47 protein-coding genes (1 of these 47 running past the window's edge) are annotated in these 57671 nt (G+C 65.0%); 14 read left to right on the top strand and 33 right to left on the bottom strand.

From position 1 onward, the window contains the following. Positions 1–1387: the 3' portion of a PhoX family phosphatase gene (locus QMX96_RS15700; protein WP_282362036.1), read on the top strand. Its footprint begins 653 nt before the window's first position; the window shows 1387 of its 2040 coding nt (coding positions 654–2040); the start codon falls outside the window, past its left edge; the stop codon is at positions 1385–1387. 46 nt (positions 1388–1433) lie between these two features. Here the strand turns inward: QMX96_RS15700 and QMX96_RS15695 are convergent, their stop codons facing one another. Both QMX96_RS15695 and purL read right to left on the bottom strand, forming a co-directional pair. Further along, complete coding sequence (locus QMX96_RS15695; RefSeq protein ID WP_054915053.1) at positions 1434–1745, bottom strand: YqfO family protein; 312 nt, start codon at positions 1743–1745, stop codon at positions 1434–1436. A 2-nt stretch (positions 1746–1747) separates the two neighbouring features. After that, positions 1748–5647, bottom strand: coding sequence for a phosphoribosylformylglycinamidine synthase (purL, locus tag QMX96_RS15690; RefSeq protein ID WP_282362035.1), 3900 nt, complete (start codon positions 5645–5647; stop codon positions 1748–1750). A 236-nt stretch (positions 5648–5883) separates the two neighbouring features. On the opposite strand from purL, the gene mltF reads away from it, so the two are divergent. Continuing rightward, on the top strand, positions 5884–7344 hold the full coding sequence (gene mltF, locus QMX96_RS15685) for a membrane-bound lytic murein transglycosylase MltF (protein ID WP_058541455.1): 1461 nt from the start codon (positions 5884–5886) through the stop codon (positions 7342–7344). Positions 7345–7428: 84 nt separating this feature from the next. Here mltF and tadA read toward each other — a convergent pair whose 3' ends face one another. After that, positions 7429–7911, bottom strand: a complete 483-nt coding sequence (gene tadA, locus QMX96_RS15680; protein WP_054915054.1) for a tRNA adenosine(34) deaminase TadA — start codon at positions 7909–7911, stop codon at positions 7429–7431. Then, positions 7911–9293, bottom strand: coding sequence for a multicopper oxidase family protein (locus QMX96_RS15675; protein ID WP_043860642.1), 1383 nt, complete (start codon positions 9291–9293; stop codon positions 7911–7913). Before QMX96_RS15675 ends, tadA begins: the two co-directional genes overlap by 1 nt. Before the next feature lie 215 nt (positions 9294–9508). Between QMX96_RS15675 and QMX96_RS15670 the strand changes: the two genes are divergently transcribed. Continuing rightward, the gene (locus QMX96_RS15670; RefSeq protein WP_282362034.1) at positions 9509–12409 is read left to right on the top strand and encodes a membrane-targeted effector domain-containing toxin; all 2901 of its coding nucleotides are present in this window, start codon (positions 9509–9511) and stop codon (positions 12407–12409) included. A 131-nt stretch (positions 12410–12540) separates the two neighbouring features. Continuing rightward, positions 12541–15471, top strand: coding sequence for a membrane-targeted effector domain-containing toxin (locus QMX96_RS15665; protein WP_282362033.1), 2931 nt, complete (start codon positions 12541–12543; stop codon positions 15469–15471). A gap of 95 nt (positions 15472–15566) precedes the next feature. Here the strand turns inward: QMX96_RS15665 and QMX96_RS15660 are convergent, their stop codons facing one another. The 5 genes from QMX96_RS15660 to QMX96_RS15640 form a co-directional block, all read right to left on the bottom strand. After that, on the bottom strand, positions 15567–16991 hold the full coding sequence (locus QMX96_RS15660; RefSeq protein WP_196932083.1) for a gamma-aminobutyraldehyde dehydrogenase: 1425 nt from the start codon (positions 16989–16991) through the stop codon (positions 15567–15569). 122 nt (positions 16992–17113) lie between these two features. Beyond that, positions 17114–18445 carry an APC family permease gene (locus QMX96_RS15655; protein WP_043860646.1) on the bottom strand — a complete coding sequence of 444 codons (1332 nt, stop codon included), beginning with the start codon at positions 18443–18445 and terminating at the stop codon, positions 17114–17116. A 10-nt stretch (positions 18446–18455) separates the two neighbouring features. Next, positions 18456–19613, bottom strand: coding sequence for an iron-containing alcohol dehydrogenase (locus tag QMX96_RS15650; RefSeq protein ID WP_100633053.1), 1158 nt, complete (start codon positions 19611–19613; stop codon positions 18456–18458). A 268-nt stretch (positions 19614–19881) separates the two neighbouring features. Continuing rightward, complete coding sequence (locus QMX96_RS15645) at positions 19882–21339, bottom strand: gamma-aminobutyraldehyde dehydrogenase (protein WP_282362032.1); 1458 nt, start codon at positions 21337–21339, stop codon at positions 19882–19884. A 34-nt stretch (positions 21340–21373) separates the two neighbouring features. Beyond that, on the bottom strand, positions 21374–22288 hold the full coding sequence (locus QMX96_RS15640; protein ID WP_078480109.1) for a LysR family transcriptional regulator: 915 nt from the start codon (positions 22286–22288) through the stop codon (positions 21374–21376). A 198-nt stretch (positions 22289–22486) separates the two neighbouring features. On the opposite strand from QMX96_RS15640, the gene QMX96_RS15635 reads away from it, so the two are divergent. Then, positions 22487–23035 (top strand): NAD(P)H-dependent oxidoreductase, encoded by a 549-nt coding sequence (locus QMX96_RS15635; RefSeq protein WP_100633051.1) that lies wholly within the window; start codon positions 22487–22489, stop codon positions 23033–23035. A gap of 2 nt (positions 23036–23037) precedes the next feature. Here QMX96_RS15635 and QMX96_RS15630 read toward each other — a convergent pair whose 3' ends face one another. The 7 genes from QMX96_RS15630 to QMX96_RS15600 all read right to left on the bottom strand — a co-directional run bounded on the left by QMX96_RS15630 (position 23038) and on the right by QMX96_RS15600 (position 27850). After that, the gene (locus tag QMX96_RS15630; RefSeq protein WP_043860650.1) at positions 23038–23391 is read right to left on the bottom strand and encodes a helix-turn-helix domain-containing protein; all 354 of its coding nucleotides are present in this window, start codon (positions 23389–23391) and stop codon (positions 23038–23040) included. Positions 23392–23495: 104 nt separating this feature from the next. Then, complete coding sequence (locus QMX96_RS15625) at positions 23496–23894, bottom strand: heme-binding protein (RefSeq protein ID WP_058541451.1); 399 nt, start codon at positions 23892–23894, stop codon at positions 23496–23498. Between the two features lie 81 nt (positions 23895–23975). Then, complete coding sequence (locus QMX96_RS15620; RefSeq protein ID WP_282362031.1) at positions 23976–24704, bottom strand: amino acid ABC transporter ATP-binding protein; 729 nt, start codon at positions 24702–24704, stop codon at positions 23976–23978. Beyond that, complete coding sequence (locus QMX96_RS15615; protein ID WP_054915063.1) at positions 24701–25363, bottom strand: amino acid ABC transporter permease; 663 nt, start codon at positions 25361–25363, stop codon at positions 24701–24703. The genes QMX96_RS15620 and QMX96_RS15615 overlap by 4 nt, the downstream gene beginning before the upstream one ends. A 52-nt stretch (positions 25364–25415) precedes the next feature. Further along, entirely contained in the window at positions 25416–26180 is a 765-nt protein-coding gene (locus QMX96_RS15610) for an ABC transporter substrate-binding protein (RefSeq protein WP_054915064.1), read from the bottom strand. A gap of 31 nt (positions 26181–26211) precedes the next feature. Beyond that, positions 26212–26568 carry a RidA family protein gene (locus QMX96_RS15605; RefSeq protein ID WP_054915065.1) on the bottom strand — a complete coding sequence of 119 codons (357 nt, stop codon included), beginning with the start codon at positions 26566–26568 and terminating at the stop codon, positions 26212–26214. 25 nt (positions 26569–26593) lie between these two features. Continuing rightward, positions 26594–27850 (bottom strand): FAD-dependent oxidoreductase, encoded by a 1257-nt coding sequence (locus QMX96_RS15600; RefSeq protein ID WP_282362030.1) that lies wholly within the window; start codon positions 27848–27850, stop codon positions 26594–26596. Between the two features lie 233 nt (positions 27851–28083). Between QMX96_RS15600 and QMX96_RS15595 the strand changes: the two genes are divergently transcribed. After that, the gene (locus QMX96_RS15595; RefSeq protein ID WP_116052992.1) at positions 28084–28923 is read left to right on the top strand and encodes an IclR family transcriptional regulator; all 840 of its coding nucleotides are present in this window, start codon (positions 28084–28086) and stop codon (positions 28921–28923) included. A gap of 105 nt (positions 28924–29028) precedes the next feature. Here the strand turns inward: QMX96_RS15595 and guaA are convergent, their stop codons facing one another. From guaA to QMX96_RS15575, 4 genes are all read right to left on the bottom strand, one after another. Beyond that, positions 29029–30606 carry a glutamine-hydrolyzing GMP synthase gene (guaA, locus tag QMX96_RS15590; RefSeq protein WP_043860651.1) on the bottom strand — a complete coding sequence of 526 codons (1578 nt, stop codon included), beginning with the start codon at positions 30604–30606 and terminating at the stop codon, positions 29029–29031. Positions 30607–30685: 79 nt separating this feature from the next. Then, entirely contained in the window at positions 30686–32155 is a 1470-nt protein-coding gene (gene guaB / locus QMX96_RS15585) for an IMP dehydrogenase (protein ID WP_043860652.1), read from the bottom strand. Positions 32156–32239: 84 nt separating this feature from the next. Further along, complete coding sequence (locus tag QMX96_RS15580; RefSeq protein WP_054915068.1) at positions 32240–32797, bottom strand: hypothetical protein; 558 nt, start codon at positions 32795–32797, stop codon at positions 32240–32242. A 17-nt stretch (positions 32798–32814) separates the two neighbouring features. Further along, entirely contained in the window at positions 32815–33585 is a 771-nt protein-coding gene (locus tag QMX96_RS15575) for a sulfite exporter TauE/SafE family protein (RefSeq protein WP_043860657.1), read from the bottom strand. Between the two features lie 124 nt (positions 33586–33709). Here QMX96_RS15575 and QMX96_RS15570 point away from each other — a divergent pair, with 124 nt between their 5' ends. The 7 genes from QMX96_RS15570 (at position 33710) to QMX96_RS15540 (ending at position 42993) form a co-directional block, all read left to right on the top strand. Further along, positions 33710–34591, top strand: a complete 882-nt coding sequence (locus QMX96_RS15570) for a LysR substrate-binding domain-containing protein (protein WP_100633050.1) — start codon at positions 33710–33712, stop codon at positions 34589–34591. A gap of 113 nt (positions 34592–34704) precedes the next feature. Further along, positions 34705–36084: an exodeoxyribonuclease VII large subunit gene (gene xseA, locus QMX96_RS15565; RefSeq protein ID WP_054915069.1), complete on the top strand. Its 1380-nt coding sequence runs from the start codon at positions 34705–34707 to the stop codon at positions 36082–36084. A 3-nt stretch (positions 36085–36087) separates the two neighbouring features. Further along, the gene (locus tag QMX96_RS15560) at positions 36088–36912 is read left to right on the top strand and encodes a M23 family metallopeptidase (protein ID WP_229589556.1); all 825 of its coding nucleotides are present in this window, start codon (positions 36088–36090) and stop codon (positions 36910–36912) included. Positions 36913–37222: 310 nt separating this feature from the next. Beyond that, positions 37223–38896, top strand: a complete 1674-nt coding sequence (leuA, locus tag QMX96_RS15555) for a 2-isopropylmalate synthase (RefSeq protein WP_043860402.1) — start codon at positions 37223–37225, stop codon at positions 38894–38896. Between the two features lie 146 nt (positions 38897–39042). Then, positions 39043–40182: a merozoite surface protein 3b gene (locus QMX96_RS15550; RefSeq protein ID WP_282362029.1), complete on the top strand. Its 1140-nt coding sequence runs from the start codon at positions 39043–39045 to the stop codon at positions 40180–40182. Further along, a complete protein-coding gene (locus QMX96_RS15545; protein ID WP_052504209.1) occupies positions 40182–41618 on the top strand; it encodes a DUF6384 family protein in 1437 nt (478 codons plus the stop codon). Before QMX96_RS15550 ends, QMX96_RS15545 begins: the two co-directional genes overlap by 1 nt. Positions 41619–41622: 4 nt before the next feature. Then, the gene (locus QMX96_RS15540; protein WP_088514577.1) at positions 41623–42993 is read left to right on the top strand and encodes a hypothetical protein; all 1371 of its coding nucleotides are present in this window, start codon (positions 41623–41625) and stop codon (positions 42991–42993) included. A 42-nt stretch (positions 42994–43035) separates the two neighbouring features. Here the strand turns inward: QMX96_RS15540 and QMX96_RS15535 are convergent, their stop codons facing one another. From QMX96_RS15535 to zwf, 5 genes are all read right to left on the bottom strand, one after another. Further along, positions 43036–43770, bottom strand: coding sequence for a monalysin family beta-barrel pore-forming toxin (locus QMX96_RS15535; RefSeq protein ID WP_043860399.1), 735 nt, complete (start codon positions 43768–43770; stop codon positions 43036–43038). Positions 43771–43780: 10 nt separating this feature from the next. Continuing rightward, on the bottom strand, positions 43781–44515 hold the full coding sequence (locus QMX96_RS15530) for a monalysin family beta-barrel pore-forming toxin (RefSeq protein ID WP_157811420.1): 735 nt from the start codon (positions 44513–44515) through the stop codon (positions 43781–43783). Positions 44516–44691: 176 nt separating this feature from the next. Further along, on the bottom strand, positions 44692–45366 hold the full coding sequence (locus QMX96_RS15525; protein ID WP_043860397.1) for a bifunctional 4-hydroxy-2-oxoglutarate aldolase/2-dehydro-3-deoxy-phosphogluconate aldolase: 675 nt from the start codon (positions 45364–45366) through the stop codon (positions 44692–44694). A gap of 17 nt (positions 45367–45383) precedes the next feature. Further along, positions 45384–46097: a 6-phosphogluconolactonase gene (gene pgl / locus QMX96_RS15520; protein WP_054915075.1), complete on the bottom strand. Its 714-nt coding sequence runs from the start codon at positions 46095–46097 to the stop codon at positions 45384–45386. Continuing rightward, entirely contained in the window at positions 46084–47550 is a 1467-nt protein-coding gene (gene zwf / locus QMX96_RS15515; protein WP_043860395.1) for a glucose-6-phosphate dehydrogenase, read from the bottom strand. Before zwf ends, pgl begins: the two co-directional genes overlap by 14 nt. A 214-nt stretch (positions 47551–47764) precedes the next feature. On the opposite strand from zwf, the gene hexR reads away from it, so the two are divergent. Continuing rightward, complete coding sequence (hexR, locus tag QMX96_RS15510; RefSeq protein WP_173925072.1) at positions 47765–48625, top strand: DNA-binding transcriptional regulator HexR; 861 nt, start codon at positions 47765–47767, stop codon at positions 48623–48625. On the opposite strand, the gene QMX96_RS15505 is transcribed toward hexR, so the two are convergent. From QMX96_RS15505 to QMX96_RS15470, 8 genes are all read right to left on the bottom strand, one after another. Then, positions 48618–49472, bottom strand: a complete 855-nt coding sequence (locus tag QMX96_RS15505; protein WP_043860393.1) for a D-hexose-6-phosphate mutarotase — start codon at positions 49470–49472, stop codon at positions 48618–48620. The two genes, hexR and QMX96_RS15505, sit on opposite strands and share 8 nt — an antisense overlap. 111 nt (positions 49473–49583) lie before the next feature. Then, positions 49584–50930, bottom strand: a complete 1347-nt coding sequence (locus QMX96_RS15500; RefSeq protein ID WP_282362028.1) for a carbohydrate porin — start codon at positions 50928–50930, stop codon at positions 49584–49586. Positions 50931–50983: 53 nt separating this feature from the next. Then, positions 50984–52144: an ABC transporter ATP-binding protein gene (locus QMX96_RS15495; RefSeq protein ID WP_100633044.1), complete on the bottom strand. Its 1161-nt coding sequence runs from the start codon at positions 52142–52144 to the stop codon at positions 50984–50986. A 3-nt stretch (positions 52145–52147) separates the two neighbouring features. Continuing rightward, complete coding sequence (locus QMX96_RS15490; protein ID WP_043860390.1) at positions 52148–52993, bottom strand: carbohydrate ABC transporter permease; 846 nt, start codon at positions 52991–52993, stop codon at positions 52148–52150. Further along, positions 52986–53894 (bottom strand): sugar ABC transporter permease, encoded by a 909-nt coding sequence (locus QMX96_RS15485; RefSeq protein WP_043860389.1) that lies wholly within the window; start codon positions 53892–53894, stop codon positions 52986–52988. The genes QMX96_RS15490 and QMX96_RS15485 overlap by 8 nt, the downstream gene beginning before the upstream one ends. 127 nt (positions 53895–54021) lie before the next feature. Then, positions 54022–55284, bottom strand: coding sequence for an ABC transporter substrate-binding protein (locus QMX96_RS15480; RefSeq protein ID WP_282362024.1), 1263 nt, complete (start codon positions 55282–55284; stop codon positions 54022–54024). Positions 55285–55394: 110 nt separating this feature from the next. Beyond that, complete coding sequence (locus tag QMX96_RS15475) at positions 55395–56813, bottom strand: ATP-binding protein (RefSeq protein ID WP_282362037.1); 1419 nt, start codon at positions 56811–56813, stop codon at positions 55395–55397. A 43-nt stretch (positions 56814–56856) separates the two neighbouring features. After that, positions 56857–57612: a response regulator transcription factor gene (locus tag QMX96_RS15470; RefSeq protein WP_054915080.1), complete on the bottom strand. Its 756-nt coding sequence runs from the start codon at positions 57610–57612 to the stop codon at positions 56857–56859. Positions 57613–57671: the final 59 nt, after the last annotated feature.

The raw sequence follows: 57671 nt of genomic DNA, 5'->3' as shown, positions 1-57671 counted from the left end.
CGGCCCGCTGCGCGGCACCGATCACGTCAAGACCGCGTTCTCCAGAAACGGCACGCAGTCGCGCGGCACCAACAACAACTGCGGTAACGGCCACACCCCATGGGGCACCTACCTGACCTGCGAGGAGAACTGGCCAGGTATCTTCATCAATACGACCACTACGCTGCCGGCCGATCAGCAGCGCCTGGGCGTCAGCACCGGGACAAGCCTGTACAAGTGGGAAACCGCCGCCGGCGCAGCGGACGAAGTGGACGACGAATTCGCCCGCTTCGACATCACCCCACGCGGTACGTCGGCCACCGACGACTATCGCAATGAAGCCAGCACGTTTGGCTATATCGTCGAAATCGACCCGTACGACGCCAGTCGCCGCGCGGTCAAACGCACCGCCCTGGGACGTTTTCGCCACGAGGGCTGCTGCCCCGGCCTGGCGGTGGCAGGCCAACCGGTGGTGTTCTACATGGGTGACGACTCGAACAACGAATACCTCTACAAATTCGTCTCCAGCGCGCCCTGGGACCCGGCCGATGCCACCCCGCACGACCGCCTGGCCATCGGCGCCAAGTACATGGACCAGGGCAAGCTGTACGTGGCGCGCTTCGATGCCGACGGCAGCGGCCAGTGGCTGCTGCTCGATGCTGCCTCGCCCACCATCGATGGCAAGACCCTTGGCGCCCTCTACGGCGACCTGCCGGGCATCATCCTCAATACCCGTGGCGCAGCCGATGCATTGGGCGCCACGCCGATGGACCGCCCGGAGTGGACCACAGTCAACCCGCTCAACGGCGACGCCTACCTGAGCCTGACCAACAACAGCCAGCGCACCCCGACCAGCGTCGACCAGGCCAACCCGCGGGGGCCTAACAAGCACGGTCACATCATCCGCTGGCACGACGGCACGGATCAGCTGAGCTTCACTTGGGACATCTTCGTGTTCGGCGCCAATGCTGCGGCCAGCGCCGACATCAACCGCTCCGGCCTGACCGAACACAACCAGTTCGCCAGCCCCGACGGCATGAGTTTCGATAGCCGCGGTATCCTCTGGTTCGAGACCGACAACAGCGAACCGAGCGTGAGCGACTACACCAACGACCAGGTGCTTGCCGTGATCCCGGACCTGTTGCTCGATGCCCAGGGCAAGCGCAGCCCGATCAACGCGGACAACGCCCTGAACCTGCGTCGCTTCTTCGTGGGGCCCAATGGGTGTGAGGTGACAGGGATTGCGTTCACTCCGGACAACCGCTCGATGTTCGTCAACATCCAGCACCCGGCCAACTGGCCCAGCACCGATGTAGCGACCACGGCAACGCCGGCCGGCAGAAAGGTGCGACCACGTGCGGCGACGGTGGTGATTCAGCGCAATGATGGGGGGGAGATAGGCGTCTGAGCAGCAGGGGACTGCTCGAAGGGAGGTGGGGCATGCCCCACGACCCTCAGAAATCAGCGAGCTGCCAGACCTCGTAGGCCGGGGTCTCGTAGGGGTGGCTCGCCTTCAGGGCCGCGACTACCGGCCCCACCAGCGCATCGTCCACCACCAGCTCGACCCGCCACTCCTCGACCTGCTCGACCACCCCGCTCTGCCCGATGAACGGCTGGCTGCCGCTCAACGGACGGAACTGGCCCTGGCCCAGCACCTGCCACGCACAGCTGTCGTAGGCGCCGATGCGTCCGCCACCGGCGGCGAACACAGCGGCCTTGACCTGCTCCACATGGCTGGGCGGCACGAAGAAGGCGAGTTTGAACACCCTCAGTTCACCCAGGCCCGCGCGTTGCGGAACATGCGCATCCAGGCGGCGTCTTCGTTCCAGTCATCCGGGCGCCACGAGTTCTGCACCGCACGGAATACCCGCTCAGGGTGCGGCATCATGATGGTAACGCGCCCGTCGCGGCTGGTCAGGCCGGTGATCCCGCGCGGCGAACCGTTCGGGTTGGCCGGGTAGGTCTCGGTGACCTTGCCGTGGTTGTCGACGAAACGCAGGGCCACGCAACCGGACAGGTCGGCTTCCAGCAGTGCCTCTTCGCTGGCGAACTCGGCATGCCCTTCACCGTGCGCAATGGCGATCGGCATGCGCGAACCGGCCATGCCCTGCAGGAAGATCGAGTTGGACTCCTGCACCTGGACCATCGCCACGCGCGCCTCGAACTGCTCGGAGCGGTTACGCACGAAGTGCGGCCAGAACTCGCTGCCCGGGATCAGCTCGTGCAGGTTGGACATCATCTGGCAACCGTTGCACACACCCAGGGTGAAGCTGTCGCTACGCTCGAAGAAGCCCTGGAAGGCGTCGCGGGCGCGGCTGTTGAACAGCGCCGACTTGGCCCAGCCTTCACCGGCACCCAGCACGTCACCGTAGGAGAAGCCGCCGCAGGCAACCATGCCCTTGAACTCGTTCAGGTCGACGCGACCGGCGAGGATATCGCTCATGTGCACGTCGATGGCGTTGAAGCCGGCACGGTCGAACGCCGCAGCCATTTCCACCTGGCCGTTGACGCCCTGCTCGCGCAGTACCGCCACCTGTGGGCGAATGCCCTTCTTGATGTAAGGCGCCGCGATGTCGTGGTTGACGTCGAAGCCCAGCTTGACGCTCAGGCCCGGGTTGTCTTCCTCGAGCAGGCCGTCGAACTCCTGGTCGGCGCAGTCGGCGTTGTCGCGCAGGCGCTGGATCTGGTAGCTGGTCTCGGCCCACTGGCGCTGCAGCAGGCGGCGGTCGCCGGTGAACAGCACTTCGCCGTTCAGGCTGATGGCCACGTCGGCACAATTGACCGGCTTGCCGATCACCGCCACGCAGTCTTCGCCAAGGCCAGCGGCGCTGAACTGGGCCAGCACGTCCGGGGTGGCGTCCTGGCGCACCTGGATCACCGCACCCAGCTCTTCGTTGAAGAGGATGGCCGCGACTTTCTCGCGCTTGCCGGTCAGGGTGTCCAGTTCCAGGTTCAGCCCGCAATGGCCGGCGAAGGCCATTTCCAGCGCGGTGGCCAGCAGGCCGCCGTCGGAGCGGTCGTGGTAGGCCAGCAGGTGACCGTCGGCGTTCAGGCCCTGGATCACCGCGAAGAACGCCTTGAGGTCTTCGGCGTCGTCGACGTCCGGTGCCTGGCTGGCGAGCTTGCCGTGGGTCTGGGCCAGGATCGAGGCGCCCATGCGGTTCTGGCCGCGACCCAGGTCGATCAGGATCAGGTCGGTTTCGCCCTTGTCCATGCGCAGTTGCGGGGTCAGGGTCTTGCGGATGTCGGTAACCGGGGCAAAGCCGGTCACGATCAGCGACATCGGCGAGGTCACGGTCTTCTCGCGACCTTCATCTTCCCAGCGGGTCTTCATGGACATCGAGTCCTTGCCCACCGGAATGGTCAGGCCCAGCTCGGGGCACAGTTCCATGCCCACGGCCTTGACCGCGTCGTACAGGCGCGCGTCTTCACCGGGGTGGCCGGCAGCCGACATCCAGTTGGCCGACAGCTTGATGTCGGACAGCTTGCCGATGCGCGAGGCCGCCATGTTGGTCAGGGTCTCGCCGATCGCCATGCGCCCGGACGCCTGGGCGTCAAGCAGGGCCAGCGGGGTGCGCTCGCCCATGGCCATGGCTTCGCCGGTGTACACGTCGAAGCTGGTGGCGGTGACGGCCACGTCGGCCACCGGGACCTGCCATGGACCGACCATCTGGTCGCGGGCGACCAGGCCGGTGATGGTGCGGTCACCGATGGTGATCAGGAAGTTCTTGCTGGCCACGGCCGGGTGGCGCAGCACGCGCTGTACCGAGTCGGCGAGGTCCAGGGTGCTCGGGTCGAAATCGTCGCCCAGCTCGGCTTCGCGGCTGACCGAACGGTGCATGCGCGGGGCCTTGCCCAGCAGCACTTCCAGCGGCATGTCCACCGGGCTGTTGCCGAAGTGGCTGTCGGTGACGGTCAGTTGCGGTTCGGCAGTGGCTTCGCCGACCACCGCGAACGGGCAGCGCTCGCGTTCGCAGATGGCGGTGAAACGCTCCAGGTCCTTGGCGTCGACCGCCAGCACGTAGCGTTCCTGGGACTCGTTGCTCCAGATTTCCAGCGGCGCCATGCCCGGCTCGTCGTTGGGCACGTTGCGCAGCTCGAAACGACCGCCACGGCCGCCGTCGTTGACCAGCTCGGGGAAGGCGTTGGACAGGCCGCCCGCGCCGACGTCATGGATGAACGCGATGGGGTTGGCATCGCCCAGCTGCCAGCAGCGGTCGATGACCTCCTGGCAGCGGCGTTCCATTTCCGGGTTTTCGCGCTGTACCGAGGCGAAATCGAGGTCGGCAGAGCTGGCGCCGGTGGCCATCGACGAGGCAGCACCGCCGCCCAGGCCGATCAGCATGGCCGGGCCGCCGAGCACGATCAGCTTGGCGCCGACGGTGATCTCGCCCTTCTGCACATGGCCTTCGCGGATGTTGCCCATGCCGCCGGCGAGCATGATCGGCTTGTGGTAGCCGCGCACTTCTTCGCCGTGGGGGGTGTTGATCGACTGCTCGAAGGTACGGAAGTAACCGGTCAGTGCCGGGCGCCCGAACTCATTGTTGAACGCCGCGCCGCCCAGCGGGCCTTCGATCATGATGTCCAGCGCGGTGACGATGCGCTCCGGCTTGCCGTAGGGCTTTTCCCAAGGCTGTTCGAAGCCCGGGATCTGCAGGTTGGACACGGTGAAGCCGGTGAGGCCGGCCTTGGGCTTGGCGCCGCGACCGGTGGCACCTTCGTCGCGGATCTCGCCGCCGGAACCGGTAGAGGCCCCCGGGAACGGCGCGATGGCGGTCGGGTGGTTGTGGGTCTCGACCTTCATCAGGATGTGCACCGGCTCCTGCACCGCGCCGTACTGGCGGGTTTCAGGGTTCGGGAAGAAGCGCCCGGCGGTGGAACCGACGATCACCGAGGCGTTGTCCTTGTAAGCGGACAGCACGCCTTCGCTGTGCATCTGGTAGGTGTTCTTGATCATGCCGAACAGGCTTTTTTCCTGGCTCTGGCCGTCGATATCCCAACTGGCGTTGAAGATCTTGTGGCGGCAGTGCTCGGAGTTGGCCTGGGCGAACATCATCAGTTCGATGTCGTGCGGGTTGCGCTTGAGGCCCTGGAAGCTGGTGACCAGGTAGTCGATCTCGTCTTCGGCCAGGGCCAGGCCCAGCTCGACGTTGGCTTTTTCCAGCGCGGCGCGGCCACCGCCGAGGATGTCGACGGCGGTCAGCGGCTTGGGTTCGGCATGGCTGAACAGGCCGGCGGCCTCTTCGAGCCTGCCCAGCACGATCTGGGTCATGCGGTCGTGCAGCAGCTCGGCAACGGCGGCCACATCGGCCTCGCTCAGTTCACCGCCGACATAGAAGGCAGTACCACGCTCCAGGCGCTTGACGTTCTCCAGGCCGCAGTTGTGGGCGATGTCGCTGGCCTTGCTCGACCAGGGCGAGATGGTGCCGAAACGCGGCATGACCAGGAACAGGCGACCGCTGGGCTCCTGTACCGGCACGCTCGGGCCGTACTTGAGCAGGCGCGCGAGCACATGCTGTTGGTCGGCACTCAGCTCGCCGTCAACCTCGGCGAAATGGGCGAATTCAGTGTACAAACCACTAACAGCGGGGACTTTCTGGCTCAGTTGCTCGAGTAATTTACCGTGGCGAAAGGCAGAAAGGGCAGGAGCGCCGCGCAGGATCAACATCGTCGGGACAGCCTCAGGAAGGGGGTGTGCTTAGAGGCCGTGCATTCTAGCCTAAACCGCCGCCGACGGCACCCGAAACGCTGCATCGGCGACAGGCCGAATGTCGGCAAGCCGACAAGAGTGCTTCACGAGATGACAAAAACCCGTCCCGACGCGGTTTTATCGGGCTGTGCTAGCAGACAAGCCGGATGTTGTCGAGATATGGCGCGGCAGGTCCTTTGCGTATACTGCACCCTATGTTTGCCCAGACTGCTTTGCGCCAGCGTTGTGCCAAATGGCTCATCGCAACCGGACTCTTCCTGATGCTCGGTGCCTGTGTTGAAAAACCCAGCACCCTGGAGCGTGTCAAGGAGGACGGCGTGCTGCGCGTGATCACCCGCAACAGCCCGGCCACCTACTTCCAGGACCGCAACGGCGAAACCGGCTTCGAGTACGAGCTGGTCCAGCGCTTTGCCGACGACCTGGGCGTGAAGCTGCAGATCGAGACCGCCGAAAACCTCGACGACCTGTTCAACCAGCTCGGCCAGCCGAACGGCCCGGTGCTGGCGGCAGCGGGCCTGGTAAGCAGCGAGCAGCGCAAGCAGCAGGTACGTTTTTCCCACCCGTATCTCGAAGTCACCCCGCAGATCATCTACCGCAACGGCAAGCCCCGCCCCACCGACGCCGGCGACCTGGTCGGCAAGCGCATTCTGGTACTCAAGGGCAGCAGCCATGCCGAACAGCTGGCAGAGCTGAAAAAACAGTACCCGGCCCTGCAATATGAAGAATCCGACCAGGTCGAGGTGGTCGACCTGCTGCGCATGGTCGACGAGGGCCAGATCGACCTGACCCTGGTCGACTCCAACGAAGTGGCGATGAACCAGGTGTACTTCCCCAACGTGCGGGTCGCCTTCGACCTGGGCGACGGGCGCGACCAGCGCTGGGCGGTGGCGGCCGGCGAAGACAACAGCCTGCTCAACGAAATCAACGAATTCATCGACAAGGTGCACAAGAACGGCACCCTGCAACGGCTCAAGGACCGCTACTACGGCCACGTGGACGTGCTCGGCTATGTCGGCGCCTACACCTTCGCCCAGCACCTGCAGCAGCGCCTGCCGCGCTACGAGAACCACTTCAAGACCTCGGCCAAGAAGGAACAGGTGGACTGGCGCCTGCTGGCGGCGATCGGTTACCAGGAGTCGATGTGGCAGGCCGAGGTCACCTCCAAGACCGGCGTGCGCGGGCTGATGATGCTGACCCAGCGCACCGCCCAGGCCATGGGCGTGTCCAACCGGCTCGACCCGCGCCAGAGCATCGAGGGCGGGGCCAAGTATTTCATGCATGTGAAGAAGGAGCTCGATGACGACATCGAGGAGCCGGACCGCACCTGGTTTGCCCTGGCCGCCTACAACGTGGGCAGCGGCCACCTGGACGATGCACGCAAGCTGGCCAAGCGCGAGGGGCTGAACCCGAACAAGTGGCTGGACGTGAAGAAGATGCTGCCGCGCCTGTCGCAGAAGCAGTGGTACAGCAAGACCCGCTACGGCTATGCCCGTGGCGGCGAGCCGGTACATTTCGTGGCCAACATCCGGCGCTACTACGACATCCTGACCTGGGTGACCCAGCCGCAGCTGGAGGGCAGCCAGGTGGCCGAAGGCAACCTGCATGTGCCGGGGGTCAACAAGACCAAGCCGGCCGACGCTTCGCCGCCGCTCTAGTTTGCAGCGCCTGTATCGCGGGCCAAGCCCGCTCCCGCAACAACGGGGGAGCGGGCTTGACCCGCGATGGTCACACCACGGTTATCAGGCCTTGGCCCGCCGAGCCCTGAAGAACTCGGTCAGAATCGCCCCGCACTCCTCGGCCAGCACCCCGCCCTCGAACAGCACCCGGTGGTTCAGAAACCCCTGGGTAAAGAATTGCCCCTGGCTCTGCACGATCCCGGCCTTGGGCTCCAGGGCCCCGAACACAACGCGGTTGACCCGCGAATGCACGATCAGCCCGGCGCACATGCTGCACGGCTCCAGCGTCACATACAGCGTGCTGCCCGGCAGCCGGTAGTTGCTGGCCGCCTGCGCCGCCGCGCGAATGGCCACCATTTCGGCGTGCGCGCTGGGGTCGCTGCCGCTGATCGGGCAGTTGAAGCCCTGCCCGATCACCTCGCCGTGCTGCACCAGCACCGCGCCCACCGGCACCTCGCCCAACGCCGCCCCCTGCGCCGCCAGCTCCAGCGCCAGGCGCATGAAGTGCTGGTCGCGGCTGCGGTCGATGATCTGCGGCTGACGCATCACGCCACCTCGATGGCGGCCATCAGGCCGGTTTCCATGTGATCGATCACGTGGCAATGGAACATCCAGGTACCGGGGTTATCCGCCACCAGCGCCACCTGCGCCCGCTCGTTCTTGCCCAGCAGGTAGGTGTCGGTGAAGTACTGCTCCGGGATCTTGTGGCGATTGGAGCTGAGCACCTTGAAACTCATGCCGTGCAGGTGGATCGGGTGCTGGTACTGGGTCATGTTCTTGAGCTCGAAGATGTAGCTCTTGCCCTTCTTCAAGGTGGCGATCGGCCGGTCGGAACAGGTCTTGTCGGTGATGTCCCAGGCCTGCCCGTTGATCTGCCACAGGCTTGGCGGCTTGCCGTTCTCGGTATTGACCGACACCGAGCCTACCCACTCGAAATTGAAGTTGATCTTCTCGGCGTTGGCCAGGTCCGGTTCGGCGATGGGGTTGGCCGGCAGCGCCGGTGGCCAGTCGCCCGGTGCCTCGCTGCTGGCCACCGAACGCAGGGTGCCCAGGCGCACCGAGCCATCGCGCAGCGACAGCTCCTCACCGGCTGCCGGCATGCGGATGGCCAGGCAGATGCGCATGCCGGGGCCCAGCCAGTAGTCCTTGCCCAATGGGCGCGGGGTGATCGGGTTGCCATCCAGCGCATAGATACGCGCCTCGAAGTCGCCCTTGAGGTTGATGCGGTAGGTCAGGGTGTTGTCCAGGTTCAGCAGGCGCACCCGCACGATCTGCCCGGCGGGCATTTCCACCACCGCGTCGGGCTGCCCGTTGATGGTGATCAGGCGCCCTGCGGTGCCGCCACGGGCCGCTTCGCGCGGCACGCTGAACTCGACGAAGTTGCCCTGCTCGTCCACGTGCCAGTTCTTCAGGCTCAGGGTGCGCTCGTGCTTGAAACCGGTGGGCTCGCGCTCCTCCACGATCAGCGGGCCGACCAGGCCGCGGCCCAGCTCTTCGCTGCTGTTGACGTGGGGGTGGTACCAGAAGCTGCCGGCATCCGGCACGCGGAACTTGTAGTCGAAGTACTCGCCCGGCAGCACCGGCAGCTGCGACACGTAGGGCACGCCGTCCATTTCCAGCGGCAGGCGGATACCGTGCCAGTGGATGGTGGTGGCCACCGGCAGGTGGTTGATGAACCGCACCCGCAGCCACTGCCCCTGGCGCACCCGCAGCTCGGTGCCCGGCGCGGACGGGCCGAACGCCCAGGCCTGGGTGGTGTGCCCGGCCACCAGCTCGACGTCCAGCGGCGCGGCGATCAGTTCATAGTCATGCCCGGCCTGCTCGTCCTCGACCTTGCCCATCCAGTAACGTGCGGCGCCCCCGGCGCCCAGGCCAACCACCACCAGGCCAGTCAGCCCCTTGAGCATTTGTCGACGGGTAAAGGACATCGGAACAGGCACCTCGTATCGCGAAAACAGCCTGCCAGCCATGACCGGGCTGGCGGTAAGGGCGAATACGATACACCTGCATTTGCGAAACTTTAAGTGAAGAGTTGCCCCGGCAGCGGCACACGATGCCGCACCCACCCGCGCAGCACTATCTACCGCACCTGCCCGCTGGAGCCAGCCCATCCTGCCATGGCCCAGACCAAGGAAGGATCGCCATGCCCCAGCCCCCCAACCCACAACGCGCACAGCTTCAGGACATTGCGCGCCAGCTCGTCGTCAACTGCCCGGACATGCGCCAGATGGCCCGTGAGGTGGCCGTCGACGCCCTGAAGAAGTTCGCCCGCAGCAGCCTCGATCCGGACACCGTGTACCTGCACCGTTTCAAGGCGGCCCAGTCCAACCCCAGAAGCTTCAGCGGCTGGGAGCACCGTGAGCTGCCCTACCAGTCGCTGACGTTGCCGCAACTGGTGATGCAGCGCTTCGACGCCAACGACCAGGACAACGCCGACCTGCTCGGCTACCGCACCGGCTTCTACCGCGAAGGCGCGCATGCCGGGGTGTTCGACGAACGCAACGAAGTCCCCATGGCACCGGCCGATGTGCTGCGCTACTTCTGGCAGATCGACTTCAGCTCGGTCTTCAAGCAGAAGATGCAGGCGTTCTGGGCCAACAGTGCAGAGGCGTTTCGCAGCATGGCCAAGGCCAACTTCCTGAGCAAGGTAGTGGAAGCCTGCGAACACGCAGACCTGCCCGAACAGCGCAAACGCTACCGCCTGCTGGCCCGGGCACTGGCCGGCGTCACCGACTGGCCGCCCACCCTCGAACAACTGCAGCAAACGCATGTTCCCGACCAGGGGGTGCGCCTGCATGCCTTCGACATCGGTGGCTACGTCGCCAGCGACATGCTGCGTGCCGTACTGCCCGATGGCTACCAGGTGCTGTACATGCCCGGCGAGGTCACGGCCCTGCACCTGTTTGCCAACCCTGCGCAGCTTTACTGGTGGGTGCTGCAGAACACCAATGCCGCAGATAACCGCGCGCGCCTGATGGCCCACTTCGCGTTGTCCAGCCATGCCGAAAACCCCGCCGGGGTCGGGCTCGAGCATCTGATCGACCTGCTGTTCTCCAACTGGGCCGGCAGCGCACACGATGCCATCAACCTGCTGGACAAGCCGGTCGACCAGGATGCATTCAGCTACCTGCGCGATGCGGCGCGACAGCGCATGAGCGACGACGCGCACTTCGCCCTGCGCTCCAACGCCGACCTGCGCAAACAGATGTGGGTGGCGGACCTGCACGCCTTTACCCGGTTCGCCGGTGCGATGGCTGCCTTCGACTGGCCGGTTGCACTGGCCGCCGTGGGCGCAGGGCTTGGCGAGACCGGCCTGTCCATCGACGAGGCGATCAACGGCCATACCACTGCCGAGCGCCAGGCGGGCGTCATCGGCGCCGTACTGGCCTCCATCGACACGCTGTTCAACGCGACGCTGCTCGGCGAGGAGACCGGTGAAGCGATACGGGTCGACGGCGAGGTGCCCGCCGTCGCCGAGCCCTATGTGGAGGCCGAGGACGAACCCCTTGCCACTGCCGAGGATATTGACGCCCAGGTACCCGCCCCCCTGCGACCGACACCGGCTTCCCAGCGCCTGGCCACCTTCGAGACCAATGCCCTGCTCGATGGTGAAAAACCCGGGGTCGGCAAGATGCAGGGCATCTACTCGCTGGCCGACGGTTTCTATGTAGCGATCGGCGATTTCGCCTACCAGGTGCGGTACGTGGGCGAGCTCAAGAGCTGGGTGGTGATCGACCCGAACGCGCCCTTTTCGTTCTACCGCAACGTGCCCATCCGGCTCACTGCGCAACAGCAGTGGGAGCCCGTCGCACAGGGCCGCCTTCTGGGGGGTACACCGCGCTTTCGCCTCAAACTGTGGGGCCGCAGCGACTACGCGCCACCCCCTGCCGAACGTATCCCCACGCCCTACGAGCTGCTCCCGCGCCAGCAGGCACAGCTGCGTTCGGTGGATGACGAACAGCTCAGCGGCATTACCTACCGGGCCAATCAGCCACACCTGGAACAAGCCTGCGACCTGTTTCGCACACTGCGCAGCAAGCTGCTGAACGACGCCAGGGAGTACCTGAGCACGGTGGAGCTGCCGCCACGCCCGCAACTGCCGCTGTTCGAAAGCAACCCGGCGCCCAAGCAGATCTTGCGTGGTTGCTACTCCCGCTGCGACGGCGTGGTGATCGGCGAATGCCACGCACACCTGGGCAGCAAACGCTTTCTGATCGACAACATGGCGCAACTGCGCAAGCAGAAGGTCAAGGTGCTGTACCTGGAGCATCTGCTGACGGACTTTCACCAGGCCGACCTCGATGCGTTCAACCGCACAGGCAACATGAGCCAGCACCTGCGCGACTATGTGGCCGAACTGGACCGAAGCCAGGCCACCGACAGCAGCGGACGCTATACCTTCCAGCAGGTGATGTTCACCGCACAGGCCAACCAGGTCCGCCTCCAGGCCATCGACTGCATGGCCAGCTATCGTCAGGCCTGGCTGGCCACCCCGCCGGGCCCGATCCGCCAACAGATGATGAACTTCTTTGCCCATCGGGTCATTGCAGCAGACCAGGCCCTGCACCCCAGCAGGTGGATCGCCTTCGTGGGCAACACCCACACCAACACGTTTGACGGCGTGCCAGGGCTTGCCGAGCTGCAGGGCGCCATCGGCCTGCGCATCGAAGACATCGAGTGCGGGCTGCCTGTGCGATTCGGCGTCGACCCCGGTATCCAACCCGACCAGTCGGCCAACCTGGCAGCGGTCAAATGCGACCTGCTGCTGCAGGTGCCCATTGCTCCCGCACACGGCGTGGCACGCACCCTGGAAGAAAAGCTGCGCGCTGTCGGCTCCTTCAGTTTCACCCAGGTGGAGGGGACCTTGCAGATGATCCACCGCAGCAAGGACCTGACGCTGCACTACACCCCCATCCAACGGGACGGCACGTTCTACTACATCGATCGGGCGAGCTGGCCACGCGTGGACAAGCGCCGCATGCCAAGCCTGGCGCAACTGTCGACCCTGGTGACATCCAACGGGCTGACCTTCGTGCCACTGTAACGGCGCCGCCCAGCTTTGCTTGCTGCCTGGACGGCCCGAGCTGGCTGGGCGGCCCGCACTACTTACTTACCGCACGCTGCTCGCCGCCCCCGGCCAAGCTGGCCCCTCGCCCCTGACACGGAAGTACCGCCATGCCCCTGACCGCCCAACAGACCCACGACCACGAACAGCTGCAGAACCTGGCCCGACAACTGGTCAAGCATTGCCCCGACATGCGCCAGATGGCCCGCGACATCGCCAGCCATATCCTGAAGAAGCACACCCGCAGCACGCTGGACCCGGACGCGGTGTACCTGCACCGGTTCAACACCGCGCATAGCAGCCCGCGCACCTTCAGCGGCTGGGAACACCTCGGCCCGCCCAGCGAATCGCTGACACTGCCGCAACTGGTGATGCAGCGGTTCGATGTCAACGACCAGGACAACGCCGACCTGCTCGGCTACCGCACCGGCTTCTACAGCCGCGGGCCGGGCACAGGCCTGTTCGATGAGCGCGATGAAGTGCCGATGGCCCCGCGCGAGGTACTCGACGAGCTGTGGAAGGTCGACTTCTGCAGCGCCTTCCACCAGGACCTGACCCGCTTCTGGGCCCGTCATTCGGACAACTTCCGCACCCTGGCCAAGGCCAACTTCCTGAGCAAGGTGCTCGAAACCTGCGCGCACCAGACCGACCCCGCCCGCCTGGCACGCTTGCGGCGGGTGGCCACTGCCCTGGCCGGTGACGCCAGCTGGCCGCCCTCGCTGAGCCAGTTGCAACAACAGGCCAGGCCGGTGGCGGAGGTGCGCCTGTGCACCTTCGACATCGGCGGCCATGTGGCCACCGATATCCTGCGGGTAGAACTCGACGACGGTTACCAGTTGCTCTACATCCCGGGCGAGGTCGACGCCCTGCACCTGTTCGCCAACCACAGCGAGCTGTACTGGTGGGTGCTGCACAACACCAATGCGGCGCAGAACCGCGCACGCTTCATGACCCACTTCGCCCTTGCGGACCGCGGCGAAAAAGCCAGCGCGGTGGGGCTCGAGCACCTGATCGACGTGCTGTTCAACAACTGGGGCGGCAACGGTCACGACGCACTCAACCAGTCGAACACGACCGTGCATGGCGACGGGTTCACCCACCTGCGCGATGCAGCGCGTCAGCGCATGATCGACGATGCGAACTTCTCGCTGCGCTCCAACGCCGACCTGCGCAAGCAACTGTGGATCGGCTACCTCAAGGCCTTCGGCACCTTCGCCAGTGCCATGGCCGCGATCGACTGGCCGGTAGCGCTGGCTGCCGTGGGCGCCGGGCTGGCCGAAACCGGCCTGAACATCGATCAGGCGGTCAACGGGCACACCACTGCCCAACGCAAGGCCGGCGTGATCGGCGCCGTGCTGGCGGCCATCAACACGCTGTTCAATGCCACCCTGCTCGCAGGCCCGGCCGTCACCGGTGAAATCGCCGAGATCGAACCCAGCCTGGACGCGGGCACGCAGACTGCACCCGTCGAGCCCGAACACACGCCAATGGCCACCCCGGCGGAACTCGCCGAGTGGGCACCTGCGCCGCTGATACCGGCCGAGCGCTCGCAACTGCTGGCCCCGTTCGAAACCAACGTGCTGCTGGACGGGCACGCCACCGGCAGCGGCAAATTCCAGGGTATCTACACCCTGGACGATGGCTTCTATGCCCAGATAGACGGGTTCCCCTATCACGTGCGCTACATCGGCGAGCTGCGCTCATGGGCGGTGGTCGACCCGCAAAACCCCTACTCGTTCTACCGCAACGTGCCCATTGGCCTGAACGACGAAGGCGTATGGCAACCGCTGGAGCAGGGTCTGAAAGGCGGGGCGCCACGCTTTCGCCTCAAGCTCTGGGGCCAGGCCCAGGTACCCGCGCCCGGCCCGGAACGCGTGCCCACCCCCTATGAAGTCGACAAGGCGCTGCAGCCCGAATTGCTCAAGGCCTCCAACGGTGGCGAGGAGTCGAACCTGAGCGGGCGCACGTTCTCCCCCAACAACCCCGCCCGCGAACAGGCCTACGCGCAATTTCGCACCTTGCGCGACCTGCTGGTCGACGACGCCGAAGCGTTTTTCAGCACCGCAAGCCTGCCGCAGCGGCCACCGCTGCCGACATTGGCTGCCGATGCCAGCGCCAGGCAGATCATTCGCAGCGTGTACGAAAACAGCGAGGGCCTGGTGGTCGGCGAAGCCCATTCACAACTGGGCAGCAAGCAGTTTCTGATCGAGAACATGGCCCTGCTCAAGCAGCAGAAGGTGCGGGTGCTGTACATGGAGCACCTGATGACCGACTTCCAGCAGGCCGACCTGGACCTGTTCAACCAGACCGGGCAGATGCCCCAGGCACTCAAGACCTACGTGACCGATCTGGACCGCGGCTGGCACACCGACCCCGCCCAGCGCTACACCTTCATGCAGGTGCTCAGGAGCGCGCAGAAACAGGGCATCCGGATACAGGCCATCGATTGCATGGCCAGTTACCGCCAGGCATGGATGGGCCCCCGACCACCCGCGATTCGCCAGAAAATGATGAACTTCTTCGCCCACCGCGTGATCGCTGCCGACCAGGCTGCCCATGGCGCCGGCAAATGGGTTGCGCTGATGGGCAACACCCACGCCAACACCTTCGAGAGCGTGCCCGGGGTCAGCGAACTGCAAGGTGTGATCGGTGTGCGCGTCGAGGACATCGAAATCGGCAGCAGCGCAAGCGTCGGCCGCGACCCGGGGCTTTACGCAGTGGACGACGGTATCCGCGAAACCCGCGTGCAGGGCGACCTGCGCCTGCAGGTGCCGATTGCCCAGCCACCCTCGGCCTCGGGCACGCTGGAAAACCTGCTGACCAAACCGGGGGCGTTCGGCTTCAAGGACATCGACGGCAAGATGACCCTGATACACCGCAGCAAGGACCTGGCGCTGCACTACACGCCCATCGCAAGGGACGGTGAGTTCATCTATATCGAACGCGCCGGCTGGCCATGGCTGGACAAGCGACGCCTGCCGAGCCTGTCGGAAATGGCCTTCCAGCTATCCCGGTACGGCTTGAAGTACGTGCCGCTGTGACGCCAGGCAGCCGGCGATGAAAAAAGGGCAAGGCCGCCTGGCCTTGCCCTTTCTTTCGCCTCGAGGCAACCGGGCCGCTAGGCCTGGTGCGTCAACTAGTGCTTGAACATCACATGGCGCACGGTGGTGTAGTCCTCCAGGCCATACATCGACATGTCCTTGCCATAGCCGGAGAGCTTGGCGCCGCCGTGGGGCATTTCGCTGACCAGCATGAAGTGCGTGTTGACCCAGGTGCAGCCGTATTGCAGGCGTGCGGCCAAACGGTGAGCGCGGCCCACGTCACGGGTCCACACCGAGGAGGCCAGGCCGTAGTCCGAATCGTTGGCCCACGCCAGGGCCTGGGCCTCGTCGTCGAAGGCGGTGACCGTGACTACCGGGCCGAAGATCTCATGGCGCACCACCTCGTCGTCCTGCCGGGCGCCGGCAAGTACGGTCGGCTCAAAGAAGAACCCTGGCCCGGCGACACGCTGGCCACCGGTCACCACCTCGATGTGCGACTGCGCGCGGGCGCGCTGCACAAAGCCTTCCACGCGCTCCAGATGCTGCTGGGTGATCAGCGGCCCGAGCTCGGTGTCAGGGTCGTCCTGCAGGCCGTAGCGGATGCTGGCCACCGCCTCGCCGAGCTTCTTCACGAACGCCGCGTACACGCCCTTCTGCACATACAGGCGGCAGGCGGCGGTGCAGTCCTGGCCGGCATTGTAGAAGCCGAAGCTGCGCACGCCTTCGACCACGGCATCGATATCGGCATCATCGAACACGATCACCGGGGCCTTGCCGCCCAGCTCCATGTGCATGCGTTTCACGCTGTCGGCGGTGCCGGCGATGATGCGGCTGCCCGTGGCCACCGAGCCGGTCAACGACACCATGCGCACCTTGGGGTGCCCGGTCAGGGGCTTGCCGACACTCGGGCCGCGGCCGAAGACCACGTTCACCACGCCTGCCGGGAAAATCTCCGCCATCAGTTGCGCCAGCTTGAGGGTGGTCAGCGGCGTCTGCTCGGACGGCTTGAGCACCACGGTATTGCCTGCGGCCAGGGCCGGCCCGAGCTTCCAGGCGGCCATCATCAGCGGGTAGTTCCACGGTGCGATGGAGGCCACCACGCCCACCGGGTCGCGGCGGATCATCGAGGTGTGCCCTTCCAGGTACTCGCCGGCGGCACTGCCTTGCAGGCAGCGGCTGGCACCGGCAAAGAAGCGGAACACGTCGGCCACGCCCGGCAGCTCGTCGTTGAGCGCCGCCGCGTAGGGCTTGCCGCAGTTGTCCGCTTCCAGGCGCGCCAGCTCCGGGGCGTGGGCGTCGATCGCATCGGCCAGTTTGAGCAGAAGCAGCGAACGGTCCTTGGGGGTGGTCTGCGACCAGCTGTCGAACGCCGCATCCGCAGCGCACACCGCGGCATCGACCTGGGCCAGGCTGGCCTCGGGGATCTCCACCAGCGTGGCCCCCAGGGACGGGTTGAGTACCGCCAGGGTTTCGCCTTCACCGGCGATGAGTTGTCCATTGATCAGCAGGCAGGTTTGCATGGGTTCTCCTGTGCGGCGAGGTTGGCCGCCGCCATAAAAAAGTCGCAAGCGCCCCGTGCCCGCAGCCGGGCTGCGCACAGGGGGAGCATTACAGGGGGGGCAGGCGCCGGGCGCCCGCAGGTTCAGAGTGCGGCTTCAGGCACTGCCGTGCTGAACAGCCGGGTGCGCCAGGCCAGGTACACCAGCCCCAGCAGCACCCAGCAACAGCCGAGAATCAGCGCGTCGGCATCCAGGCTGATCAACATCCAGCCCGAGGTGAAGGCGCCGGCCAGGGGGAAGATCACCCCGCGGACCACGCCGGCCTTGTCGCCGATGCTGCGGTCGAAGGTCAGTTTCAGTGCGCACAGGTTGACCGAGGTGAAGGCCAGGAAGGCGCCGAAGTTGACCAGCGAAGTAGCCGTGGCGATGGTCAGGCCGAACCCGACGAAACCGAAGGCCCCGCACAGGGCGATGTTGAATACCGGGGTCCTGTAGCGCGGGTGCAGCACGCCGAACAGCTTCTGCGGCAGCTGATTGTCGCGGCCCAGGGCATACAGCAGACGCCCCACGCTGGCCTGGAACGACAGGCCGGCGGCGAAGTGGGCAATGATGATGCCGGTGAGTACCACGCCGAAGAACAGGTCGCCACCGATGGTCTTGGCGATTTCGAAGGCCGCGCCGTCGATGTTCTCGAACAGGCCCGCCGGGTGCGCCAGGTACATGAAGTACGAAGAGCCCACGTACAGGCTGCCGCCGATCAGGGCCACCAGCAGGATGGCACGCGGGATGGTGCGCTCGGGCTCGACGGTTTCTTCGCTCAGGGTCGACAGCGCGTCGAAGCCCAGGAACGAATAGGCGGCGATCGCGGCCCCGGCCATGGTGGCCGAGAACGGCACGTCGGCATTGAAGAACGGCTTGACCGAGAGCAGACCGCCCGGGCCGTTGATGGCCGACACGTAGTGCCAGCACAGCGCGATGAACACCGCGATGATGGTCAGCTGGATCAGCATCAGGATGATGTTGAAGCGGTTGGCGACCTGGATGCCCAGGATGTTGAGCAAGGTGGTGGAAACGATGAAGCCGGTGATCCAGCACCACTGCGGTACATCCGGGAACGCCAGGCTCAGGTAGCTGGCCCCCAGCAGCCAGATCAGCATCGGGATGAAGAAGTAGTCCAGCAGCGCGGCCCAGCCGACCATGAAGCCGATGCCAGGGTTGAACACCTTGCGGGTGTAGGTGTAGGCGGAACCGGCCGCCGGGAAGATCCGCACCAGGCGCCCGTAGCTCAGGGCGGTGAAGATCACGCCGATGGAGGCTACCACATAGGACAGCGCCACGGTGTTCTGGCTGGCCTGGGCGATCACGCCATAGGTGCCGAACACGATCAGCGGGGCGATGAAGGCCAGGCCGAACAACAGCACGGACACCGGCCCGAGGGTCCGGCGCAGGTGCGCGGAGGAAGTCGATGCGCTCATGGTTAGGGCCTCAGGCTGCGTAGGTGTAGGCGGCGCGGATCACGTCGAGGTAGCTCTCGACTGACATCTCCTTGGCGTTGCTCGCATCGGAAATGTTGCTCTTGGACTTCTCTGCGATGGCCAGGAAGTCCTCCTCGCGCACCCCGGCCACATCGGCGAAACGCGGAATACCCAGCTCGCGGTTCATGCGGAACAACTGCTCCACGCCCGCTTCGGCGGCAGCGCTGGCGCCAAGATTGGGGTCGATGCCCAGGGCATAGGCGACATCGGCATGGCGGCGCAGGTCGGCGTCGCGGTTATGGCTGAACACGAACGGCAGGAAGATCGCGTTGCCCACCCCGTGCGGGGTGTCGTACATGCCGCCGATGGCTTCGGAGATGCAGTGCACGCTGGCGATGTCGGCATTGCCGAAGGCCATGCCGGCAATCAGGCTGGCGATCAGCATCTGTTCGCGGGCCTCGCGGTTGTCCGGCTCCTGCACGGCGGGCTTGAGGTACTGCGCGATCAGGCGAATGGCATGCAGGGCCAGGCCGTCGCTGATCGGGTTGGCCGGCTTGCCGGTGTAGGCCTCGATGGCGTGGGTCAGCGCGTCCATGCCGGTGGCGGCGGCGATGTGCGGCGGCAGCGTGGCGGTGATGTCCGAGTCGAGCAGCGCCAGAACCGGGCCGATGCGGTAGTCCAGGATGCTCATCTTGAACTGGCGGCGGGTGTCGGTGATCACCGAGAAGAACGTGACCTCGCTGCCGGTGCCTGCGGTGGTCGGGATCGCCACGATTGGCAGCACCGGGCCCTTGAGGGTGAAGGCACCTTCGTAGTCCTCGACCTTGCCGTCGTGGGTCAGCAGTACGCTGATCGCCTTGGCCGCGTCCATCGCACTGCCGCCACCCACTGCCAGTACGCCGTCGATGCCCTTGCCGCGATACAGCTCGGCGGCGCGGTTGACGTCTTCGCTGCGCGGGTTGGGCTTGACGTCGACGATCTCGTCATAACGCACGCCGGCCTTGTCCAGGCTGGTATAGATGCTGTCGAGCAGGCCGGCGTTCTTCACGCCCGGGTCGGTGACCAGCAGCACGTGGCGCAGGCCCAGCTCGGTCAGGTGCTCGCCGGTACGCTGGCGCAGGCCAGGTTCCATGACGATCTTGGTGGGTAACAGAAACTGGAATTGCATCGGTAGGTTCCTCTCGCACTGGGGCGCACTTGCAATGTTGTAGTTATGGCAGACGAGTCAGAGGGGCCGCCTGGGCGGTGGGTGTCTGGTTATTGTTGTGGCGGTAGCCGATCGCCGAAGCCGATGGACCGCTTGTCCAGGCGCTGCACGGTGGGCACAGGCCGGTATGGGGCCAGACACTAAGACACGGGTAGCGGATCGACAATTACTAAAAACTCAAGGGAGCATTCGATTAAATCGAATGCTCCCTTGCACCGGGGGTAGCGGCCTACAGGTGCTGCCCGTGGCGCGCCATGATGTGCCGCACCACGCTGTAGTCCTGCAGCGAGTCGCTGGACAGGTCCTTGCCGTAGCCCGAGCGCTTGAGCCCGCCGTGGGGCATCTCGCTTACCAGCATGAAATGGCTGTTGATCCAGGTGCAGCCGTACTGCAGGCGCGCCGCCACCTGCATGGCCTTGTCCAGGTTCTGGGTCCACACCGACGAGGCCAGGCCATATTCGGAGTCGTTGGCCCAGTCCACGGCCTGGGCCAGCTCGTCGAAACGGGTCACGGTGACCACCGGGCCGAACACCTCGCGCTGGACGATCTCGTCGGTTTGCCGGCAGCCTGCCAGCAGTGTCGGCTGGTAGTAGAACCCGGGCCCGGCATGCATCGCCGCACCCGTGACGCACTCCACGTGCGGCTGGCTGAGGGCGCGCTCGACGAAGCTGGACACCCGGTCGCGCTGGCGCGTGCTGATCAGCGGGCCGATCTCGTTGTCGGCATCGTGCGCGCCGGCATAGCGAATGCTGCTGACCGCAGCCCCGAGTTCGGCTAACAGCCGGTCGTGGATGCCGGCCTGGGCGTAGACCCGGCACGCCGAGGTACAGTCCTGCCCGGCGTTGTAGTAGCCATAGGCACGCACGCCCTCGACCACCGCCTGCAGGTCGGCATCGTCGCAGACGATCACCGGGGCCTTGCCGCCCAGTTCCAGGTGGGTGCGCTTGAGGGTTTTGGCCGCTGTGGAGAGGATCTTCTGCCCGGTGACGATATCGCCGGTCAGCGAGACCATGCGCACCTTGGGGTGGCCGACCAGGTGAGCGCCGACGTTCTCGCCACCGCCGCAGATGATGTTGATCACCCCACGCGGCAGGATCCGCGCCAGCGCCGGCGCCAGGGCCAGGATCGACAGCGGGGTGTGCTCTGACGGCTTGAACACCAGGGTGTTGCCTGCGGCCAGGGCCGGCGCGATCTTCCAGGCGGCCATCATGATCGGGTAGTTCCACGGCGCGATCGATGCCACCACCCCGATCGGGTCGCGGCGCACCATGCTGGTGTAGCCGGGTACGTATTCGCCGCTGAGCTGACCGGTCTGGCAGCGCACCGCGCCGGCGAAGAAGCGGAATACATCGACGGTGGCGCTCAGGTCGTCCTTGCGCGCCAGGTGCAGCGGCTTGCCGCAGTTCAGCGCTTCGAGCCGGGCGAAGGCGTCGGCGTGCTGCTCGATGGTACTGGCGATCTCCAGCAGCAGGTTGGAGCGCTGCTGCGGCGTGGTGCGGGCCCAGCCGGCGAACGCGCGGTGGGCGGCCAGGATCGCGGCCTCGGTCTGCTCGGCGCTGGCTTCGGCGATTGGGGTCAGCACCTGGCCGGTGGCCGGGTTGAGGATCGGCTCGACGACGCCCTCGCCTGCGACTAGTTCGCCATCGATCAGGAGTGCGGTGGACAACGGGGTCTGCGCGACTGGCATGTGCAGGGTTCCTTCTTGTGGTGTGGCCATGCGGCTAAAGGGATGACTTGCGCCCGCCGTGGGGCTGCTCGCGGGCGACCGTCAGAAACGGGTCGACCAGCGCCGGGCGCGCCGTGCCGCGGCGCCAGGCCAGGCCCACGTCGAGGGTCTGGGTCAGGTCGGCAATCGGGCGGGCCTCGATGATGTCGCCTTCCAGCGACCACGGGCGGTAGGTCATGTCAGGCTGTATCGACACCCCCAGGCCCGCTGCCACCAGGCTGCGCACCGCCTCGGTCGAGGCCGTGCGCAGGGTGATGCGCGGCTGCAGCCCGGCCTGCGCCCACTGGCGCTGAGCGGTGTGGTCCATCTCGTCGACGTTCAGCTGGATCAGCGACTCCCGGGCCACGTCGCCCAGGTTGATGCTGTCTTTTTCGAGCAACGGGTGCTGGGCCGGTAGCCACAGCCGGTAGGGCGAGTGGGTCAGCACCTCCGATTGCAGGGCGTGACGGTCTTCGAGGTTGGAGAGTATCAGCACGCCCACATCGATTTCGCCGCTGACCAGCAGGTGCTCGATGTACGGTCGCTCGTCTTCCATCACGCGGATTTCGACGTTGGGGTAGGCACGCTGGAAACGCGTGAGCAGGTCGGCCAGGTAGTAACCCGCCACCAGGCTGGTCACACCCACCACCAGCTGGCCGGCGACCTGGTCGGTGCTCTGCTGCAGGCTGCGCTTGGCGTTGTCCACCGTGGCCAGGATCAGGTGCGCCTGGCGCAGGAACTGATGGCCCTGGTGGGTCAGGTGCATGCCCTTGGCGTGGCGATTGAACAGGCTCACGCCGATTTCCTGTTCCAGCTGCTGGATGGCCAGGGTCAGGGTGGACTGGGAGATGTACACCGCCTGGGCCGCAGCCGAGATCGAACCGGTCTCGGCCACGGCAATGAAGTGGCGGATCTGACGCAGAGTCATCATGGGCATTACCCGGTACGTTGTTTTTATAGATGCAGGCGAGTGTATATCTTTTTTATCGATGGCTTGCTGAAAACCGCCGCGCCTGCGGTTCAACGTGAAACCGCGTGGGCGGCCCCGGGTGGTTACAAAAAGGTGCGTACTTGTGGGGATCTGGCGCCCGCCCTAGATTGCCCGCCTCAATCAATGGAGTCCCGAGCCATGCGCACCCTGATCATTCTCGCCCACCCCAACCTGGAAAAATCCGTCGTCAACCAGGCCTGGTTGAAAGCCCTTGAAGCCAGCGACATGAACGTCACCCTGCACCGCCTGTACGAGGTGTATCCCCAGGGCGGCGCGCTGGACGTGGAAGCCGAGCAGGCACTGGTTCGCGCCCATGACAGCATCGTGTGGCAGTTCCCGTTCTACTGGTTCAGCACCCCGCCGCTGCTCAAGCAATGGCAGGACGAAGTGCTCACCCACGACTTTGCCTACGGCCACGGCGAAGGGCAGCGCCAACTGGCGGGCAAACGCATTGGCATGGCGATTTCTGCCGGCATCAGGCAAGACGATTACAGGGCCGGCGGGCGTTACAGCTACAGCCTGGACGAACTGCTGCGCCCGCTGGAAGTCACCCTCCGCTACATCGAAGCACTGCCGGTACGCCCGTGGGTGTTCTATGGTGCCGAGTACGCCATCGACCCGGCGGAGCTGGAGGCCAACGCCGAAGGTTACCTGGATTACCTGCGCCAATTTGCCCAGGCAGCCTGAGTTCAGCCTTCGGCAGGCGCCGGCGGTGTCTCGGTGGCCAGCGCATTACCTGAATGCAGGGCACCCCACTGGCACATCGCATCGATGATCGGCTGCAAGGTGCGGCCGTGCTCGGTCACCCGATACAGCACCTTGGGCACCTTGCCAGGGAAGGCTTCGCGCTCGACCAGCAGATCGCCCTGCAACTCCTTGAGTTGCTCGGTGAGCACCTTCGACGACAAGGGGCGCATCAGGCGCAGCAGCTCGCCTGTGCGCTTGGGGCCTTCCATCAGGTGGCACAAGATGGAGCACTTCCAGCGCCCGCCGATGGCCTCGATGGTAGCGTCGATGGGAAAGTTGAACACGCGGTTGACCATGACCGGTTTCTCCTGGCTGGGGCGCAAAGGCGTGCAGGATAGCAAGCGCACCTGCGGCCGGGGCAACTTGAGGCTAATCGACGCCTGGATACACCGCCAACGGATCACAGCGCTGCGACACCCGCCTTGGCGACCTGCGCATCCTGCTGCGCCTTGACTCCGGACACCCCCACTGCACCGACCACCTGGCCGTCGACGATGATCGGCACACCGCCTTCGAGCGGCGTGATCAACGGGGCACCAACAAACGCCGTGCGCCCACCGTTGACCATGTCTTCGTAGCCTTTGGTCTCGCGCCGCCCCAGCGCCGCGCTCCGGGCCTTTTCCGATGCGATGTAGGCACCGATCGGAGCGCACCCGTCAAGGCGCGCAAGCGCGAGCGGATGGCCACCGTCATCGACGACCGCGATGGCGACCTCCCAATCGTTCTGTCGAGCCTGCGCGCAGGCGGCGTCCAGGATCCGGCGAACATCTGTGTGGCTCAGTACGGCTTTGTGCTGCATGTCTGGATTCTCGTCTGGTCATGTTGAGGCAGCCACGCACCTGATGCGCGATGCCCGAAAATGCTTGAGCTACGCCCGCGATCAGGAATGGGATACCCGGCGCAGGAAGTCCTTCATGCGCTCGTTGGTCGGGTTGCTCAGGATCTGCGCCGATGGCCCTTCGGCGACGATCGAGCCGCCTTCAAGGAACAGCGTGCGGGTCGACACGGCGCGTGCGAAGCCCATCTCGTGGGTCACCACCACCATGGTCATGCCTTCCTGGGCCAGGCTCTTCATGACGGCCAGGACCTCACCGACCAGCTCGGGGTCGAGCGCCGAGGTGGGCTCATCGAACAGCATGGCCCTGGGTTCCATGGCAAGTGCCCTGGCAATCGCCACGCGCTGCTGCTGGCCGCCGGAAAGCTGCGGCGGATAGGCGTTGTACTTCGCGGCCAGGCCGACACGGTCGAGCAGTTCCTTGCCACGCTTGCGGGCCTTGTCGACGGGTTCACCCTTTACGTACACCGGGCCCTCGATCACGTTTTCCAGGACGGTGCGATGGGGGAAAAGGTTGAACCGCTGAAACACCATACCCACCGAGCGACAGATCTGGCGGATGTTCCCGGAGCTGGCGTCGACCGTGACGCCGTCAATGCTGATCACGCCGCCGTCGTAGCGCTCCAGGCCATTGATGCAACGCAGCACCGTGGACTTGCCCGAGCCCGAAGGGCCGATCAGGCAAACCACTTCGCCCTGGCGGATCTCTGCACTGATGCCATGGAGCACCTGGTACGGACCAAACGACTTGGTGATGTTGTCGATGCGGATCATCGGGCACTCCTTTTGTATTTGCGTTCGAGCCAGCCGGCCAACCCCATCAGAGGCAGGCTCAGGCACAGGTACATCAGGGCAACCAGGGTGAAGATGTTGGCGTTGTTGAACGATGCTGCCGCGATCAGCTTGCCCTGCATCGACAGCTCGACCACGGTGATGATCGAGGCCTGGGAGGAGTCCTTGAGCAGCATGATCATGTTGTTGCTGTACGGCGGCAGCGCGATCTTCAACGCCTGGGGCAGGATCACCCGGCGCATGGTCATTGCGCGGCTCATGCCGATGGAGTGCGCCGCCTCGTTCTGACCGGGGTCGATGGCCTGGATACCCGAGCGAAACACCTCGGCCATGTAGGCGGAATAGGCAAGCCCGAGCCCCATGGCACCGGCCTGGAACGCACTCATGTCCACGCCCATTTCCGGCAACACGAAGTACAGGTAGAACAGAATGACGATGATCGGGATGCCGCGAATGGCATTGGTCAGGTAGCGCGAGCCTTCGGCCAGCCAGCGCACGCTGCTGACCCGCAACAGCGCCCAGAACAACCCCAGCAAGGTACTGATGAGCAGCGCGCACAGGGTGATGCCGATCGTTGTCCAGGCACCTTCCATCAGTATCGGAAAGTACTCGACTGCCTGGCTGAAAAAACCTTCGAACATAGGATTGCATCCTCACATGCGGGCACCGTCGGGCGGTGGCCGTGATCACGAATCAGAGTTTCTTGACGTTCCATTTGGTGAGGATCGCGTCGAGCGTACCGTCGGCCTTGAGCTTGGCTACACCGCCATTGATTCGGGCGAGCAGCTCGCTGTTGCCTTTGCGCACTGCCACGCCGATCGCGATACGGATCTGCTTCTGATAGTCATCGGCAACGCGCAGCTTGCTGGACCCGGACTGCTGCACGGTGTAGAGCATCACCGGGCCATCGCCTACGGCAACATCGATACGCCCCAGGGCCACCTCGCGAATCATGTCGGACATGCTGTCGTACATCCGCAGCTCCTTGATGCCCTGCTGGGCTTTCATCGGTTCCACCGACACGGTGCCAGTCTGCACGCCGACCTTCTTGCCGGCGAAGTCGGCGCTGCTGTGGTACGCCGTCGTGTCCTGGCTGTTGGCAATCACCTCCTCGCTGTAGGCGAACAGTTCGTCGGAGAAGTCGACCACCTGGGCGCGCTGGGCATTCATGGCGAAAGCAGAGCTGATCATGTCTATCTTGTCCGTCTGCAACGACGGCACCAGGCCACCGAAGGGGATCGGACGCAGCTCGGGCGTGAAACCAAGCTCCTTGCCCAGCGCCTGGGTGATATCGATCATCACGCCCCGAAGCGTGTTGGTCCTGGTGTCCAGGAAGTTGAAGGGCACCGCAGTGGGTGTGGCGCCGACGCGCAGTGTGTCCTGGGCCTGGGCAGTGCCCAGCAGGACGGGAAGAGTCAGTGCCGCACAGGTGGTCAGTTTGATCAATCGGGTGAGCATGGGACGTCTCCTGTTGTTCGCAGAGTGAAGGTCACACAGCTGCGGTAACGATGATTTCCACGAGCATGTCGGGGGCACCCAGCAGGGCCTGGCAAGTGGCGCGGGTGGGCGCGCAGCCATGCGGTACCCACGCATCCCAGGCCTCGTTCATGCCCTGGAAGTCGGTGGCGATGTCCTTGAGCCAGATCTGCGCAGTGAGCAGTCGGGTGCTGTCACTGCCGACAGAAGCGAGCAACGCGTCGATGCGCTTGAGAATCTCGGTCGTCTGGGCCTTGATATCGCCACTTCGCTCGGCGGCGACAACCCCGGCAAAGTAGGCGGTGCCCGCATGCACGACAATGCGGCTCATGCGGGCGTTGGTCTGGTGGCGCGTGATGGCGTTGTTCATGGTCATCTCCTGGGGTGTGAGTAGGTCAGAAACGGCTGATCGAAAAGGGCAACAAGTCGCGTTGGGCATCGACAGACCCTGACATGGCCAGAGCCAGCAAGCGTCCCGTGCCCGCCGATCCGGTCAACCCGAGGTGGCCGTGGCCGAACGCGCACCACAGGCCCGTGTGCCCGGGAAGTGCGCCAATCACCGGAAGCGAATCGGGGAGACACGGACGGTGGCCCATCCACTCGGTGGCAGCACGAATGTCCAGGCCTGGAAGCCCTGCCTTGGCGTGAGCGGCGAGCAACTGCGCGCGAGGGCTGCTTGGCGCTCGCTGCAGGCCGCCGAACTCGACGGTGCCGGCAACCCGCAGCCCTTGCTGCATGGGCGTCATGAACACCTTGCGGTCTGCGAGAACCACGATGCGCTGAAGCTCCACGCCGCCGTGGGGAAAACGCAGGTGGTAGCCGCGTTGTGTTTCCAGCGGAACCTTCACCCCCAGCGGGCGCAGCAGTTGAGCAGACCAGGCGCCTGCAGCGACAACCACCTGCACCGCACAGTAGTCCCCGGACTGGGCGCCAACGCGCCAGCCGCTGGTATCCCGTGCCAGGCGTTGCACTCGATCGCGGATGAACCTCACGCCGCGCGTCTTCAGATGCTCTGCAATGACTGTGGCGTAGCGCTGCGGCTCTCGGACCCACAGCTGATCGGGCAGGTAGTAGCCGGTTTGATAGATCGGCCCGAGCGCAGGCTCCAGCGCTCGGATCTCTTCGCCCGTGACATGCCGGGCGTCGAGCCCATGCTGTTTTTTCAGGGCCCAGCCGGCGTTGTCTTTCTCCAGGCTGGCCTGATCGGGGTAAAGGTGCAGTTGACCCGTTTCCGCGATCAGTTCACGGCAGCCAGTCTTGGCGGCGATGGCCTTGTGCTGGGTTGTCGCATCCCCCAGCAATGCATGCAGGGCCTGGGCAATCTGCGCAACCCTGGCCGGTCGCGAGGCGGCAACAAAGCGCACCATCCACGGCGCCACCGTGAGCAGGTAACTGGCGGGAAGGTACAACGGCCCCGTGGGGTCGAGCAGCATGCGCGGCGCCTGCTTCAACACGCCGGGCATGGCCAGGGGGGCCACGGCACCGGAGGCAATCGAGCCGGCGTTGCCGGACGAGCACTCCGCCCCCGGAGCACCGGGATCGATGACGGTTACCGAAACGCCCGTCGCAAGCAGATGGTAGGCGGTACACAGGCCGACTATTCCGGCGCCGATGACGATCGCTTCGGGTTTGCGAGCTTGAGTAGTGGGCATCTTGTACAGGGCTCTTGATGGATGAGTCCCCGAGAGGATGCAGAGCCTGTACCGAATCTGATATCAATGTATCGCACAGCAATACGAGCAAACTCGAGTGTGATATTTCACAACGGTATGAGCGGTTAGACTTGCTTCGTCAGGCAGCCCCCTCGGCGGGCCATTTTTCACCGTTACGCCCCAATTCAGTGCTCGGCACGCCACTGCTGCACCACGTTGGTCTGGAGAGTTTCATGGAGCCAAACGAGTCCCCCCTGTTTGTCCAGGCCCTGGCCACCGGCCTCGGCGTCCTCGATGCATTCACGGCCGAACGGCCGACGATGAACCTGAAAGAAATTTCAGAAGCTGCGGGTGTTACCAAAAGTGCGGCTCAGCGCTTCACTCATACCCTGGTCACATTGGGCCTGTTACGAAAGGACGCAGCGTCCAAGCGCTACTCGCTGTCGCCTCGCACCCTGGATACCGGCTACCGCTACCTACAGGCGCACGTGCTGCTGGAGCGAGCCAACCCTTACCTGCTGGACCTGAACCGCCAGACCGGCGAGACGGTCAACCTGGCCGAACGCGATGGGCACGAGATGGTGTACATCGGGCGATTCCCCAGCCCGCATCGCGCCGTTGTGCACATGCCCGTCGGTAGGCGACTGCCGATCTTCTGCTCGTCGGCAGGCCGCGCCTTTCTCTCGGCGCTGCCCGATGAGCAGATCAGGCACATTCTCACCGGTGTGGATCGGCCCAGATTCACACCGCACACGATTACCGACGTCGAAACGCTAACGAGCATCATCGCCAAGGTTCGGGAGACTGGCTTCGCCTACAGCATCGAGGAGTTCTACCTCAGCGACCTGGCCTTTGCCGTGCCGGTGTACAACATTCGTGGCGAGGCGGTGGCGGCGGTGAACCTGTCGGTGTCGACGGCCTACTGGAGCTTCGAGCGAGCGGTTGCGGAGCTTGTGCCGAAGCTGATCCACACCGCCAGGATGATCTCCACGACGCCGCCTACCTTCCGTGCGATGGAGCCGTTCCAGATCGGCTATGGCAAGGTGCGGGATGTTCCTTATGCCAAGCCGTGAATGAAGCGCATGGTGCAGATGCCGCCAGCCAGAAAGCCAAAAGCCCGCTATTAGGCGGGCTTTTGGCTTTCTGGCTGGCGGGTGCCGGTCAGTTCAGGGCGTGCATCATTCCCACTCGATCGTCGCAGGCGGCTTGCTCGATACGTCGTAGGTGACGCGCGAGATGCCTTCGATCTCGTTGATGATGCGGCCGCTAACGGTTTCCAGCAGTTCGTATGGCAGGTGCGCCCAACGCGCGGTCATGAAGTCGATGGTCTCGACCGCACGCAGCGCCACCACCCAGGCGTAACGACGGCCGTCACCGACCACGCCCACCGATTTCACCGGCTGGAATACCACGAAGGCCTGGCTGACCTTGTGGTACCAGTCGGCCTTGCGCAGCTCTTCGATGAAGATGTGGTCGGCACGACGCAGCAGGTCGGCGTATTCCTTCTTCACTTCACCCAGGATGCGCACACCCAGGCCCGGACCCGGGAACGGGTGACGGTAGACCATGTCGTACGGCAGGCCCAGCTCCAGGCCCAGACGACGGACTTCGTCCTTGAACAGTTCGCGCAGCGGCTCGACCAGCTTGAGGTTCATTTCCTCCGGCAGGCCACCGACGTTGTGGTGCGACTTGATCACGTGGGCCTTGCCGCTCTTGGCACCGGCCGACTCGATCACGTCGGGGTAGATGGTGCCCTGGGCCAGGTACTTGATGTTGTGCAGCTTGTTCGACTCGGCATCGAACACGTCGATGAAGGTACGACCAATGATCTTGCGCTTCTTCTCGGGGTCCGCTTCGCCGGCCAGGTTGTTCAGGAACTGGTCCTCGGCGTTGGCACGGATCACCTTGACGCCCATGTTCTCGGCGAACATGGCCATCACCTGCTCGCCTTCGTGCAGGCGCAGCAGACCGTTGTCGACGAACACGCAGGTCAGCTGGTCACCGATGGCCTTGTGCAGCAGCGCCGCAACCACAGAGGAGTCCACGCCGCCGGACAGGCCCAGCAGCACGTTGTCGGTGCCGACCTGGGCGCGCACCTGGGCAATTGCGTCTTCGGCGATCTTCGACGGGGTCCACAGTGCTTCGCAGCCGCAGATATCGAGGATGAAGCGCGACAGGATGCGACCGCCCTGCTTGGTGTGGGTCACTTCCGGGTGGAACTGCACGCCGTAGTAGCCGCGATCATCGTTGAACATGCCGGCGATCGGGCAGCTTGGGGTGCTGGCCAGGATGTGGAAGTCTTCCGGGATGCGGGTGACCTTGTCACCGTGGCTCATCCACACGTCCAGGCCGAATACGCCGTCAGCGTCGACGTGGTCTTCGATGCCGTCGAGCAGGCGGCTCTTGCCGACCACATCGACACGGGCGTAGCCGAACTCGCGCAGCTCGGAACCTTCAACCTTGCCGCCCAGTTGCTCGGCCATGGTCTGCATGCCGTAGCAGATACCGAATACCGGTACGCCCAGGTCCCATACGGCCTGTGGCGCGCGCGGGCTGTCGGCTTCGTGCACCGACTCGGGGCCGCCGGCGAGAATGATCCCGCGGGGGGCGAATTCGCGAATCGCCTCGTCGTCCATGTCGAACGGGTGCAGTTCGCAGTACACGCCGATTTCGCGCACGCGGCGGGCGATCAGCTGGGTGTACTGGGAACCGAAGTCGAGGATCAGGATACGGTGAGCGTGAATGTCGAGGGCCATGACTCAATCTCGTCAGTGGTAATCGGAAACGACGCGGGGCTGTCGTGAACAGCCCCGCTTACAGGTATTGCCAGGAGCATCAACCTACGCGGTAGTTTGGCGCTTCCTTGGTGATCTGCACGTCATGCACGTGGGATTCGGCCATGCCGGCACCGGTGATGCGCACGAACTCGGGCTTGGTACGCATTTCTTCGATGTTGGCGCTGCCGGTGTAACCCATCGAGGAACGCAGGCCGCCCATCAGCTGGTGGATGATCGCGGTCAGGGTGCCCTTGTATGGCACGCGACCTTCGATACCTTCCGGTACCAGCTTCTCGGCACCGGCCGAGGAGTCCTGGAAGTAGCGGTCCGAGGAACCCTGGGCCTGGGACATCGCACCCAGCGAACCCATGCCGCGGTAGGCCTTGTAGGAACGACCCTGGAACAGCTCGATCTCGCCCGGGGCCTCTTCGGTACCGGCGAACATCGAACCCATCATCACGGCGCTGGCGCCGGCGACGATGGCCTTGGACAGGTCACCGGAGAAGCGGATGCCACCGTCGGCGATCAGCGGTACGCCGGTGCCTTCCAGCGCGGCAGCCACATTGGCGATGGCGCTGATCTGCGGCACGCCGACGCCGGCGACGATACGGGTGGTGCAGATCGAGCCAGGGCCGATACCGACCTTGACCGCGTCGGCGCCGGCTTCGGCCAGGGCCTTGGCGGCTGCGCCGGTGGCGATGTTGCCGCCGATCACCTGCACGTCGGGGAAGTTCTGCTTGACCCAGCGCACGCGGTCGATAACGCCCTTGGAGTGGCCGTGGGCGGTGTCGACCACCACCACGTCGACGCCGGCAGCAACCAGTGCGGTCACGCGGTCGCCGGTGTCCTTGCCGGTACCCACTGCAGCACCGACGCGCAGGCGACCCTGGTCGTCCTTGCTGGCCAGCGGGTAGGCCTTGGCTTTCTCGATGTCGTTAACGGTCATCATGCCCTTGAGGGCGAACTTGTCGTCGACGATCAGTACGCGCTCGATGCGGTGCTTGTGCAGCAGCTCGCGGGCCTCGTTCTTGTCGGCGCCTTCGCTGACCGTGACCAGACGCTCTTTGGGCGTCATCACTTCACGCACGGTGGCGTCGAGGCGGTTTTCGAAGCGCACGTCACGGGAGGTGACGATGCCGACCAGGTCGCCATTGTGCAGCACCGGCACGCCGGATATGTTGTGCAGGCGGGTCAGTTCGAACAGGTCGCGTACGGTGGCGTCGGCCTCGATGGTGATCGGGTCCTTGACCACGCCGGCCTCGAACTTCTTGACCTTGCGCACTTCGGCAGCCTGCTGCTCGATGGTCATGTTCTTGTGGATGATGCCGATGCCGCCTTCCTGGGCCATGGCAATGGCCAGACGGGCTTCGGTCACGGTATCCATGGCGGCGGAAACCAGTGGAATGTTCAGCTCGATGCCACGGGTCAAACGGGTCTTGAGACTGACTTCGTTAGGTAGCACCTCGGAGTAACCGGGTACTAGGAGAATGTCGTCGAAGGTCAGGGCTTCTTGGCTGATACGCAGCATCGCGGGGGCTCCCGGGCGGGAAAATGGAAGCGCGCCATTATACTCATGCGCGCCGTGTGACTCAATGTAAAGATGGGCCTTCGGTCAGTTGTCTTGCAGCTTTACCTGCACCACTGCCACCGGCTGGTCGAGCCAGTCGGCAAAGGCATCGATGAAAGACGGCTTGAAACCGGCCTCGCCCCAGTTGTTGAAGATGAACCCCAGGTTGGAAAAGGCACAGGGCTGCAGGTAAAGGAAGCCGTTGATGTCGTCTTCATGGCCGCAGCGCGGGCAGGTGAAGTTGTCGCTGATGCCGGGCATCCACTCTTCCAGGCTGGCGAACAGCTCCACCCCCACCTCCCGGCGGCACTCGGCGCAGCCGGCTTCTTCGAGAAAGCCTTCGGTGGGCGTATAGATGCAGCGCTTGTAGATGACTTCCAGGCCATTGACGGGCTGGCCGTACGGCAGCAGCTGCGGCCGCTCGACCACCTTGCGCGCACCCTCGGCGATGGCATAGCCCATGCGGTTGCCGGTGCGCCCGCAGGTGCTGAGCTGTTCCTCGATCACCTTTTCGCGTACCAGCCAGCGCAGGATCGCGCGGGCGCGCGGCTCGTGCACCGGCACGGTGGAGATCTTGGGGACGATGATGCTCTGGAATGTCATGAAGGCGGCCGAACAGGTTAAAGGTGCCAGTTTACCTCACTCAGGTAGCGCGCGATCAGCGCGATGCCGCTGGCCAGCACCAGCCAGGTGACCAGCCGCACGAAGGTTTCTCGGGACATCTTCAGGGTCAGCCGGCGCCCCACCCACAGGCCGGCGAACATCATCGGCAGCAGGCACAGGGCAAGCAGCAGCAACGGCAGGTCGGCGTACACCCCGGCAATCAGGAACAGGCTCAGGCGCACCACGGTGCTGCAACTGATCAGCGCGCTCTGGGTCGCGCGCACCTGCTCCTTGGCGTCGAGCCGGGCATTGAGGTAGATGGCATAAAGGAAGCCGCCGCTGCCGAACAGCGCACCGAACAGGCCGCCGGTGATGCCCATCGGCACCGACCAGCCGGCATTCAGGCGCGCCGGCTTGACCTTCACCGCCAGGCTGTAGAGCGCATAGGCGCTGATGAACAGGCCCATCAGCAACAGCAGCAGGTCGGACTTGAGGTTGAGCAGGAACACCACGCCCAGGGTGCAGCCGATGGCCATGCACGGCAGCAGGCGCAGCAGTTCGCCGCGCACCACGGCCTTGCGCGCCGGCAGCCAGTTGCCGAAGGCAGCGACGAAGTCCAGCAGCACCAGCAACGGGATGATGCGCGACAGCGGCATGAAGTTGATCAGGACCGGCCCGGCGACCAGCGCGGTGCCGAAGCCGGCGATGCCGAACACGATGTAGGCGACGCCGATGCCAAGCAGTATCGGCAGCCATTGGAGCGCAGTGAAAGGGAGCGAGTCGAGCAGTGTGGAGAGCATGGTGTATGCCTGAGTCGTGAGTGAGGCAGCGTTCAGACGAACTTTAGCCATTGGCCAGCCATGCCGACTAATATGCAATTGCGCCATCAGCCATCTCGAAAAGGCATCCCTCATGATCTCCACCCGACAATTACGCTACTTCGTCGAGATTGCCGAGTCCGGCAGTTTCAGTGCTGCCGCCGAGCGCCTGTTCGTCGCGCAGTCGGCGCTGAGCCGGCAGATAAAGGAGCTGGAGAGTCAGCTGGCCACCCCGCTGTTCGAACGCACCGCCCGCCAGCCGCGCCTGACCGCAGCGGGCCTGGCGTTTCTGCCGCGGGCCCGCAACCTGCTGGGCGAGCTGGAGAAGGCCTGCCGCCTGGCCACCGAAATCGGTCAGGGCCTGCGCGGCAGCCTGCGCCTGAGCCATTCGAGCACGGTGCCGCTGACCGGCGCGCTGCTGGATCGGCTCACGGGCTACCTGCAGCACAACCCCGGCGTGTCGATGGACATCGCGCAGCTATCTTCCGAGGCGCAACTGGAGGAACTGGCCGAAGGTCGCCTGGAGTTCGGCCTGCTGCGCCTGCCGGTGTTGCGCCAGCACGAAGGGCTGTGCGTGCAGCCGCTGTTCGACGAACCGCTGCTGCTGGCGGTGGCCGCAGATCACCCGCTGGCCGATGAGCCCAGCGTGTACCTGGCGCAGTTACGCGACGAGGCGTTCATTTCCATCCCGCACCGCCAGCGCGGTGGCTTGAGCTACCTGTCGGCCGAGCTGTGCATGCGTGAAGGGTTCTTCCCTCGGGCTGCGCGGGTGGTGTCGCGCAAGACCACGCAGTTGCAGTTGATCCAGGCCGGATTCGGGGTGGCCTTGCTGCCACGGTGCATGCGCGACATCGCGCCGGCGTCGCTGCGCTTCGTGCCACTGGCCGACGCGGGGTGCGTGAGTACGGTGGCGCTGGCCTATCGACGCGATGCCGGGCCGTTGGTGCATCAGTTTGTGGAGCACATGCAGGGCTGAACCGGCAACGCCGGCTCCTGCAAGAGACCGCGCATGACCTGTAGGAGCCGACAAGCAGCGCCGCCACCTGCCGGGACTGCAAAGACCGCACGATTCCCTTTATGATGCCCCGCATGATCAAAGACCCTTTCGAAAGACTCGGCCTGGACCGCGAGGTCCTTACCGTCAGCCAGCTCAACGGCCGCGCCCGCGTGCTGCTCGAGGACGTGTTCAGCAACATCTGGGTCGAGGGCGAAATCTCCAACCTCGCCCGGCCTGCCTCCGGCCACGTCTACTTCACCCTCAAGGACAGCGGCGCCCAGGTACGCTGTGCACTGTTTCGCAACAACGCCGCCCGCGTGCGCCAGGCATTGCGCGACGGCCTGGCGGTCAAGGTGCGTGGCAAGGTCTCGCTGTTCGAGGGGCGCGGCGACTATCAGCTGATCCTCGACACCGTCGAACCGGCCGGTGACGGCGCCCTGCGCCTGGCCTTCGACGCGCTCAAGGAAAAGCTCGGCAACGAGGGCCTGTTCAGCAGTGAACGCAAGCGCGCCCTGCCCGCCCACCCGCAGCGTATCGGCATCGTCAGCTCGCCCACCGGCGCGGTGATCCGCGACATCATCAGCGTGTTCCGCCGCCGCGCCCCGCAGGTGGAGCTGACCCTGATACCCACCGCCGTGCAGGGCCGCGAAGCCATCAACCAGATCGTGCGGGCCCTGCAACGCGCCGATGCGCAAGGCTTCGACGCGCTGATCCTGGCCCGTGGCGGCGGCTCGCTGGAAGACCTCTGGTGCTTCAACGAAGAAGCCGTGGCCCGTGCCATCGCTGCCTGCGTCACGCCCATCGTCAGCGCCGTGGGGCATGAAACCGACGTGTCGATCAGCGACTTCGTCGCCGACGTGCGCGCCCCCACCCCTTCGGCCGCCGCCGAACTGCTGGCCCCCGACAGCAGCGACCTGGGCCGACGCCTGGAAAGCCTGCAACGCCGCCTGCTGCTGCGCATCCAGAACCGCCTGGCCCATGACCGGCTGCGCCTGGACAGCCTGGCGCGGCGTCTGCGCCACCCCGGCGAACGCCTGCGCCAGCAGGCCCAGCGCCTCGACGACCTGGACATGCGCCTGCGCCGCGCCTTCGAGCAGCGCCTGAACCAGCGCCGCGAACGCCTGGCACGCCTGGATACCCGCTTGGCCGCGCAGCACCCCGGGCGTGCCCTGGCGCTGCTCAAGCAACGCCTGGACAACCTCGCCGAGCGCCTGCCGCGAGCCATGCGCCAGACCCTCGCCACCCGCCGCCAGCACCTGCAGGTGCAGGTGCAGACACTGCAGGTGGTCAGCCCGCTGGCCACCCTCAGCCGTGGCTACAGCATTCTGCTCGACGAGCGCGGCCAGGCCATCCGCAGCGCCGCGCAGACCCGCAACGGCCAGCGCCTGACCGCCCGCCTGGGCGAAGGCGAGCTGCAGGTGCGGGTCGAAGACAACCACCTGACCCCGGTCACGCTCTCTCTACTGGACTGACTCATGCCCCGACTGTTTGCCCCGCTGCTCGTCCTCTGCCTGGCCTTCGCCGGCACCGCCCAGGCCAGCTACATCACCCGCCAGTTGAACAAGCCGGTGCCCGGCGGCGTCGCGGTGGTCGACCTCGGCCCCGCCGCCCAGGCCCCTCAGGCACGCTTCGACGGCAAGCCGGTGCTGGTGGTACGCGAGCAGGACACCTGGCTGGCCATTGTCGGCCTGCCGCTGACCCAGAAGCCCGGCACCGCCAGCCTGACCCAGGGCGAGCGCACCCTGAGCTTCACGGTCGCCAGCAAGAAGTACCCCGAGCAGCGCATCACCCTGAAGAACCAGCGCCAGGTCAACCCCAACCCGGCCGACCTCAAGCGCATCGACGCCGAGCTGGCCGAGCAGATCAAGGCCTACCGCAGCTTCAGCCCCAACCTGCCGAGCAACCTGCTTCTCGACAAGCCGGTCAACGGCCCGCTGTCGAGCAAGTTCGGCGTGCGCCGCTTCTTCAACGGCGAGGAACGCAACCCGCATGCCGGCCTGGACTTCGCCGTGCCCGCCGGTACCCCGATCAAGACCCCGGCCAACGGCAAGGTGATCCTGATCGGCAACTACTTCTTCAACGGCAACACCGTGTTCGTCGACCACGGCCAGGGCTTCATCAGCATGTTCTGCCATATGTCGAAGATCGACGTGAAACCCGGCCAGCAACTGAGCCGTGGCGCCATCGTCGGACGGGTGGGCTCCACCGGCCGCGCCACCGGGCCACACATGCACTGGAACGTCAGCCTGAACGACGCACGGGTCGATCCGGCGATCTTCATCGGGGCCTTCCAGCCCTGATCAGCGTCTTGCGCCAATCAAAAAGACCGCGCAACTGGCGCGGTCTTTTTGATTGGTCGGCGCTATAAAATCACGACATTCTTCAGTTTTTAAGCATTCCTCTCAATTTTTTTGCAGTGCTTGCCATCGTTCACCCCACTGGTTAGGGTTGAACCCATGAAAACCACGCACACCCTCATCCTGCTTCGCCAACATCGCAGCCTTTGCCTGGTCAGTGCCCGACTACCAAGCTGAATCGCGTCGCCTCGCCCATTCATCACTTGTACGTTCGGCGGGCCCCTTTCAAGGCCGCACAATAAGGATTGCTTTCATGACCATGCTCAAAGACCCTTCGAAAAAATACCGTGCCTTCGCTCAGGTAAACCTGCCTGACCGCACCTGGCCCTCGAAGACCATCACGGCCGCGCCGATCTGGTGCAGCTCGGACCTTCGCGACGGCAACCAGTCGCTGATCGAGCCGATGGATGCGGTCAAGAAGCTGCGCTTCTGGAAGACCCTGGTCAGCGTGGGCGTGAAAGAAATCGAGGCCTCCTTCCCATCGGCCTCGCAAACCGACTTCGACTTCGTGCGCACCCTGATCGAAGACGGCCACATCCCGGACGACACCACCATCCAGGTGCTGACCCAGGCCCGTGAAGACCTGATCGCACGTACCTTCGAATCGCTGCGCGGGGCCAAGAAGGCCATCGTGCACCTGTACAACGCCACCTGCCCGGCATTCCGCCGCATTGTCTTCAACCAGGACAAGCAGGGCGTCAAGGACATCGCGGTGAACGCGGCCAAGCTGTTCGTCAAGTACGCCGCCCAGCAGCCGGAAACCCACTGGACGTTCCAGTACTCGCCAGAGACCTTCAGCGCTACCGAACTGGAGTTCGCCAAGGAAGTCTGCGACGCGGTGATCGAGGTGTGGAACCCGACCCCCGAACACAAGGTGATCCTCAACCTGCCAGCCACCGTGGAAGTTTCCACCCCGAACATCTATGCCGACCAGATCGAGTGGTTCGGGCGCAACGTGTCGCGCCGTGACAGCGTGATCATCAGCCTGCACACCCACAACGACCGTGGCACCGGCGTGGCTGCCACCGAGCTGGGCCTGATGGCCGGCGCCGACCGTGTCGAAGGCTGCCTGTTCGGCAACGGCGAGCGTACCGGCAACGTCGACCTGGTGACTCTGGCCCTGAACCTCTACACCCAGGGCGTGGACCCTGAGCTGGACTTTTCCGACATCGACGGCGTGCGCAAGGTGGTCGAAGAGTGCAACCAGATCCCGGTGCACCCGCGTCATCCGTATGTGGGCGACCTGGTGCACACCGCGTTCTCCGGCTCGCACCAAGATGCGATCCGCAAGGGCTTCACCCAGCAGAAAGAAGACACCCTGTGGGAAGTACCGTACCTGCCGATCGACCCGGCCGACATCGGCCGCAGCTACGAGGCGGTGATCCGCGTCAACAGCCAGTCGGGCAAGGGTGGCATCACCTACCTGCTCGAACAGGAATACGGCATCAGCCTGCCACGCCGCATGCAGATCGAGTTCAGCCAGGTGGTACAGGGCGAGACCGACCGCCTGGGCCTGGAAATGACCGCCCAGCAGATCTACAAGCTGTTGCAGAGCGAGTACCTGCAAGCCAACGCCCCGTATGCGCTGGTCAGCCATCGCCTGCAGGAAGAGAACGGCCACAGCGCCGTGGAAGTGGAAGTGGCCGGTGAAGGCGAAACCACCCTGCACTGGCGCGGCAAGGGCAACGGCGCCCTCGAGGCCCTGGTGGCCGGCCTGCCGGTAGCCGTGGAAATCATGGACTACAACGAGCACGCCATCGGTGCCGGCACCCACGCCAAGGCGGCGGCCTACATCGAACTGCGCGTGGCTGGCGGTCGTCCGGTGCACGGTGTGGGTATCGATGAAAACATCACCACCGCCAGCTTCAAGGCGCTGTTCAGCGCACTGAACCGCTCGCTGAGCCAGCAGGCTGCTAAGGCGGCGTAAACGCCAACTGACCCGCTGCTGCATGCAATGCCCGCCTCTGATACGGAGGCGGGCATTTTTTTTGGTTGTGCGAAAGCCTGCGGGGCGCTGGCGTGCTCGGTATACTGCCGGCCTCATTATTTTTGCCACACCTGTAAGGACACTCAATGAGCCACTACCTGGAACGGGCACTCACCAGCCTGCGCACCATCGGCATCAACTTCATCCAGCCCGTTCAGGATGCCCCGGTTCTGGTACTGCTGGACCGCGTGGCCCACTACGACACCACCAAGGTCACCTCCATCGCTACCGTGCTGCAGCAGGCCACCAGCTTCAACAGCATGGTGCGCGAGCAGATCGAAGGCATGGACATCTCCACGCGCTTCATGGACATCACGCAGAGCTTCACCTCCATCCGCGAGGACGCCGCCGCCATGGCCGGCTGGATGGATGACGGGCGCCTGGACGCGATGGAAAAGATCAAGCTGACCTGGATGAACGTGCGTCGCGGCTCCATCCCCAGCCGCTTTGCCGATATCCGCGAAAACTACCTGAAGGTGTGCAAGTCGGCCAACGACCAGATCGCCCGCGAGAGCGTGATCCTGGAGTCGTACATGGACTTTCGCATGGCCATGAAAGCCGCCGAGGTGGAAGCCCAGCAGGTGCTGGCCATCGCTGGCGAGGCCCTGCAGCAGCGCACCCTGGCCCTGAACGAGGCCAACGCCCGGGTCGCCGACGCCGAAAGCGCCGAGCCCGCCGCACGCGCCGCGCTGGAACTGGGCCGCGATGAAGCCGTGCGCGCCCTGCAGGACGAAGACAAGCGCTACCAGATCATCAAGGACATCGCCGATGACCTGAAGGTCGGCTACAACACCGCCGAAATGGTCTTTGCACGCATCAATCAGGTGCACGTGATCAAGGAGCGTCAATACCAGCGCATGGTGTCGTTCTTTTCCACCAACGAAGTGGTACTCACCGGGCTTGCCGTGTCGTTCACCGCCAACAGCGGCCTGGCCGAAGCCACCCACACCCTCAATGCCACCACCGACGGCATCAGCCAGGGCCTGGAGTCGCTGGGCAGCACCGGCAACCAGCAGCTCGAAGCCGCGCTCAAGGCCAGCTATGGCTCGACCATCAAGGTCGACTCGGTGCGCGCCCTGGCTGACGCCACGCTGTCGTTCCAGACCGACATGAAGCAGATGGCCGACACCTACCGCGCAGAGTCGAGCAACGCCGCCCGGGATATCGCCGAAGCCGTCGAAGAGGCCAAGCGCAAGTTCGCCGCCCTGCTGACCAAGGCCGCCTGATGAGCAGTGTTCCTCTGTCCGAACAGCTGGGCGCGATGGCGGTGGTCGACCAGCTGCGTCATCAGCAGATGCAGGTGCAGGAGCACCTGAACCTGCCGCAGCGCCGCGCTGAAGTCGCCGAGCGTATCCGCACCTACTACCAGGCCCAGGGCATCGCCTATGACGATGCGCTGATCGAACAGGGTGTGCGGGCGTTCTTCGCCCGGCGCCTGGCCTTCGAGGCGCCCGAACAGACCGCACTGCAGCGCCTGACCACGCGCCTGCTGCTCAACCGCAGGAAGCTCATGCGCATCCTGCAACTGATCGTCGTCGCGCTGCTGGCCGTACAGTGCACCCGGGTGGTGAACGACACCGCCAAGACCTCCAAGGTGCAGGACAACGTCCGTACGGCCGAGTATCGCAGCAGCGATCTGAGCGCCGACCTTGCGCAGCACCAGTCGCGCCTCGATGCGTTGCAGCAAGCCGTCGCGCAACAGCCCGAGCCCGCGGCCACGCGCCTGCTGGGGCCGCTTGCCGAGCGGCTGACGCAGGTTCAGACACTGCTGACGCACCGACCGTGGCCGCAACTGATCGACAGCGACAACCGCGACAGCGTGCAGCAGGACCTCGATACCTACGAACGCAACACCCAGTCGGCGCGCGCGCAACTGAGGCAGGCCGACAAGGGCCTGAACGACGTCCAGGCCATTATCGATGCCCGCAGCCGCCTGCAGGCCGTACTGCACAACCCGGCGTTCACCGCAGGCGCCAAGCGTTTCGGGGTGATGGCGCAGCAGGCCCGGGTGGCCGACCAGGCCATCGGCAACGCCGACACCCAGGGCATCGAGGTGGTCGACCGTGAAGTCGGTGAGCTCGAAAGCCAGCTCGATCGCATTCAACAAGTCCAGCCGCTGATCCGGCGCCTGGACGAAATCGAGCAGCAGTTGCCCGCCCTGCGCCTGCCGCCGAACGACCTGCGGGTGGTGCGTGCCCAGGCCGCCCAGGTCGACAAGGCCATCGACGCCCTGCAGGCACGCCAGGCCAGCGACCACCTGTCGACGCTTGACAGCCTGCTGGTGTTCGCCCGTCAGGCACTGGAGCTGCGGGTGGTGGACCGCTACGGCGTCAAGTCGGGGGTCGAGCGCTGCTATGACCAGGCGCTGTGCAACCAGGGCGGTGACTCCCTGCAGGGCAAGAGCTGGTACCTGGTGGTCGAGGCCGTGGACGCCGCCGGCAACCCGATCAGCGTGCCGGTCACCAGTTCGGAAACCGGCGAATCGCGCTGGGCGTCCTACTTTGGTGTGCGGGTCAGCCAGGCCGAGTACCTCAAGGTCAAGGAAGACAAACTCAGCGACGGCCACATCGACGACCTCGCCATGGGCAGCAAGCCTGCCAACATGCTGAGCCTGAAATTCAACCAACGTGTCGCCAAACCCGACATGATCCTGGACTGGTGATGACATGAGACCCAGCAAGCTCATCGGTATCGTCGCCGACAATGCACGCAGTTTCGAGCACGTGCTGCGCGACGCAGAACAACAACTGGCCAGTGCCACCGAGCGCCAGATGGCGCTCGAACAGGACATCCTGACCCGCCTGCGCAGCATCGCGACCCTGCAGCTGGAGCACGCCCCGTCGCTGCAGGACGAGGTGGTTCAGGCCCTGCACGAACGCCAGCTGGCCCAGGGGCAGTTGCGCCAGCAACTGCTGGAGGTCGAGCAGCAGATCGCCCAGTCGCTGGAGGAGACCGCGCAGGTACAGGAGCGCCTCGACGACCTCGACCGCCAGGCCCGCGACCAACTGGCCCAGGACCCGACCTACACGGCGCAGATGCACCAGCTGGAACAGGCCATCGCCGCCAACCTCGAAACCGTCACCGGGTATGCCGACATTCGCCAGGAGTGTGCCGACAAGCTGCCGATGTTCGGCCGCAACCCGATCTACCACTTCCTGCGTGATCGCGATTTCGGCACCGAACAGTATCGGTTGGGCCGCATCAGCCGCTGGCTCGATGGCTGGCTGGCCAGGCAGGTCGACTACAGCGGCAACCGCAGCAACGAGCTGAACCTGCTCAACATGCAGCAGCGCAACGAGGCACTGCAGCTCGAACGCGACGCGCACATTGCCGCGCTGGAGCAAAGCACCGGCCAGCAACTGGCCGACGCCCAGCAGCAGGCAGGCATGGAGCCGCTGCGCGAAGCGCACAAGGCGTTGTACAAGCAGACCGTGGCCAGCAAGCAGCAGGCCAACGACATTCACGCGCAACTGACCGCATTCACCCACAACCAGGACCCGCACTACCTGCGTGCCCGCCAGTGGCTCACCGACCAGTTGCAGGCCAAGAGCATCGAGCAACTGCTCGAGCAGGTGAAGAAGACCCCCGATACCGCAGACGACCAGATCGCCTTGCAGCTGCAGCGGCTGTACCCGCAGGTCGACGGCGTGGAACGGGCACTGGCCGAGGCGCGCCAGACCCATGGCCTGGCCCAGCAGTCCTATGACCGGGCCAAGGAGCTGGAGCGCGCGCTGCGCACCGACTTCTTCCGTGACGACGGCTATCAGTACAAGGCAACGCTGGGCATCGAACGTCTGCTGTCGGACTACATGACCCGCGATGTCACCCTGGGCTATCTGGTCGGGACCATCCGCGAACACCGCGAACTGGTGCCGCGCGTCGCCGTCGAGCGCAGCTCGTACAGCAGTAGCAGCTCGGGGTCGAGCTGGAGCAGCTCCAGTTCCAGCAGTTCGAGCAGCAGCTCCAGCAGCAGTGGCGGCTTCTCCAGCTCCGACAGCAGCGGGGGCGGCGGCTTCAGGACCTCGGACAGCTTCTGATGGCATGCCCGCTGGCCTGCCGACGCAGGCCAGCGCGGCGCATCACCCGCGCGGGTAGCGCTCGTTCACGCTGAAATCGAAGCGCCAGCAGCCCGCGTTTTTCCGGGAACTGTAGTGCTCGAACAACACCTTTTTCTGCAGTTCGTCCCAGCCGAGCGGGTCCACCGAGGCCTCCTCCAGCACCGTGACCAGCGTGTCGGTGGCAACCGACGACAGGTAGATCAGGTCTTCGCGCATCACCTGCGCGTTGGCATCGAGAATCGGCAGCACCTTGTTGTGCTCGAAGTAGTAATCGATCTCCGACGCGCCCATCACACAGTGCGCATACAGGATGTGCACCTGATAGGCATAGAACACCCCGGGGCCGACCAGCTTGCGGGTGTGCTTCTGGGTGGTGGAGTCGTTCCAGCTTTGCGCAGCCTGGAACGATACCCGGACCTCTGAACTCACTCCCACGCCCTTGAATTCCAGCTGCACGCCACCAGACACTTCGGTGGTACGGCTGAAGCTTCGGGTAAAGCCATGGGTGACCTCGAAGGTGCGTTCATCCTCGCCGTTGCTCGGCACCTGGACGGTGCCGACATGCTCCACGTAAGCGGCGACCGGCACCGAATACATGTCCCACCACCGCTTGCCGTCGAACATCTGGCCGAACTCGGTGGCATCCTTTATCCAGCAGGCCTGGCGTACCTTGTCACCGCCAAAGAGGTACTTGTCGATGTGGTAGCTCCCGCGCTGTGCGGGGGAGTCGGCGCCAAACACGTTGTCTTCACTCATGACGGTTCCCTCAGTACTTGTAGTGAATCTTCTGGCTTGCGGAAAAATCGAACGACCAGGCGCCGGCATTGCATTCAACCTCGTAACCTTCGGTCAGCACCTTGCGCTGCAGGGCATCCCAGGCAATCGGAGGGGTGGCCGCGGCATCGGCCACCGCCACATACACGGCCGTGCTGATGGCCGACAGGAAGTACAGGTCGGTACGCCCCTGCGTGGCCAGCGTCTTGCTGGTGCGAAACGCCTTGCTCAGCTGTCCGGCCGAGGTCGCGCAATGGGCATACACCAGGTTCATCTGGTAGATGGCGAACACTCCGCTGCCGGGCAGCAGCAGCGTCAGGCGGTTGTCGTTCGGCGCCCCCCAGGCGATGTCGTCGACAAAGCCGGTGTGCAGGCTGGAGAGGATATTGACCCGCTCGATGGCCGACGACACCGAATAGGGCGCGTCCACTTCACGGATGAACTGCTTGCTGTGGCCCTGGGCAAAGGTGATGGCATGGCGCTGGTTGCTCAGGCCGTTGAGCCGCAGGGTATCCACCGCTGACAGGTAGGCGAACACCGGTCGGGTGTAGGTGGCCCAGGCACTGGAGCCAATGCGGATATCGCCGTAGACGGTCTTGCCGTTGACCCAGCAGCCGGGTGCCAGGCGCTTGCCGCCGATCAGGTGGCGCTCGAGCGAATAGGACCCGGTCTTGACCGCGTAGCCGCTGAGTCGCGGATTTGTAGCGTGTTCGATTTCGTCGTCCAAGGTATGCACTCCCTGCAGAAAACCCATGAGTTTTCGATACTAGGGAGGCCGCGACAGGCTCGGCAGCGGGACGTGCTTCCTGGATGGGCAGCGGCCTTGCCGGTCAATGGCGCCGGCAAAAAAAAAGGTGCGCCGACCAAGCGCACCTCAAAGCCGTACAGCACACAACGAATTCTCTAGTCCAGCAACGCCAGCGCCTGGGCACTGCACGCCTGCACGCGTGCCCACTCGCCGTTCTTGATCCAGCTGCTGTCGAGCATCCAGGTTCCGCCCACGCACATCACATTGGCCAGGGCCATGTACTGCTTGACGTTGCCCGGGTTGACCCCGCCGGTGGGGCAGAAACGCACCTCGCCGAACGGCCCGCCGAATGCCTTGATCGCCGCCGCCCCGCCGCTGATCTCGGCCGGGAACAGCTTGAAGCGCCGATAGCCCAGCGCGTAGCCCATCATGATCTCCGAGGCGCTGCTGATGCCCGGCAACAGTGGCAACGGGCTCTCGACCCCCGCCTCCAGGATGTCCTGGGTGCACCCCGGCGTGACCACGAACTGCGCACCGGCCTGTTCCACCGCCGCCAGCATGCTGCGGTCGAGCACCGTACCGGCACCGACGCACAGCTCCGGGCGCTGTTCGCGCAGCAGGCGGATGGCGGTCAGGCCGTGTTCGGAACGCAGCGTCACCTCGAGCGTCTTCAGCCCCCCGGCCGCCAGCGCATCGGCCAGCGGCAGGATGTCCTGCTCGCGGGCGATGGTGATCACCGGCAGAATGCGCGCCTGGCCGCAGATGCGGTCGATCAGGGCAATCTTGTCGGCCATGGAAATGCCCGGCTGTGAAGGTTCAAGGGTTGTCATAACGGCGTGTCCTTGGTTCATGGGCACCAGTAGATTTCCAGGGGGTCTTGAAGAAAGGCGCGAATCGGCATCTGCGCCGGGTCGTCACCGCCCAGCGCGGCGCGCAGGGTAGCGAGTTTGCCCGGCCCTTGCACCGACAACAGTGTCGCACCTGCACCGGCCAGCACACGCCGGGTCAGGGTCAGGCGCTGATGCGGCACGCTCGGCGCCAGCATCGGCAGTACCCGGCGCTGGCTCTGGGCCTGCAGGCCCTCGGCCAGGTTGGGGCTGCCCGGAAACAGCGAGGCGGTGTGACCGTCATCGCCCATGCCCAGCACCAGCACATCGATCGGCGGCAGCTGGGCAAGCGCCTGGTCCGCCTGCTCGGCAGCGGCTTCGAGGCTCGCGGCGGGACGGTACAGGCCGACGAACCGCGCCTTGGCCGCCTCGCCCTGCAACAGGTGCTGCGCCACCAGGCCGGCATTGCTGTCGGCATGTTCCACCGGCACCCAGCGCTCGTCCGCCAGGCTGACCACCACCCTGGACCAGTCCAGCGGCTGCCTGGCCAGGCGCTGGAAGAACGCCACCGGGCTGCGCCCGCCCGACACCACCAGGGTGGCCTGGCCGTTTTCGTCCATCGCCGTGCGCAACCGCTGCGCCACATCCACAGCCAGGCCCTCGGCCAGGCGCGCCGCATCGGCAAACTCATGTGCCGTCACGCTCGCCGGCAGTTGCAGTTCAGATATCGCCATACCATGCCCTCCCATCGCGGGTAATCAGTGCTATAGAGCTCATCGGCCCCCAGGTGCCCGCCGCATACGGCTTGGGCGCATCACCGGCGTGTTTCCAGCCGGCGATCAACTGGTCGCACCATTTCCACGCATATTCGATTTCGTCCTTGCGTACAAACAGGTTCTGGTTGCCACGCATCACTTCCAGCAGCAGGCGCTCGTAGGCATCCGGAATGCGTGCGCTGTGCCAGGTATCGGAAAAATTCAGCTGCAACGGGCCGCTGCGCAGTTGCATGCCCTTGTCCAGGCCCTGCTCCTTGGTCATCACCCGCAACGAAATGCCTTCGTCCGGCTGCAGGCGGATGATCAGCTTGTTGCCGATCTGCAAACGTTGTTCCGCCGCGAAGATGTAGTGCTGCGGCTCCTTGAAATGGATGACGATCTGCGACAGTTTCTGCGGCATGCGCTTGCCGGTGCGCAGGTAGAACGGCACCCCGGCCCAGCGCCAGTTGCGGATATCGGCCCGCAGCGCGACGAAGGTTTCGGTGTCGCTCTGGGTATTGGAGTTGTCTTCCTCGAGGTAGCCGGGCACGGCCCGCCCCTCGCTGTAGCCCGCTATGTACTGGCCACGCACCACCTGGGTGCTCAGGCCCTCGCCGCTGATCGGTGCCAGTGCCTTGAGCACCTTGACCTTCTCGTCGCGAATGCTGTCGGCCGAGAGGTCGCTGGGCGGGTCCATGGCGATCAGGCACAGCAACTGCAGCAGGTGGTTCTGGATCATGTCGCGCAGTTGCCCGGCCTTGTCGAAGTAGCCCCAGCGGCCCTCGATGCCGACCTTCTCGGCCACGGTGATTTCCACGTGGGAGATGGAGTTCTGGTTCCACTGGGTTTCGAACAGGCTGTTGGCAAAGCGCAGGGCAATGAGGTTCTGCACCGTCTCCTTGCCCAGGTAATGGTCGATGCGATACACGCGGTTTTCGGGGAAGTACTGCGCCACCGCGTCATTGACCCTGCGCGACGACTCCAGGTCATGGCCGATGGGCTTTTCCAGCACCACGCGGGTGCGCTCGCTCAGGCCGACCTTGTCGAGGTTCTCGCAGATGCCGCCGTACACCGCCGCGGCGGTGGCGAAATAGGCGATCAGTGGCGCGTCGGGTTGTACCTGTTCGAGCAGCGCCGGGTAGTCCTGAGCCTGAAGAAAATCCACATGCAGGTAGCTCAGGCGCGCCATGAAGCGCTGCAGGGCCAGGGCTTCGATATCGCTGCCCACGTGCTTGTGCAGGTGCGCCTCGATCGTCGCCAGGTGCTCCTGCGGGCTGCCGGCTTCGCGGGCCAGTGCCAGCACGCGGGTCTGCTCATTCAGCAGGCCCGCGCGATCGAGCTGGTACAGCGCCGGGAACAGCTTGCGCAACGCCAGGTCGCCCAGGGCGCCGAACAGGGCAAAGGTGCAGGGTTCAACGGTGATCGAAGCCATGATGTTGGTTCTTTTATCAAGTTGACGTAGAAATACCGGTTTCAATCGCAGTTTTCAAGGGCTAATGTAGTAAAACTAACAACATATTGCCGTGTATACAGAATCAAGTGGTGCGCCAACCGTGCCATCAGTACGATAGGCCACCGCGTAAAAAGCCGTCTGCCCGTGGCAGCCGGCGGCCTCCCCGACCCAAGGACATACCCCCATGGACCGCGTGCGAAACCTCCTGGAGCAGATCCAGGGCCGCCTCGACGAGCTGAACAAGGCTGAGCGCAAAGTCGCCGAAGTCATCCTGGCCAACCCGCAGCAAGCCACGCGCTTCAGCATCGCGGCGCTGGCCCAGGCAGCCAAGGTCAGCGAACCCACCGTCAACCGCTTCTGCCGTTCGTTCGGCGTCAGCGGCTACCCCGAGCTCAAGCTGCAACTGGCGCAGAGCCTGGCCAGCGGCGCCGCCTATGTCAGCCGTGCGGTAGAAGCCGACGACGACCCTGCATCCTATACCCAGAAGATCTTCGGCAGCGCCATCGCCTCGCTCGACAGTGCCTGCCAGCAGCTCGACCCGCAACTGGTCAGCCGCGCCGTCGACATGCTGATCCAGGCGCGCCAGATCCACTTCTTCGGCCTGGGCGCCTCGGCCCCGGTGGCACTGGACGCACAGCACAAGTTCTTCCGCTTCAACCTCGCCGTGTCGGCGCATGCCGACGTGCTGATGCAGCGCATGCTGGCCTCGGTGGCCCATACCGGCGAGCTGTTCGTGATCATCTCCTACACCGGGCGCACCCGCGAACTGGTCGAAGTGGCGCGCCTGGCGCGGGAAAACGGCGCCTCGGTGCTCGGCCTCACCGCTGCCGACTCGCCACTGGCCAAGGCCAGCAGCCTGAGCCTGAATATCCCGCTGCCCGAAGACACCGACATCTACATGCCGATGACCTCGCGCATCATCCAGCTGACCGTGCTCGACGTGCTGGCCACCGGCATGACCCTGCGCCGTGGCGTGGACTTCCAGCCTCACCTGCGCAAGATCAAGGAAAGCCTCAACGCCAGCCGCTACCCGATCGACGACGAACTCAATTGAGCGAATGCGCCTGCAACTGCAGGTGCGCCCGCTCCCCCGGCGCCAGGCTGAGGCTGTCGCTGCTGCCACTGGCAGCCTCGACGCAGATGAAGCCCTGGGTCTCGCTGCCGCTCACGCCCATCAGCGGCCGGCTGCCCGGATGCCACACCACGGTGTCGTCGCTGTCGCCGGTATCGATGCACAGCTGACGCTGCCAGGCCGGGTCGTTGACCTGCAGGGTCGCAGCATTCTGGAACACCCGCTGACAGCCGCCCTGCACTTTCAAGGCGCCCTTCTGCTGGCATGCCTGACGCCTCAGATGATCATAACCCCTCGCATTCTCGAGCCCAGATAGCGCTATCTCGGAAACGTCACTAATACGCCAGTAGGCCAGCAGAGCATGACTCAACTGGCACGGCAGGCTGTCCTGGTGCTCGGTGCTCAGTTGCAACTGCATGCGCTGGCCCAGGTTGGCCACCAGGTCGACCTGCCAGTCGCACAGTTGCAGGCGCCACGTGAGGGTCACACCCTCGTCGCTTTCGCTGCTGTCGATCAGTTTCCAGTCGAGCAGGCGCGCCCAGCCGTGGGCCGGCCACATGTCTTCACTGGGGTGACGGCCGTACCAGGGCCAGCACACCGGCACACCGCCACGAATGGCGCCGACCTGCGGCCACTGCGCCGCGCACCACAGCCACGGGCGTTCGCCACGGGGCTGGAAGTGCAGCAGTTGCGCGCCCTGGCGACTGAACACCGCCTGGCACTGGGGGTGATCGATGATCAGCACGTCGCGCTGCTGGTAACGCTCCCACTCGAAGGTCGGTCGCGGCCGCTGCGAGGTGAAGAAGCGTTGAAGCGGGTGCTCGGACATGTTTCGGGACTCTTGTTGTTAGGGGGGCCTGTTCGCCGGCAACGCCAGCTCCTAAAGAAGTCGACCTTGCCGGCGAAACGCCGATTTGGCGTAAATTTACAACATATCCCCTCAGAACGACGACTGAATCTTCAGCCCGGCGACGACCGCATTGTCCACCTCGCTCACCCCGCCCGGGTGACGGATGTACTGAAGGTTGGGGCGCACGGTCAGCCAGTTGGTCACGTGCACGCCGTAGTACAGCTCGGCGTTGTACTCGGTACGCTGGATCGGCACGAAGCCCATGTCGTTGTAGTCATCGATACCGCTGACCCCATTGAGCTGCTGCGCACGCCTCTTCACGTCATCGTTGACATGAATGCGCGCCACGCCGAAGCCGATGTCGTCCTTGGGCCGCGAATCGAAGGCGCCCTTGTACACCATGCCCACCTGCTGGTAGTTGTCGACCACGTTGGTGGCCTTGTCGTGCACGGTAAAGTTGGCGAACAGGCTCAGGCCGCGATTGGCATCGCCGTTGTGCGCAGTAACCTGCTGCTGCGCCACCACCCACCAGCCATGCTTGCTCGAATGCGACTTGGGGTCTGCGCCAGTCAGGCCCTGGGGTTGGCCATTGACGTCCTCGTAGATGTCATCGGCCTTGGCAGTGCTGTAGTAGTAACCCAGGCGGTACTCGCCGGGCAGGCCGTTGACCCTGGGGGCCCACACCAGCTCCACCGGCAGGATCATGCCCTTGGTGCCGCTGCCGCTGAGCTTGAAGCCATTGCCCGTCTCAAGGTTCGAAGGGTTCTGCTCGAACACCCCGACCTGGGCGAAGAACTCCGGCGTGAGGTTGTATTTGGCGCGCAACGCCCACTGGCTGACCGGCCAGTTGTACCAGATGCTGCCCACCCAGTTGCCCACCTGCGAGCCGCAGAAAGCCAGGTTCTGGAAATCGCAGGGGAAGCTGTTGAACTCCTCGCCCGGGCCGAAGCGCCCCGCCTTGAGGTCGAGCTTGCCGTCGAAGTAGGTCTGCTTGACCCACATCTGGGTCAGGCGCCAGGTCTGCCCGCGGCCCCACACCTCCTGCACCGAGCTGAACTGCCCGGCCCGAGGGTCGCTGATGCGGTCGTTGGACAGGTTGCGCCCGCTGCGCTCGGTGATCGCCAGCTTGAACTCGGCGTCGTGCCAACCCAGGATCTTCTCCAGGTCAATCTTCACGCCCAGGGCGAACTGGTCGCTGTAGCGCGCCGTCTTGTCGTTGTTGTAGCCACCCTTCAGGTTGCCGGCAACCTCGCCCACGTAATCCAGCGAAAAATCGTAGCCCTTGTCCAGCAACTCGGTGCGTGTGCCGCCCCAGTCGCCACTCATCCACTTCGACTCCGGGTCGAAGGCGCCGGCAGCGTGCGCCCCGCAACTGACCCCGAAGGCCGCCAGCAGGGTCATGCAGCCCCGCGGCAAAACACGTTTGAAATGATCCATCCCCTGTGTCCTCGTCTTATTGTTTTCGATGGTGTCCATGCTTTACAACGAATTCAGCGGCCCCTGAATTGGGCAATGTTGTCGGTGCCGACCGTATCGACCGGTGCACGCCCGCGCCCCAGCCGTTCGCCCGTTTCTGCATCGAACAGCAGCACCCGCGCAGGATCGAACTGCAAGCTCAGGCTTTCGCCGACCTGCGGCGCGAACTCCGGTGCCAGTCGGCAGCACACCTTGGTCTGGTTGAGGGTCACGAACACCAGGGTGTCCGGCCCGGTCGGCTCGGTGACCTGCACCTGGGCGCGAATGCTCGGCAGGCCATTGCCTTCGACCGCCGCCAGGCTGATCTGCTCCGGGCGAATGCCCAGGATCACCTCGCGCGCCTCCAGCCCCGCCTCGCCGATGCCCAGTGGTAGCTCGCAGCGCCCCTGGCCGCTGTCGAGCAGGGCCAGCAGGCGACCCTCCTGGCGTTGCAGGCGCAAGGGTATGAAGTTCATCGGCGGCGAGCCGATGAAACTCGCCACGAACAGGTTGGCCGGGTCGTTGTAGATCTGCTGCGGGGTGCCGAACTGCTGGATCAGCCCATCCTTCATCACCGCCACCTTGTCGCCCAGGGTCATGGCCTCGATCTGGTCGTGGGTCACGTACACCGTGGTGGTCTTCAGGCGCTGGTGCATCAGCTTGATCTCGGTGCGCATCTCCACCCGCAGCTTGGCGTCGAGGTTGGACAGCGGTTCGTCGAACAGGTAGATCCTAGGCCGACGCGCCAGCGCCCGGCCCATGGCCACGCGCTGCTGCTGCCCACCGGACAGCTGGCCGGGCTTGCGCCCCAGCAGGTGCTCGATCTGCAGCAGCTTGGCCACCCGCGCCACCTCCTCGTCGATGGCCGCCGGGGTCATCTTGCGAATCTTCAGGCCGAAGGCGATGTTGTCGCGCACGTTCATGGTCGGGTACAGCGCATACGACTGGAACACCATGGCGATGTCGCGATCCTTGGGGCTCATGCCACTGATGTCGGCGTCGTCCACCAGAATCGCCCCGCCGCTGATCTGCTCCAGCCCCGCGATGCAGTTCATGAGGGTGGATTTGCCGCAGCCCGAAGGGCCCACCAGGATCAGGAACTCGCCCGAGCCGATCTTCAGCTCGATGTTCTTCAGCGTGTCCGGCAGGCCGCTGCCGTAGGTCTTGTTGACGTTGCGCAATTCAAGCGTTGCCATGTTCTACCCCTTGACCGCGCCGGCGGTGAGCCCACGCAGGAAATACTTGCCAGCCAGCACATAGACCAACAGGGTCGGTAACCCGGCGATCATCGCCGCCGCCATGTCGACGTTGTATTCCTTGGCCCCGGTGCTGGTGTTGACCAGGTTGTTGAGGGCCACGGTGATCGGTTGCGCGTCGCCACTGGCGAACACCACGCCGAACAGAAAGTCGTTCCAGATCTGGGTGAACTGCCAGATCAGGCACACCATGATGATCGGGATCGACATGGGCAGCAGGATGCGCCCGAAGATGGTGAAGAACCCCGCGCCATCCAGCCGCGCCGCCTGCACCAGGGCCTGGGGCACGCTGGTGTAGTAGTTGCGGAAAAACAGCGTGGTGAAGGCCAGGCCGTACACGATGTGCACCAGCACCAGGCCGGTGGTGGTACTGGCCAGGCCCAGCTTGCCGAGGGTGAACGAGGCCGGCAGCAGCACCGTCTGGAACGGCAGGAAGCAGCCGAACAGCAGCAGCCCGAAGAACAGCTGCGAGCCGCGAAAGCGCCACATCGACAGCACGTAGCCGTTGAGCGCTCCCACCAGGGTGGAGATCAGCACCGCCGGCACGGTGATCTTCACCGAGTTCCAGAAATAACCGCCCACCGCGTCCCAGGCCTTGACCCAGCCGATGCCGGTGATCACCTCGGGCCAGCTCAGCAGGTTGCCGGTGCGGATGTCGTCGGGGCTCTTGAAGCTGGTCAGCAGCATCACGATCAGCGGCACCAGGTACACCAGGCAGGCCGCGATCAGGGTGGCGTAGACCGCCAGGCGGCTCAGGCTCGGTCGACGAGCAGCAAGTGAACTACTCATGGCGCTTGCTCCTGAGTTCCGAATACAGGTACGGCACCAGGATCGCCAGGATCGCACCCAGCATCAGGATCGCGCTGGCCGAGCCCATGCCCATCTGGCCGCGGCTGAAGGTGAACGAATACATGAACATCGCCGGCAGGTCCGAAGCGTAGCCCGGGCCACCGGCGGTCATTGCCGCCACCAGGTCGAAGCTCTTGATCGCGATGTGCGCCAGGATCATCAATGCACTGAAGAACACCGGGCGCAGGCTGGGCAGCACGATGCGCAGGTAGATGGTCGGCAGGCTCGCGCCATCGACCTGGGCTGCGCGGATGATCGACGGGTCGACCCCGCGCAGCCCGGCCAGAAACAGCGCCATGACGAACCCCGAGGCCTGCCACACGGCAGCAATCACCAGGCAGTACACCACGCGATCGGGGTCGACCAGCCAGTCCAGGCGAAAGCCTTCCCAGCCCCAGTCGCGCAGCATCTTGTCCAGGCCAAGACCGGGGTTGAGCAGCCATTTCCAGGCGGTGCCGGTGACGATCATCGACAGCGCCATGGGGTACAGGTAGACGGTGCGGATAAAGCCTTCGCGGCGGATACGCTGGTCGAGCAGCACCGCCAGCAGCACGCCGACCACCAGGCTGATGCCGATGAACATGCCGCCGAACAACAGCAGGTTCTTGCTGGCGACCCACCAGCGGTCGTTGTCCATCAGGCGGGCGTACTGGGCCAGGCCCACCCACTTGTAGCTGGGCATGAAGCTTGAATTGGTGAACGACAGGACGAAGGTCCACAGGATATAGCCGTAGAAGCCCACCAGCACGATCAGCATGCTCGGCGCCAGTACCAGTCGGGGCAGCCAGCGTTGCAATGCATCGAGGGGTGAGGCCTTGTTGAGGACGGCGATAGTGCTCATCGGAAGGTTCTCGGTTGGAAAGGCGGCGCGTTGCGCCGCATCGCGGGTCAAGCCCGCTCCCACAAAGTCATCGCAGTACCTGTGGGAGCGGGCTTGACCCGAGATGAGGCCCGAAAGATTCAGCGGATCATTTAGCCGACTTGATCGCCGAATCCAGCTGCTTGACCGCCTTGGCCGGGTCGGCCTTCGGGTCGTTGAGGAAGTTGGTCACCACATCGAAGATGGCGCCCTGCACCGCCAGGCTGGTGGCCATGTTGTGCGCCATGCTCGGTTGCAGGCCATCGCCCTGCTCGGCCGCCTTGAAGTCCGCGGCGGACTTTTGCGTGCAGGCATCGAACGGGCCCATGCCCATGTCCTGGCGTACCGGCAGCGACCCCTTGTTCTGGTTGAACACGGTCTGGAACGCCGGCTCCAGCGCCACCTTGGCCAGGTCGTTCTGGGCCTTGATGTCGTTCTCGTCCTTGAGCCTGAACATCACCAGCGAGTCGATGTTGTAGGCAAAGCTGCCCTGGGTACCGGGGAACGCCACGCACTCGTAGTCCTTGCCGGCGATCTTGCCCGCAGCGGTCCATTCGCTCTTGGCCCAGTCGCCCATGATCTGCATGCCGGCCTTGCCGTTGATGACCTCGGCGGCCGCAACGTTCCAGTCACGCCCGGCACGGTTGGGGTCCATGTAGGTGCCCAGGCGCTGCAAGGTGCTGAACGCCTTGATCATCTGCGCACCGGTCAGGGTCTTTTCATCCAGTTCGACAAAGGCTGCGTGGTAGCCCTTGGGCCCGAGAATGCTCAGCACCACGTCCTCGAACACGGTACTGTCCTGCCACGGCTGGCCGCCGTGGGCCAGGGGCACGAAGCCGGCAGCCTTGAGCTTGTCGGCGGCGGCGAACAGTTCGTCCAGGGTGGTCGGCACCTTGGCCCCGGCCTTGGCGAACACCTGCGGGTTGATCCACAGCCAGTTGACCCGGTGGATGTTCACCGGCACGGCCACGTAATGACCGTCGTACTTCATGATGTCGGCAACCTTTCTGGGCAGCAGCGCGTCCCAGTCGTTGGCCTTGGCCACATCGTCCAGGTTGGTCAGCAGGCCCAGCGCACCCCAGTCCTGGATGTCCGGGCCCTTGACCTGGGCAGCGGCTGGCGGGTTGCCGGCCACCGCGCGGCTCTTGAGCACGGTCATGGCGGCCGCGCCGCCGCCCCCGGCCACGGCGTTGTCCTTCCACACAAAGCCGTCCTGTTCGATCTGCTTGCGCAGCGTGTCCACGGCCGCCTTCTCGCCACCGGACGTCCACCAGTGGGTCACCTCGACCGTGCCGGGCTCGGCAGCCAGGGCGCTCAATGGCAACAGGGAAGCAAGGGAAACAACGGCGGCGAGGCGATTGATCGCATTCATCAAGGGAAACCTTTCTTGTTGTTATGCCGGTGCAAGTCATGCTGCTTGCGCGTGAATCGAAGTCTAGCCACCCCCTGGGGCGGCAGAAGTAACGAAGGGATGCGCGAATGTCACCGACTTGTGACATTCACCCGCTGGCCCGCACTGCGCGGCAGGCTCAGGGTGACCCGCAGGCCGCCTTCGCGCAGGTTGCGCAGGCTCACCTCGCCGCCGTGGCTGTGGGCGATGTTGCGCGCGATGCCCAGCCCCAGCCCGTAGCCCTGCTGCTGGCCGGCCAGGCGCACATGTGGCTCGAACACCTGTTCCTGACGCTGCTCCGGCACGCCGGGGCCCTCGTCGTCCACCTGCAGCACGAAGCCGGTGGCACTGTCGATGATGCGCAGGTGCGCACGCTCGCCGTACTTGAGCGCGTTGTCGATCAGGTTGCCGATGCAGCGCTTGAGCGCCAGCGGCTTGCCCGGATACGCCGCCAGCGCCCTGCCCTGCACGGTGACGCGCGCACTGGCCAGGTAGGGTTCCACCAGGCAGTCGAGCACCTGGTTGAGGTCGATGGGTTCGATGTTCTCGTGGATGTCGGTGTCCTTCACGCACTGCAGGGCGCCCTTGACCAGCAGCTCCAGCTCGTCCAGGTCACGGCCGAACTTGTGTTGCAGCTGTTCATCCTCCAGCAGCTCGACGCGCAGGCGCAGGCGCGTGATCGGCGTGCGCAGGTCGTGGGAGATCGCGCTGAACAGTTGGCTGCGCTCGGTCAGGTAGCGGCTGATGCGTTCGCGCATGGCATTGAAGGCGCGCCCCACCTCCACCACTTCGCTGCCGCCGCCCTCCACCTCCGGCGGCGCGTCGGCGCCCAGCGACAGCTCCCGCGCCGCGCGTGCCAGGCGCTTGAGCGGACGGGTCTGCCAATGCACCAGCAGGCCGATGAACAGCAGCAGAAAGAAACTGGTCAGTGCGATGAACCCCACCTGCTGGCGCGGCAGGCCCTCGGCCTCGAGGCTGGTGTAGGGCTCGGGCAGCAGCGAGGCGATGTACAGCCATTCGCCCTCGCCCAGGCGAATCTGGGTCACCAGCACCGGCGGGTTGACCGGCTCCAGGGTCAGCGAGTAGTGCGCCCAGGAGCGCGGCAGTTCATCGAGCTTGAGCCCGCTGTTGAACAGACGCAGTTGCTCGGGGCCGACGAACTCCACCGAGATTTCCATCTGCTCGCCCAGGCGCTCGTGCAGTACCTGCTCGAACGCCTCGATCACCGCCTGCTTGCGCGGGGTCACCGGCAGCACCTGCATGTCCAGCGGCCGGTCGTTGAGCGACACCACGAAGCGCGTGCCCCCCATGCTGCGCAGCTGGTCCAGCACCAGCGGCCGGTAGGCCAGCGGCAGCGAACGAAAGTAACTGACGCTGGCGGTCATCGAATGCGCCAGGCTGCGCGCGCTGGCCAGCAGCCCTTCGAGCTGGCTGGCACGCAACTGCGACACCCAGATCACGCTGGACAACCCCTGGGCCGCCGTCACCACCAGCAGGGTCAGCAGCAGCATGCGCCCCAGCAGTGAGCGCGGCAGCGGCAGGCGCCAGCGCCGCTCAGTGCGCGGGCGCAACACTGGCCGCCAGCAGGTAGCCGCTGCCGCGCACGGTGCGGATCAGTCGCGGAGGTTTTTCGGTATCGCGCAGGCGCTGGCGCAGGCGGCTGACCGCCATGTCGACGATACGGTCCAGGGGCATCGGCTCGCGACCACGGGTGGCATTGCCGATGGTGTCGCGGTCGAGGATCTGTTGCGGGTGGTCGAGGAACAGCTTGAGCAGGGCGAAATCGGCGCCAGACAGGATCACCTCTTCGCCGTCGCGGTGGAACAGGCGGTGGCTGACCGTATCCAGGCGCCACTCGTCGAAGGTCAGCACGTCACCGCCGGGGCGTTCATGCATGAAGCCGGCGCGGCGCAGCAGGGCCTTGATGCGGGCTTGCAGCTCGCGGGGGCTGAAGGGTTTGCCCAGGTAATCGTCGGCGCCCAGTTCCAGGCCGATGACGCGATCGGTTTCGTCGGAACTGGCGGTGAGCATGATGATCGGCACCCGCGCCTGACGCGGATGCTGTCGCACCCAGCGGCACAGGCTGAAACCGTCTTCGTCGGGCAGCATCACATCGAGGATCACCAGGTCGGCGCCGTGTGTGTCCAGAGCCTGGCGAAAACCCTGGCCATCGGCCTGGGCCTGCACCTGGAAGCCGCATTTGCTCAGGTAGGCCTGCAGCAGTTCACGGATGTCCTGGTCGTCATCGACCAGCAGAATCGACTTGGTCACGGTTGTTGTCCTTGTCAGTGCATTCCTTGGCGGCCCCATCGCGGGTCAAGCCCGCTCCCACAGGTACGGCATCGAACCTGGTGGGAGCGGGCTTGACC

Source organism: Pseudomonas sp. PS01300 (assembly GCF_029960155.1).
GTDB classification, from domain to species: Bacteria; Pseudomonadota; Gammaproteobacteria; order Pseudomonadales; family Pseudomonadaceae; genus Aquipseudomonas; species Aquipseudomonas palmensis.
The sequence above is the reverse complement of the archived record's forward strand: the minus strand, read 5'-3'. Positions and strand labels throughout refer to the sequence as shown.

Excerpts from the sequence above, each read along its gene's own strand:
- QMX96_RS15640 (WP_078480109.1), bottom strand. The coding sequence starts at position 22,288 with ATGATGACTCTGCGTCAGATCCGCCACTTCATTGCCGTGGCCGAGACC.
- guaB (WP_043860652.1), bottom strand. The coding sequence starts at position 32,155 with ATGCTGCGTATCAGCCAAGAAGCCCTGACCTTCGACGACATTCTCCTA.
- QMX96_RS15580 (WP_054915068.1), bottom strand. The coding sequence starts at position 32,797 with ATGACATTCCAGAGCATCATCGTCCCCAAGATCTCCACCGTGCCGGTG.
- QMX96_RS15605 (WP_054915065.1), bottom strand. The coding sequence starts at position 26,568 with ATGAACAACGCCATCACGCGCCACCAGACCAACGCCCGCATGAGCCGC.
- QMX96_RS15625 (WP_058541451.1), bottom strand. The coding sequence starts at position 23,894 with ATGCAGCACAAAGCCGTACTGAGCCACACAGATGTTCGCCGGATCCTG.
- QMX96_RS15550 (WP_282362029.1), top strand. The coding sequence starts at position 39,043 with ATGAGCCACTACCTGGAACGGGCACTCACCAGCCTGCGCACCATCGGC.
- QMX96_RS15535 (WP_043860399.1), bottom strand. The coding sequence starts at position 43,770 with ATGAGTGAAGACAACGTGTTTGGCGCCGACTCCCCCGCACAGCGCGGG.
- QMX96_RS15540 (WP_088514577.1), top strand. The coding sequence starts at position 41,623 with ATGAGACCCAGCAAGCTCATCGGTATCGTCGCCGACAATGCACGCAGT.
- QMX96_RS15485 (WP_043860389.1), bottom strand. The coding sequence starts at position 53,894 with ATGAGCACTATCGCCGTCCTCAACAAGGCCTCACCCCTCGATGCATTG.
- QMX96_RS15615 (WP_054915063.1), bottom strand. The coding sequence starts at position 25,363 with ATGTTCGAAGGTTTTTTCAGCCAGGCAGTCGAGTACTTTCCGATACTG.
- tadA (WP_054915054.1), bottom strand. The coding sequence starts at position 7,911 with ATGCGTCAGCCGCAGATCATCGACCGCAGCCGCGACCAGCACTTCATG.
- zwf (WP_043860395.1), bottom strand. The coding sequence starts at position 47,550 with ATGGCTTCGATCACCGTTGAACCCTGCACCTTTGCCCTGTTCGGCGCC.
- QMX96_RS15620 (WP_282362031.1), bottom strand. The coding sequence starts at position 24,704 with ATGATCCGCATCGACAACATCACCAAGTCGTTTGGTCCGTACCAGGTG.
- QMX96_RS15650 (WP_100633053.1), bottom strand. The coding sequence starts at position 19,613 with ATGCAATTCCAGTTTCTGTTACCCACCAAGATCGTCATGGAACCTGGC.
- QMX96_RS15595 (WP_116052992.1), top strand. The coding sequence starts at position 28,084 with ATGGAGCCAAACGAGTCCCCCCTGTTTGTCCAGGCCCTGGCCACCGGC.
- QMX96_RS15500 (WP_282362028.1), bottom strand. The coding sequence starts at position 50,930 with ATGGATCATTTCAAACGTGTTTTGCCGCGGGGCTGCATGACCCTGCTG.
- pgl (WP_054915075.1), bottom strand. The coding sequence starts at position 46,097 with ATGGCGATATCTGAACTGCAACTGCCGGCGAGCGTGACGGCACATGAG.
- QMX96_RS15610 (WP_054915064.1), bottom strand. The coding sequence starts at position 26,180 with ATGCTCACCCGATTGATCAAACTGACCACCTGTGCGGCACTGACTCTT.
- QMX96_RS15630 (WP_043860650.1), bottom strand. The coding sequence starts at position 23,391 with ATGGTCAACCGCGTGTTCAACTTTCCCATCGACGCTACCATCGAGGCC.
- QMX96_RS15495 (WP_100633044.1), bottom strand. The coding sequence starts at position 52,144 with ATGGCAACGCTTGAATTGCGCAACGTCAACAAGACCTACGGCAGCGGC.
- purL (WP_282362035.1), bottom strand. The coding sequence starts at position 5,647 with ATGTTGATCCTGCGCGGCGCTCCTGCCCTTTCTGCCTTTCGCCACGGT.
- QMX96_RS15665 (WP_282362033.1), top strand. The coding sequence starts at position 12,541 with ATGCCCCTGACCGCCCAACAGACCCACGACCACGAACAGCTGCAGAAC.
- guaA (WP_043860651.1), bottom strand. The coding sequence starts at position 30,606 with ATGGCCCTCGACATTCACGCTCACCGTATCCTGATCCTCGACTTCGGT.
- QMX96_RS15600 (WP_282362030.1), bottom strand. The coding sequence starts at position 27,850 with ATGCCCACTACTCAAGCTCGCAAACCCGAAGCGATCGTCATCGGCGCC.
- QMX96_RS15475 (WP_282362037.1), bottom strand. The coding sequence starts at position 56,813 with ATGCTGCTGCTGACCCTGCTGGTGGTGACGGCGGCCCAGGGGTTGTCC.
- QMX96_RS15480 (WP_282362024.1), bottom strand. The coding sequence starts at position 55,284 with ATGAATGCGATCAATCGCCTCGCCGCCGTTGTTTCCCTTGCTTCCCTG.
- QMX96_RS15570 (WP_100633050.1), top strand. The coding sequence starts at position 33,710 with ATGATCTCCACCCGACAATTACGCTACTTCGTCGAGATTGCCGAGTCC.
- QMX96_RS15560 (WP_229589556.1), top strand. The coding sequence starts at position 36,088 with ATGCCCCGACTGTTTGCCCCGCTGCTCGTCCTCTGCCTGGCCTTCGCC.
- QMX96_RS15545 (WP_052504209.1), top strand. The coding sequence starts at position 40,182 with ATGAGCAGTGTTCCTCTGTCCGAACAGCTGGGCGCGATGGCGGTGGTC.
- QMX96_RS15660 (WP_196932083.1), bottom strand. The coding sequence starts at position 16,991 with ATGCAAACCTGCCTGCTGATCAATGGACAACTCATCGCCGGTGAAGGC.
- leuA (WP_043860402.1), top strand. The coding sequence starts at position 37,223 with ATGACCATGCTCAAAGACCCTTCGAAAAAATACCGTGCCTTCGCTCAG.
- QMX96_RS15505 (WP_043860393.1), bottom strand. The coding sequence starts at position 49,472 with ATGTCCGAGCACCCGCTTCAACGCTTCTTCACCTCGCAGCGGCCGCGA.
- QMX96_RS15490 (WP_043860390.1), bottom strand. The coding sequence starts at position 52,993 with ATGAGTAGTTCACTTGCTGCTCGTCGACCGAGCCTGAGCCGCCTGGCG.
- mltF (WP_058541455.1), top strand. The coding sequence starts at position 5,884 with ATGTTTGCCCAGACTGCTTTGCGCCAGCGTTGTGCCAAATGGCTCATC.
- QMX96_RS15635 (WP_100633051.1), top strand. The coding sequence starts at position 22,487 with ATGCGCACCCTGATCATTCTCGCCCACCCCAACCTGGAAAAATCCGTC.
- QMX96_RS15670 (WP_282362034.1), top strand. The coding sequence starts at position 9,509 with ATGCCCCAGCCCCCCAACCCACAACGCGCACAGCTTCAGGACATTGCG.
- QMX96_RS15645 (WP_282362032.1), bottom strand. The coding sequence starts at position 21,339 with ATGCCAGTCGCGCAGACCCCGTTGTCCACCGCACTCCTGATCGATGGC.
- QMX96_RS15470 (WP_054915080.1), bottom strand. The coding sequence starts at position 57,612 with ATGGGGCCGCCAAGGAATGCACTGACAAGGACAACAACCGTGACCAAG.
- QMX96_RS15525 (WP_043860397.1), bottom strand. The coding sequence starts at position 45,366 with ATGACAACCCTTGAACCTTCACAGCCGGGCATTTCCATGGCCGACAAG.
- QMX96_RS15655 (WP_043860646.1), bottom strand. The coding sequence starts at position 18,445 with ATGAGCGCATCGACTTCCTCCGCGCACCTGCGCCGGACCCTCGGGCCG.
- xseA (WP_054915069.1), top strand. The coding sequence starts at position 34,705 with ATGATCAAAGACCCTTTCGAAAGACTCGGCCTGGACCGCGAGGTCCTT.
- QMX96_RS15675 (WP_043860642.1), bottom strand. The coding sequence starts at position 9,293 with ATGTCCTTTACCCGTCGACAAATGCTCAAGGGGCTGACTGGCCTGGTG.